At 50.7% G+C, this 42,745-nt stretch carries 33 protein-coding genes and 1 pseudogene (1 of these 34 running past the window's edge); 13 read left to right on the top strand and 21 right to left on the bottom strand.

What is annotated here, in order from left to right:
* Window positions 1-350: pseudogene (locus QOL41_RS08825) on the bottom strand (hypothetical protein); the annotation flags it as partial.
* A 289-nt stretch (window positions 351-639) separates the two neighbouring features.
* On the opposite strand from QOL41_RS08825, the gene QOL41_RS08820 reads away from it, so the two are divergent.
* Together QOL41_RS08820 and tsaA are read left to right on the top strand one after the other, a co-directional pair.
* Window positions 640-1,128 (top strand): hypothetical protein, encoded by a 489-nt coding sequence (locus tag QOL41_RS08820; RefSeq protein WP_283429467.1) that lies wholly within the window; start codon window positions 640-642, stop codon window positions 1,126-1,128.
* Between the two features lie 32 nt (window positions 1,129-1,160).
* Window positions 1,161-1,877 carry a tRNA (N6-threonylcarbamoyladenosine(37)-N6)-methyltransferase TrmO gene (gene tsaA / locus QOL41_RS08815; RefSeq protein ID WP_283429466.1) on the top strand — a complete coding sequence of 239 codons (717 nt, stop codon included), beginning with the start codon at window positions 1,161-1,163 and terminating at the stop codon, window positions 1,875-1,877.
* Here the strand turns inward: tsaA and QOL41_RS08810 are convergent.
* Entirely contained in the window at window positions 1,855-3,066 is a 1,212-nt protein-coding gene (locus QOL41_RS08810; protein WP_283429465.1) for a sialate O-acetylesterase, read from the bottom strand. The genes tsaA and QOL41_RS08810 overlap by 23 nt on opposite strands.
* Window positions 3,067-3,209: 143 nt before the next feature.
* Between QOL41_RS08810 and QOL41_RS08805 the strand changes: the two genes are divergently transcribed.
* On the top strand, window positions 3,210-3,737 hold the full coding sequence (locus QOL41_RS08805) for a lipocalin-like domain-containing protein (RefSeq protein ID WP_283429464.1): 528 nt from the start codon (window positions 3,210-3,212) through the stop codon (window positions 3,735-3,737).
* A 112-nt stretch (window positions 3,738-3,849) separates the two neighbouring features.
* On the opposite strand, the gene QOL41_RS08800 is transcribed toward QOL41_RS08805, so the two are convergent.
* The 5 genes from QOL41_RS08800 to sstT all read right to left on the bottom strand — a co-directional run bounded on the left by QOL41_RS08800 (window position 3,850) and on the right by sstT (window position 11,261).
* On the bottom strand, window positions 3,850-6,402 hold the full coding sequence (locus QOL41_RS08800) for a VPS10 domain-containing protein (RefSeq protein ID WP_283429463.1): 2,553 nt from the start codon (window positions 6,400-6,402) through the stop codon (window positions 3,850-3,852).
* A gap of 127 nt (window positions 6,403-6,529) precedes the next feature.
* Window positions 6,530-7,621 carry a histidine phosphatase family protein gene (locus tag QOL41_RS08795; protein WP_283429462.1) on the bottom strand — a complete coding sequence of 364 codons (1,092 nt, stop codon included), beginning with the start codon at window positions 7,619-7,621 and terminating at the stop codon, window positions 6,530-6,532.
* Window positions 7,622-7,690: 69 nt separating this feature from the next.
* Window positions 7,691-8,470: a hypothetical protein gene (locus tag QOL41_RS08790; RefSeq protein ID WP_283429461.1), complete on the bottom strand. Its 780-nt coding sequence runs from the start codon at window positions 8,468-8,470 to the stop codon at window positions 7,691-7,693.
* 23 nt (window positions 8,471-8,493) lie between these two features.
* Window positions 8,494-9,891 carry a GGDEF domain-containing protein gene (locus QOL41_RS08785; RefSeq protein ID WP_283429460.1) on the bottom strand — a complete coding sequence of 466 codons (1,398 nt, stop codon included), beginning with the start codon at window positions 9,889-9,891 and terminating at the stop codon, window positions 8,494-8,496.
* Between the two features lie 122 nt (window positions 9,892-10,013).
* The gene (gene sstT / locus QOL41_RS08780; RefSeq protein WP_349362393.1) at window positions 10,014-11,261 is read right to left on the bottom strand and encodes a serine/threonine transporter SstT; all 1,248 of its coding nucleotides are present in this window, start codon (window positions 11,259-11,261) and stop codon (window positions 10,014-10,016) included.
* Between the two features lie 129 nt (window positions 11,262-11,390).
* Between sstT and QOL41_RS08775 the strand changes: the two genes are divergently transcribed.
* A complete protein-coding gene (locus tag QOL41_RS08775) occupies window positions 11,391-13,166 on the top strand; it encodes an AMP-dependent synthetase/ligase (protein ID WP_283429458.1) in 1,776 nt (591 codons plus the stop codon).
* A gap of 12 nt (window positions 13,167-13,178) precedes the next feature.
* Here the strand turns inward: QOL41_RS08775 and QOL41_RS08770 are convergent, their stop codons facing one another.
* The 5 genes from QOL41_RS08770 to rpsO form a co-directional block, all read right to left on the bottom strand.
* Window positions 13,179-14,345: a phosphoglycerate dehydrogenase gene (locus QOL41_RS08770; RefSeq protein ID WP_283429457.1), complete on the bottom strand. Its 1,167-nt coding sequence runs from the start codon at window positions 14,343-14,345 to the stop codon at window positions 13,179-13,181.
* A 41-nt stretch (window positions 14,346-14,386) separates the two neighbouring features.
* The gene (gene ispG / locus QOL41_RS08765) at window positions 14,387-16,126 is read right to left on the bottom strand and encodes a (E)-4-hydroxy-3-methylbut-2-enyl-diphosphate synthase (protein WP_283429456.1); all 1,740 of its coding nucleotides are present in this window, start codon (window positions 16,124-16,126) and stop codon (window positions 14,387-14,389) included.
* A 29-nt stretch (window positions 16,127-16,155) separates the two neighbouring features.
* On the bottom strand, window positions 16,156-17,856 hold the full coding sequence (locus tag QOL41_RS08760) for an HD domain-containing phosphohydrolase (protein WP_283429455.1): 1,701 nt from the start codon (window positions 17,854-17,856) through the stop codon (window positions 16,156-16,158).
* A gap of 166 nt (window positions 17,857-18,022) precedes the next feature.
* Window positions 18,023-20,269, bottom strand: a complete 2,247-nt coding sequence (gene pnp / locus QOL41_RS08755; RefSeq protein ID WP_283429454.1) for a polyribonucleotide nucleotidyltransferase — start codon at window positions 20,267-20,269, stop codon at window positions 18,023-18,025.
* Window positions 20,270-20,290: 21 nt separating this feature from the next.
* The gene (gene rpsO / locus QOL41_RS08750) at window positions 20,291-20,563 is read right to left on the bottom strand and encodes a 30S ribosomal protein S15 (protein WP_072978575.1); all 273 of its coding nucleotides are present in this window, start codon (window positions 20,561-20,563) and stop codon (window positions 20,291-20,293) included.
* 438 nt (window positions 20,564-21,001) lie between these two features.
* On the opposite strand from rpsO, the gene thiH reads away from it, so the two are divergent.
* Entirely contained in the window at window positions 21,002-22,267 is a 1,266-nt protein-coding gene (thiH, locus tag QOL41_RS08745) for a 2-iminoacetate synthase ThiH (RefSeq protein WP_283429453.1), read from the top strand.
* Here the strand turns inward: thiH and QOL41_RS08740 are convergent, their stop codons facing one another.
* Window positions 22,268-23,104: a type II secretion system protein gene (locus tag QOL41_RS08740; RefSeq protein ID WP_283429452.1), complete on the bottom strand. Its 837-nt coding sequence runs from the start codon at window positions 23,102-23,104 to the stop codon at window positions 22,268-22,270.
* A 67-nt stretch (window positions 23,105-23,171) separates the two neighbouring features.
* Between QOL41_RS08740 and QOL41_RS08735 the strand changes: the two genes are divergently transcribed.
* On the top strand, window positions 23,172-24,365 hold the full coding sequence (locus tag QOL41_RS08735) for a cation:proton antiporter (protein ID WP_349362392.1): 1,194 nt from the start codon (window positions 23,172-23,174) through the stop codon (window positions 24,363-24,365).
* A 10-nt stretch (window positions 24,366-24,375) separates the two neighbouring features.
* Here the strand turns inward: QOL41_RS08735 and QOL41_RS08730 are convergent, their stop codons facing one another.
* Together QOL41_RS08730 and QOL41_RS08725 are read right to left on the bottom strand one after the other, a co-directional pair.
* Window positions 24,376-25,299: a tRNA-dihydrouridine synthase family protein gene (locus tag QOL41_RS08730; RefSeq protein ID WP_283429450.1), complete on the bottom strand. Its 924-nt coding sequence runs from the start codon at window positions 25,297-25,299 to the stop codon at window positions 24,376-24,378.
* A 2-nt stretch (window positions 25,300-25,301) separates the two neighbouring features.
* On the bottom strand, window positions 25,302-26,231 hold the full coding sequence (locus QOL41_RS08725) for a peptidoglycan DD-metalloendopeptidase family protein (RefSeq protein ID WP_283429449.1): 930 nt from the start codon (window positions 26,229-26,231) through the stop codon (window positions 25,302-25,304).
* 211 nt (window positions 26,232-26,442) lie between these two features.
* Between QOL41_RS08725 and QOL41_RS08720 the strand changes: the two genes are divergently transcribed.
* Window positions 26,443-27,855, top strand: coding sequence for a glycine--tRNA ligase (locus tag QOL41_RS08720; RefSeq protein ID WP_072798927.1), 1,413 nt, complete (start codon window positions 26,443-26,445; stop codon window positions 27,853-27,855).
* 119 nt (window positions 27,856-27,974) lie between these two features.
* Here QOL41_RS08720 and argH read toward each other — a convergent pair whose 3' ends face one another.
* The 4 genes from argH to mnmL form a co-directional block, all read right to left on the bottom strand.
* Window positions 27,975-29,423: an argininosuccinate lyase gene (argH, locus tag QOL41_RS08715; RefSeq protein WP_283429448.1), complete on the bottom strand. Its 1,449-nt coding sequence runs from the start codon at window positions 29,421-29,423 to the stop codon at window positions 27,975-27,977.
* A 76-nt stretch (window positions 29,424-29,499) separates the two neighbouring features.
* Window positions 29,500-30,987, bottom strand: a complete 1,488-nt coding sequence (locus tag QOL41_RS08710; protein ID WP_283429447.1) for an NCS2 family permease — start codon at window positions 30,985-30,987, stop codon at window positions 29,500-29,502.
* A gap of 116 nt (window positions 30,988-31,103) precedes the next feature.
* A complete protein-coding gene (locus tag QOL41_RS08705; protein ID WP_283429446.1) occupies window positions 31,104-31,628 on the bottom strand; it encodes an adenine phosphoribosyltransferase in 525 nt (174 codons plus the stop codon).
* 71 nt (window positions 31,629-31,699) lie between these two features.
* A complete protein-coding gene (mnmL, locus tag QOL41_RS08700) occupies window positions 31,700-32,587 on the bottom strand; it encodes a tRNA modification radical SAM protein MnmL/YtqA (RefSeq protein ID WP_283429445.1) in 888 nt (295 codons plus the stop codon).
* A 63-nt stretch (window positions 32,588-32,650) separates the two neighbouring features.
* Here mnmL and QOL41_RS08695 point away from each other — a divergent pair, with 63 nt between their 5' ends.
* Together QOL41_RS08695 and QOL41_RS08690 are read left to right on the top strand one after the other, a co-directional pair.
* A complete protein-coding gene (locus QOL41_RS08695) occupies window positions 32,651-33,442 on the top strand; it encodes a hypothetical protein (RefSeq protein WP_283429444.1) in 792 nt (263 codons plus the stop codon).
* Window positions 33,443-33,460: 18 nt separating this feature from the next.
* Entirely contained in the window at window positions 33,461-35,125 is a 1,665-nt protein-coding gene (locus tag QOL41_RS08690) for a PCMD domain-containing protein (protein ID WP_283429443.1), read from the top strand.
* 9 nt (window positions 35,126-35,134) lie between these two features.
* On the opposite strand, the gene QOL41_RS08685 is transcribed toward QOL41_RS08690, so the two are convergent.
* Window positions 35,135-39,493, bottom strand: coding sequence for an InlB B-repeat-containing protein (locus tag QOL41_RS08685; protein ID WP_283429442.1), 4,359 nt, complete (start codon window positions 39,491-39,493; stop codon window positions 35,135-35,137).
* Between the two features lie 107 nt (window positions 39,494-39,600).
* On the opposite strand from QOL41_RS08685, the gene QOL41_RS08680 reads away from it, so the two are divergent.
* The 4 genes from QOL41_RS08680 (at window position 39,601) to QOL41_RS08670 (ending at window position 42,687) form a co-directional block, all read left to right on the top strand.
* A complete protein-coding gene (locus QOL41_RS08680) occupies window positions 39,601-41,094 on the top strand; it encodes an ABC transporter substrate-binding protein/permease (RefSeq protein WP_283429441.1) in 1,494 nt (497 codons plus the stop codon).
* A complete protein-coding gene (locus QOL41_RS08675; protein WP_283429440.1) occupies window positions 41,084-41,830 on the top strand; it encodes an amino acid ABC transporter ATP-binding protein in 747 nt (248 codons plus the stop codon). The genes QOL41_RS08680 and QOL41_RS08675 overlap by 11 nt, the downstream gene beginning before the upstream one ends.
* Window positions 41,831-42,036: 206 nt before the next feature.
* Window positions 42,037-42,372, top strand: a complete 336-nt coding sequence (locus QOL41_RS14195) for a type II toxin-antitoxin system RelE/ParE family toxin (protein ID WP_349362391.1) — start codon at window positions 42,037-42,039, stop codon at window positions 42,370-42,372.
* Between the two features lie 3 nt (window positions 42,373-42,375).
* Entirely contained in the window at window positions 42,376-42,687 is a 312-nt protein-coding gene (locus QOL41_RS08670; protein WP_283429439.1) for a helix-turn-helix domain-containing protein, read from the top strand.
* Window positions 42,688-42,699: 12 nt separating this feature from the next.
* Here QOL41_RS08670 and yfcE read toward each other — a convergent pair whose 3' ends face one another.
* On the bottom strand, window positions 42,700-42,745 hold the final stretch of the coding sequence (yfcE, locus tag QOL41_RS08665) for a phosphodiesterase (RefSeq protein ID WP_283429438.1). The gene runs 533 nt beyond the window's last position; 46 of the gene's 579 nt are visible here — the last part of the coding sequence; its start codon lies beyond the right edge, outside the window; the stop codon is at window positions 42,700-42,702.

The following is a 42,745-nucleotide window of genomic DNA, read 5'->3' as shown; positions in this document are numbered from 1 at the left end:
TACGAATGATCTGCGCTAGTATAATCTTTTCTCACAAAACTGCTAGACGACTTCACCACGCTGCTGCTCGAAGCCACAACGCTTGAAGAAGACTGTTTCACATCTTCACTGCTGCTGGACTTGGCATCCGAAGAAGAAGGCTTTACCGAGGAACTAGATTCCTTCGCCTTTTCTACTGAAGAACTAGAATTTTCGTCTTTTTTAGAAGACGAAGAGGCGACCTCACCTTCGCTAGAAGAATATTCGTCGGCCGGTTCTGGGATAACAGAAGAGGAAGTGGATTCATCTCCGCATGCAACAAGCATGGTCAGGAGAACAGACAGGGCGACGGCGCTTTTTAAAATCTTCACAGAAGACCTCCAGATATGAAATCCCACCAAACTTTTTCGCGAAATATAGATTAATCTCTATTTCAAGTGTGTTTTTTATAGCTGAAACTAGCTCCCATATTGATTTTGGATAAGTTTTTTTGTATATTATAATCAGCAACAGGGTGGTAGGTCGCCACCTGAGAAAAAAAGAAAGGCCAAATTGATGAAACAGGGTGGTAGGTCGCCACCTGAGATAAAAAAGAAAGGCCAATTTTTGCCGTTTTTTATATGAAAATATAAAGAACGGCTTTTTTTATTTGAGGAAAAAGTGAGCCGAATAACTATTGTCCATTTGAACGAAAAATTTTTTGAAGAGCATGAGGATGATGCTGAAATATTGAAGAAACCTGGACGACCACATCTTGTGTTAGTTCTACAGGTTGGACAAAAAAAATTCGCTATTCCGTTTAGGACGAGTGCGCATCGTCCTAAAACGGGTAGAGTGCCGCATTGTTTCTTCTTTATTGAGTCTGGGAGAAAATCTTTAAGTACGGTTGGGCGAATTCCTGCACTTGATTTTGCGAAGGCTGTCATAGTGACTGAAAAAGATATTGGTGAAGTTTCAAGAATTGATGCCAATGAATTTAGAGAACTGCAGGACCACTTCCGCGAGATTGAAGCAAAATTTCTTGTTTATTTAAAGTACTATGTCAATTCAATTAAGGCACAGACGAATCTTGATTCGCCAGAAATCAAGTATTCGGCGTTGCAATATTTTACGGATATTCTTTTAACGCTTGATTTGGATTCGTTCTAAAATAGGGGCATTTTTTTTCTATATATTCCCGTGTGGAAAAGAGGAAAGAGATTACTTTCAAGGTCATTGCCCGCATCAGGAGCGATTTTCCGGACAAGTTCGGGATTCCGCGGCAGAGCGGGCTTTTGAAGAATTTGCGCTCGACGATTGTCTTTGAGCCGGAGTTCCGCAATGCCGACGCGTTGCGCGGTCTGGATGGCTTTAGTCACTTGTGGCTCTTATGGATTTTTTCGGAAAATGTGCGCGACACCTGGAAGCCGACGGTACGCCCGCCCCGTCTTGGTGGCAATACGCGGCTGGGCGTGTTTGCGACCCGCAGCAGCTTTAGGCCGAATCCCTTGGCCATGAGCTGCGTCAAAATCGAGAAAATCAACTTGACGGGGGAGGGCGCGCCCTCCATTACGGTCAGCGGCGCCGACCTCATGGACGGCACGCCTATCGTAGATATCAAGCCCTACTTGCCGTACGCCGATTCCGTGCCCGAGGCCACTGGCGGCTTTGCCGAGGCGGTTCGCTTCAACAAGCTGGAAGTCTCTTTTGCCGACGGAGTTTTCGCGCCAGGCTCCGCCGCCGCTTTCCCCGAACAAAAAAAGGCAGCTCTTGTGGAGCTGCTTTCCGAAGACCCGCGGCCCGCGTACCAGAGGTCCGCCGACCGCATTTACGGCATCAGGTTCGCCGGCTTCGAAATCAAGTTTCAAGTGCAGGGCGACCACCTGACGGTCGTCGCTATTTTACCATTACAGGCTTAGTGGCCTTGAACCCTTCGCCCTGGGCACTGACTACGTAGCGCCCGGCCGGGATTCTGCCTGCAAGCACCAGAGTGTTTGTTCCGGCGTAGTTGCCGCTCAAGTCCAGCACTTCCTTGCCGAGGCTAGAGTAAACCTTGACGGTCAGCTGCGTTGCCTTGGCAAGGCTCAACTGCACATTGCCGGCTTTGTTCACCGTAAGCGAACCGCCCACAAAGTGTTCCACCTGTGCAATGCCCATGCCTTCGCTAGACGAAGATTCCGGTGCATCGCTGGAGCTAGATGCTACGCTAGAAGAGCTTGCGACTTCGCTGCTGCTCGATTCGGCTACGCTGCTACTCGATTCAGCAACGGGATTGAGCTTGTCGCCCAGCACCTCGATCATCTTTTCGGCGTAGCGCTTACCGAAGTCGCGGTATTCCTGCGCGGTAAAGTGCACGTTCTGGCCATCGCCTAAGGCCTGGTTGAATCCTTCGGAAGACACCACGTAGAAGTTCTTGGACTGCTGCGGAAGCTTGGCAATGTTGTTGTTTGCACCTTTGCTTACGCCCGTGCGTAGGACCTCGCCCGCAAGGAACGGAATGTCGTTTTCGAGGCCTAAATCCTTGATAATGTTGTCGTAGACCTTCTTGACCGCAGAAGGCCAATTGCCGTCACCGGCATCGGTTTCGCCCTGATGGAAGATAATACCCTTGATAACGCCTTCTTCCTGGGCCTTCTTGGCCATTTCAATCAGGCGTCCATAGGGGTTTCCTCCATAATCGTTAATGCGCTGGGTCATCCAGCTCTGCTGTGTTCTAGCATAATTTGCGTAGGAGTTCTTGTCGAACAACTGGATGCTGCATCCTGCAACAGCCACCACGATGACGCCCACCTTGATCTGGGGGTCCGTCTTTTCGACCATCGTGCGGCCGAAATAGTCCGTGGGACCAAGCTTTGCACCCTGGCAGTGCGCCAGCGGAGGCACGGCAGTAGACCATTTGCCCTTAGTCTTGCCGGAGCAAGAGCCGTTGTCGGCCGCCCAGAGAACCTGGAAGCGCTCGTCGACAGACTTGTCCTGTTGCTCGATATCGCCCTGGCCTTCCATGTTGGACTGCCCGAAGGCGAGATAGATATGGAAATTCGGGTCCGGGGCTGCGTTTACTTGAGAAAGAGCCATTGCGAAGGCTGCTCCTAACAGAAATTTTTTCATAATTTACTCCAAACAACAGGGAATAATTTCCCTTAATCTAAAAATATACCATTATTATGGATCTATTGAGATTGTAAACTTTATTATGTTGTTGATTTTTACAACAAGAATTACTTATATTCAAGGAAAAACGAGGAAATTCTATGAAAAAGATGTTATTGGTTCCGTTTGCGCTAGCCGTTTCCATGTTTACGGCTTGCGGTGATTCTTCTTCTGACCCCAAGCCATCGAAGGCCGAGGAATGTGCAAATGGTCTTTCTTCTGACTGCCTGGTGGGTTCTTGGAACATGATTGGTTTGGCAAATTCTGGAACGGGCGAAATTTTGCCGAGTTACGATTATAAGAGTGCTCCTGGCATGCTGACCTTTAGTGAAGATGGCAGTTTCCAGTTTGATGTTCCTGCTGCCGCTCCGGCTGACCTTAGGACCATTGACTGCAATCCGGTTTATGGTACATGGACCGTAAGCGGTAATATGCTTACCATGAAGTCTACCGTCAATGGCATGTGTCTTGACACTAAGCAAAAAAGCATTACTTTTGTGCCGATTATTACCACCAATGGTGCCCAAATCAAGATGACTACGGGTGTTCTCTGGTTCTTCTTTAATGCGACCGATGAAAAGAGTATCAGGGAAAATAGCACCGAAGTCTATACGATTAGCGCTAACTAATCTGCATTTGATTTTCGTTTAAATCGAATCTGATATTAAAAATCCCCGGCAACATTCGTTGTCGGGAATTTTTTGTGTATTTGGAATTATGGAGGAAGAGTAATCTTGTTAATTAGCGGATTACAAGTGTCTTCTGGTTGAGCACCTTGCCGTTAGCACCCTTCAGGCGAGCCATGTACTTGCCCACGGGGAGCTTGTTCAGGCTGACCACGTTTTCGCTTTCGAGGCTGGATCTCAAGGCGAGCTTGCCGTTGGCGGCGTAGATTTCGACCTTGCTCCCTGCCGGGGCGCTCACATGCAGGTTGCGCTTTTCAAGCTGCATAAAGGTGCTTGCTGTAACGTTCACGCGTTTGAGCTTGGTAATGAATTCGGTGCCTTCGGGGGCGCCCACGATGGTGCCGCGGCCGACCGTACTCATGTACACGACGCCGAAGTTGTTCATGTCGCCCTGTACGAAGTTGCCGTTGCCCGGACCGCCGAACTGGTGCATGTCATCGTTTACGCGTTCAAAGGTCTTGCACTTGTCGGTGCTGCGGTAAATGCCAATCGGATCGCCGGACTTTGCTGCACCCCAGATAAAGATGGTTTCGTAGCTGCTACCTTCCTTGGCTTTGCCGATACCGACGGCGATAGCGGTCGAGGCGCCTTCGCAATGGTTCCAGCTCTTGCCGCCGTCTTCGGTGTAGGCGAGACCGTTTTCGGTGAATCCCTTGGGCTGCCAGACTTGGGCCTGGTCTACAGGTACCCACAAATGGCCTTCTCTGCCCGGAACGGTACGGATGAGTCCGCCGCCGTTGTAGTAAACTCCTGCTTGCTCGTTCTGCAGGCGAGCTTCGGCTTCGGCAAAGGACTTGCCGCCGTCAGTGGACTTGTAGAGCGTGCCCATGCCGCCCATTACGTAGAACACGTCGGGGTTCACGGGGTCTGCGACAATGCGGGAATAGTTCGTCTGCGTGCCGGTTTCAACGGCAGTCCAGGTGGCGCCATTGTCGGCAGAGCGGTAAACGGTTGCGCCCTGGTCGGGACGGTGCAGCATTATCTTGCCGTCGGCAGAGAGCACGACCAAGCCCTTGGGGCCCTTCAGAGTTGTCTTCACGCTGTCCCAGGTAGCGCCCATGTCGTCGGAGCGATACATCACGTTAAAGTTCTGCGAATCGTACTGGCCGTATACGGTAATCACACCGGTACGCAGCAGGCTTCCGGTCAGCGGGGCGTAGCCCATGCTTTCGGTGGTGCCGATAATCGGGGTGTGGCGCTTGGTGCTGGTATTGATGTTGGCGTAAGCGGCACCATCGTAGTCACCGATGGCGGTGACAAGCGGGCCATTCGGAATGCTCACGATATCAAGCGGAACCGTTTCTTCGATACCCTTCGACATAAACTTCCATACGGGAACCTTGGCCGAAATATCTTCGGTCATAAAGATGCCGTTACCGCTGGTGACCCAAGCTTCTTTGCTGTTGAAGGGGTTGATTTCCAAAGAGCCTGCCCAGTGGATTGCGTTGCCCGGAATCCAGGCGGTACCATTGGCATCGATGTTCGGAATGTCGTTGTAATGCTGGCCGTGAATCCAGGTCTTGCCGCCGTCGGTCGTGGTGTAAATGCGGTCGCCGTAGTTGTCCTTTTCGTCGATCGTCACGTGGCGTCCGGTGTACTTGCCGAGTGTCGAAATCACGATGTGGTTCTTGTCGGTCGGGTCAATCGCCACGCCGCCGTAAGAGCTCTTGTCTTTTTCGTAGCTCTTGGTGGTGCTGCCTTCGTGTTCTACGGAATCGCTCGGGGTCAGGTCGGTCCAGGTACCGCCGGCAATATTGTACTTGTAGAAACCGCCGCTGGCAATGTTGTAGGGGCCGGGGCCGTCGGCAAAGGTCACGTACATGTCGCCGTCCACGATTTTGGCGCGGTGGGGCATGAGTCCAGTGGGAACACCCTTGATCGTTTCCCAAGTGGCGCCGCCATCGTGGCTCACCTGCAGGTTGTCCTTGGTTTCAGAAGTGCCAATGTAGATTGTGGCGGTGCTGCCGTCGGCGAGCTTGCCCTGAGCCGGGTCGAACATCACGAAACTGACGCCATTCACGCCGTTCAAGCTAGATTCGGTGGCGGTAGAAAGGGCCACCTTGTAAAGGCTGGTCCAGGTCTTACCGTAGTCGGTACTCTTGTACACGCCCTTGGTGCGGCTACCGCAAAGAACGATGTTACCCTTGTTCGGGTCTACGGCCAGTTTTTCACCGGTCTGACGGCCCATGCCGTTACCGTGGGCGAGCATTTCTACGTAGCTCGTGTCCCAGGTTTCACCGTAGTCTTCACTACGCAAAATGGCAGTGCGGCCCTTGCTAAAATAGCCTGTACCTGCAAGCACGTAAATGCGCTTGGGGTCGTTTGGGTCGAGTGCAAAGGCTTCGGTACCATAAAGGCCCACGTCGTTTTGGTCAATCCAGTCCATCAACGGGAGCCAAGTTTTCTTTGCAAAGTCAAAACGATAAATGCCACCCACGTCAGTGCGGGCATACAGCAAATTTTCGGCCTTGGGGTGGAAAATCACGGCAGAAACGAATCCGCCGCCGTCAAAACGGACGTTGCCCCAACTGTATTTTTCGGCATTTGCCGCGGTCGCGAGCATTCCCACGCCCAATGCGACTGTCAAAACCTTCATTTTACCAAACATGCCATCTCCATTGCATAACTCCGGATACAATCCGGGCTTGTTTTTTCAGAAAATACCTAAAAAACAGAAAAAGCGGCTTAAAAAGCCGCTTTGTATCCATATTTATGTTTATGGTTTCTCAACAGCGTTATTCAACGCCTGTTGCACCGCCCTTAATTGGGGCATAACGGAGTTCACCCTTGTCGTTGACAATGATGGCGACACCAGCCAAGAAGGTCAGCCAGTTACGCGGCGGGGTGGGGTTGTGGAGCTTCAAATCGATCTGCTTGTTGGTGAGGTAGACCAACAGGGGCATCAGCAACTGGTCGTGAGAGGCAATTAGCGTGTACTTGGGGAGGCTTGCCACGTCCTTGAGCACGTAGGTGTTCAAAAGTTCCTGGCTGCGTTCTTCCAAGTTGTAGAACACGTCGCTGTATAGGCCTTCGTAAGCCCAGGCGGCATACATCACGTTCACGTTCTTGAGGGTGGAATCGGCGGCCTGGTATTCGTCGCGCTTTTCCTTGTCCTTCATGAACCAGCCGTCTGTCAGCTGAGAGACCGTGTCTGCCACAAAGTTCACGGCGGTGCCGTCTTCCAAAACTTGAGCCTGGCCGCGACCGACTGCAGCGTAAAGGGCAGTCTGATAGGTGCGGACAAAGCCTGTGTGAATGAACTTGAATTCACCGGGGCCAATGAGCTTTGCGCCCATGGCGGTTGCTTCTTCGATACCGTCTTCGGTCAGGGGAGCTTCTTTGCCGGAATAGTTGCGGGAACGTTCACCGTGACGAATCATGAACACCACTTTTTCGTTGCACTGGATGTTCTTGTAAACGTCACCGATATCGGTAAATTCATTCTGCGGGAATTCCACGGGGGTGGGGACTTCACCTTCGGCGCAGGCGACAACGACCGGTTCGGGCTGCGTCACCGTAGAGGTGTCCGGATTCACGGGCTGCGGCTGGGTGGTCGTATCGACGGGCGTAACTATCGTTACGGTGGAATCGCCTGAACCAGGGTCAACTACGGGGTCGGTGATTACATCCGGATCAGTGGCCGTGGTAGAATCCGTCGGGGTAATTACCGGCTGATCAGGCTGCTGAGGATTTACCTTGGTAGAATCGTTTTCGCTTGAAATCGGGGACACGGGAGTGCTGCTAGAAGAGCTGGACTCAGAACAGGCCGAGAAAAGGGCCATAACCGTGAACGCGGTAAGAGCTGCGGTAATGAATTTCTTTTTCATGTTCATAATATACAATAATTACGTTCGCATAAATGTAAAAAACAGGGAACCTTCGCCCCTGTCTACTGTCTATTGCCTACTGCTATATGCTTTTTCGGCCTGCTCGTTACGGCGCTTGAGTTCTTTGTTCAAAGGCCAGTAAATGGTCGCGAACAAAATGTATCCGCACAAAAGAACAATCCAGTGGTTCAGACCGAGGCCAATCTCCAAGTATCGCATTTCGATGAACATGAGCGGTCCTGCAATCAAGAACAGCGGGAGTTGGCGGCATTGGTCGCCCAGCGAATAGCGGCTTTCATAGCTCACGATGGAATTCATCATCGGAAAACTGGTGCAGAATCCGCCCATCAGGCGCTTGATGAGCATGAGTCCCGAAACGACACCCGCAATGGCAGGAGCTTTGATGTAAATGGGGAGCGGTGTCTTATAGCGCACGCCAGATTTATAGCTCTGCTTCTGGAACATGATAACGCCCACGATAAAGTCGAAGGCGCAAACGCCCAAGAAGCTTGCTTCGGTATCGGGAATGCGCGGCATGAGGAAGGTGCCGAGAGCGACAAAGAAGGCGAGCCCTGCGATAATGCTCGGGACAATTGGAACCTTGACTTTGTAATGCAGAATGCGTACGATATGCACGTACAGAAAGCACATGAATCCAGAAATCGCGTTTGCTGTTCCCATCGGGAGACCGACGGCAATGTAGGCGAAACCGCACGGAATCGGAATGGTTGCCGTGACGGCTTTAAGTTGCGGGTCTTTCAAGTAGGCGCTCAAAGTGCCGAGCGCCGTGACCATGAAAATCAGCAGCCAGTCATAAAAGGAAAAATTGAGATTCAATACATCAAGCACAGATGTAAATATAGAAATTAGAACTACGTTCTAGCTTTCTTCATCATGAGCTTGTTTTGGTACATCGCTTCGTCGGCACGTTTGCCCACTGCATCTACGGTATCACCAGGCTTGTATTCTGCGATGCCAATTGCAACCGAGAATCGTTCCCAAGGTTCCCTGGAGTAATCGTTTTCGGTTTCTTGGAACTTGTTGCGAGTGGTTTCGACAAGTTCTTTACGGTTCTCGTAGTCGCTGTTCTTTAGAATGACAATGAATTCGTCGCCACCGACGCGGAATACCGGAGAATGCCTGAAGATGGTACATACGATATGGCAAGCTCCAGCGATGTAGGTGTTGCCGTTGGCGTGTCCATAGCTGTCGTTGATGACCTTCAAGTTGTTCAAGTCGATCATCGCGATGCCGTATTCTGTGACCAGTTTTTCCGTGACGTCTTTTTCCAAGATTCTTGCTGCATTGTCGTAGGCAATCTTTGAGCCCACATGCGTGAGCGAATCCTTGTAGGCGAGCATGGTCATGTTGGCGGCTTCTTCTTGGGCCGTCTTGACGGTTTCTTCGGCTTCCAGAATGTCTTCGACATAAGTCTTCATGTCTTTAGACATCTGGGCGATAGCAATCGATAGCGATTCGACTTCGTTATGCGTGTTAATGTCGGGAGCGTCAAAGACGAGATCCTTGGGGTCTTTCTTTTTATTGCGGCTTTTTTCAGCAAAGCGGCGTGCGCTCTTTTCGAGAGCGAGAATCGGGCCTGTCACATTGTGGCGCAGCCAGACAATCAAGATAAGCCCGAATAACAGACCAAGGCCTAAGGACAAAATCACGTTGTATAAAACGTAATCGTGAACGGTCTTGTGGAGTTCATTAATAGAAATGTCTGCGCAGAGAATGCCGAAATGGACGCCAGTAGAATTCTGGAGTGGCTTACAGGCGGTGTAGGCGTAACCCCATTCGGAATTTTCTTCGAAGTACGAAATTTCATCTTTGGCAATGGCGGCAGAAAACTTCTTGAGTTCATCTTCGGGATAAGCGTCGCTTGAGTCAAGCAAGGGCATGTCTTCTTCGCCCTTGGCGCGTTCTTCGGCGCTGGTTGCCGAACAGATGTTGATCATCAATTTGTCACGGACAAAGACGGAGTAAAGGTAGAACAGCTCAAATTCGTCGACCATGCCGTTGAGCAATTCTTGAAATTGATTGTATTTTTCGCTTCTTTCACCTTTGATGACACAATCGTAAAGGTCGTCAAGATCAACTTGTTTGGTAACGTAGTTTAGAATATCGTCAAGCTTGTCGTCGTAGCGTTCGTACATCGACCTCGAATAGGTGAGGTACGCTTGAATCGAGAGCAAAAAACACATGAACGCGATAAATACCGCGCTTCCAAGAACAAGGCTTCTATGGATGGGTCTTTTGTACGCTGCCATTACTTTTCTCCTTGAAGAGAAGATAATTTAATTTTTCAAAAAGCGAACGGCCTAACCCAATTTGTAGAAAAAAATTTATTCCATATTGGAATAGTAGGCTTGAGAATGCCTACTATTTCTGTTTAGCGGAATCGTCGGGGCAGGTTCTTGCCTTCGGCGACCCAACCGCTGTATTCGGCGGCGGCGGTGTACATCACGTCGGTCGAAGAGTTGAGGGCGGTTTCAAGGCTATCCTGTACGGCGCCAATGATAAAGCCAACGCCAACGACCTGCATGGCGACGTCGTTTGAAATACCGAGGAACGAACATGCCATGGGAATCAAGAACAGCGAGCCACCTGCAATACCGCTTGCGCCGCAAGCACCGATACTGGCGATAATGCAAAGCATCAGGGCGGTCGGGAAACTGACGGAAACGCCGAGCGTGTGGGCGGCAGCCAAGGTCATAATCGCAATCGTGATGGCGGCACCGTTCATGTTGATGGTGGCGCCCAGCGGAATCGAGACGGAATAGAATTCGCGGTCAAGCTTGAGCTTTTCGCAGGTATCCATGTTCACGGGGATGTTTGCAGCCGAGCTTCTGGTAAAGAGGGCCGTAATGGCGCTCTGTTTGAGGCAGAAAATAACGAGTGGGTAGGGGTCGCGCTTGATGGCAAAACTTACAATCATCGGAGCGACAACGAAGGTCATAAAGAACATGGCTCCGGCAAGAACTGCAACTAGCATGCCGTAGGTCTTGAAGATGCCGATGCCGTTGGTGGCGATGGCAGAATGAAGCAGGCCGAGAATACCGAACGGGGCGAGATTAATGAACCAGTGGACAATGGCTGTCACAGACGTGGTGACGTCTTGCAAAAGCCTTTTGGTCGAATCGCTTGCGTGAATCTTGATTGCAAAACCGAAAATGATTGCCCAAACAAGAATACCGATGTAGTTGGCTTCGGTAATGGCTTCGAACGGGTTCGAAACAGCGCGCACGAGCAAGTTGTTCAGGATTTCGCCAATGCCTTTGGGCAAAGTAGCGGAGGTGGTTGCTTCTTGGACGAGTTGCAGATTCTGCGGGAACAAGAAACTTGCCGTGACGGCGACAAGTGCTGCCAAAACGGTGCTGACCATGTAATAGCCGAAGGCCTTTCCGAAGCGTTTGTCAAGCGAAGTCTTTCCTGTAGAAAGCGAGTTCACGATCAAGACAAATACAAGAATTGGGGCGATACCCTTCATGGCGCCTACGAACAGAACGCCGAGTTCGCCAATCCATTTTTGCCCGGGAAGGAAAATTCCAAGAAGTGTACCGATAACGATAGCTATCGCAATACGGTAGTTTAGCTTTATGCCGTTGTATTTATCCAGAATCTTTTTGAACATACTCATTCCTTTGATTCAATCCGATAAACAACCCCTTTTGTATAAAATATAAAGAAAAAAAGTGATTCTGTTACAAATAAAACAGATATTTTTGGCCTAATAAATGTATTTTAAAGGTAAAAGAGAGTGTGTTTTATGGAACCGTTGCAATATACATCGCTTGCGCATGTGTTTTTTGCAAACTGCGATCGTGAAAACTTCGCGGGTTGGTCTCATCGTAAACACGGAAAATGGATTCACTTTACGGGGCGCAGGCTCCGGCGTGAAACTCAATATTTGGCGCTTGCTTTTAGGGCGCGTGGGCTTGTTGCAGGAAAAAGCATCGGTATTGTGGCCGAGAGTTGCCCGGAATGGATTATGGCCGATGTGGCAACGCAGTTGAACCAAGCCAAGGTCGTGCCCCTTTTCCCGAATATCTCTGCTGAAAATTTCAATTACCAGTGTGATGACGCTTCGGTACAGGTGTTGGTGCTGAACAAGCTTTCGGACCTTTCGCCTGCGATTGGCGCCTTGATGCCGCGTTTCAATGCGGTCATTTGTATCGACAAGCATTCGGAACTGCCTTCGAATGGCGTATACTGGGAAGACCTGGTTAAAGAAGGCGAGGTGCTGTCACGTGAACCGGAATCTTCGCTCTGGCTGAACCAGCAAATGCATTCGCTGAACCCCGACGATGTTTTCTCGATTCTTTATACGAGCGGTTCGACTGGGGTTCCGAAGGGCGTTGAACTCACGCACCGGAACATGATTTCGCAAATTCAGGTTATCAAGCGCGATTTTTTGCGGTTGAATCGCGAGTCGGATTGTGCCTTGGTCATACTGCCTGTGGCGCATGCCTTTGAACGCATGTCAGTCTACTTTTATACGTTGTGTGGAATCAAGATTTACTTTGCCGATTCTCCGCAGCATACCGCCGAAATTATTCAGGAAATTCACCCGACTGTTATGACGGTGGTGCCGCGTATTTTGGAACGCCTGTTCGAAAGTATGACGATTGCCGGCGAAAAAATGCACGGATTCCAGAAGAGCTTTTTTGTGCATGCGATTTCGTATGCGAAAAGGCATAACCCGCTTGAAAAGAGAGGCCTTTTCGCTAAAATCTACGACCGGCTTGTGTACAGCAAGTTGCGCGAAGCCTTGGGCGGTAGATTCCGCCTGGTGATTTCGGGCGGCGGGGCTTTGAACAAGTCGATATGCAGGTTCCTTTTGAATGTGGGCGTGAACGTGACCGAAGGTTACGGGCTTACGGAATGTTCGCCTGTTGTGAGCGTGAATAAACCCGGCCAGTCGCGGCCCGGCAGCGTGGGGCTCCCGCTTTCGCACTTGCAGGTGAAAATTGGCGAACATAGTGAGGTTCTTGTTAAAGGCGAAAGCGTGTTCAAGGGCTATCGCAATCGGCCCGATTTGAACAAGGATATCTTTACCGAAGACGGATTCTTTAAAACGGGTGACCAAGGCTACTTTGACCGCGACGGCTATTTGTACTTGACGGGCCGCCTCAAGGAACTTTTGAAAACGAGTACGGGCAAGTACGTGAGCCCGAATCCAATTGAATTGGAACTTGGCCGCCATGTTCTGGTGGAACAAGCGCTTGTGATTGCAAACGACCGCAAGTTTGCTTCGGCGTTAATCTTCTTGAACCCGGTGAACGCAAAGCGATTCCTGCAGCGTACGGGCAAAGAATTTAGTGTCGAAAAAGCGCTCAAGTCCAAGCGTATTTTTGAATCGATTAACCGCCATGTCGAGCGTGTTAATAGCAAATTGAACCACTGGGAACAAATCCGCAAGTGGACTTTGATCGGTGACGAACTCACCGTCGAATCTGGGCTTTTGACGCCTACATTAAAAATTCGGCGCACCGTCGCTGAAGCACGGTACGCCGAAGAAATTGAAAAGATGTATAAGGACTAAGCCTTAATAATCTTAGAAGTGGATGACTCTAACCTTGATGACCTTGTCGAGCTTGGAGAGCTTTTCGACGATAGAGTCATCGACCTTGCTTTCCACGTCAACGAGGTTGTAGCCGATCTTGCCATTGCTCTTGTTGCTGAAAGATGCAATGTTGATGCCTTCGGCACCGAACACCTTCGTGATTTCAGAAATCATGTTCGGAACGTCCTGGTTGATGACCACGACGCGGCTCTTGACGCCGGAATGCGGGTGATCGACGAGGGCCGGGAAGTTCACGGAATTGCGGACGCAACCATATTCGATGTAGTCCTTCAATTCTTCGACAGCCATCACAGCGCAGTTTTCTTCAGCTTCTTCAGTGGAAGCACCGAGGTGCGGGAAGCAAGTCACCTTGTCGTTCTTGATGAGGTCTGCATCCGGGAAGTCGCAGAGGTAGCCCTGGAGAGAACCGGAAGCGAGCATTTCGTTGACCGGAGCCATTTCCACGATACCGCCGCGGGCGAAGTTCAGGATGTAGCTGCCCTTGAAGCCGGCGAGGTTCTTGCGGTTGAGCAAGTTTTCGGTCACGCCCTTGATGAACGGAACGTGCACGGTGAGGAAGTCGGAGTTGGCGATCACGGTGTCGAGGTCGGCAATTTCAACCTTGTTGGAAAGTTCGTGCATGTTGGCGGCGTTCGGATACGGTTCGTAAGCGAGCACGCGCATGTTCTTCCAACGGGCATAGTTGGCAACGAGCACGCCAATCTTGCCGAGGCCGATGACGCCGAGTGTCTTACCGGCGAGTTCCATGCCGGCAAACTTCTTCTTACCGCTTTCAACGGTCTTAGCGAGGTCCGGATCGTTTGTGTCGAGACCCTTGACCCAAGCGGCTGCCTTGTCTACGTTACGGACGGCCATGCCGAGCACGGTCATCACGAGTTCGGCAACGGCGTTGGCATTTGCACCCGGAGTATTGAACACGCAGATGCCCTTTGCGGAAGCCTTGTCGATGGTGATGTTGTTCACGCCAGCGCCGGCGCGGGCGACAGCCAGCAGGCCGTCAAAGTTGTCAGTATCAACCTGGGCGGAACGCACCAAGATGGCATCGGGTTTTTCGACGGAGTCGGAAACCTGATAGAACGAGCCAAACAGGCTCAGGCCTTTCTTGGAAATGTTGTTCATCGTCTTAATAGTTGCCATTGTATTATCCTTTGTTTAATGTTAAAACTTTTGAGGGAGCGTTACGGTTCGACCCAGCGACCGCGTTCCTTAATCAAATTCACCAATTCTTCGATGGCGTCTTCTTCGGGGATGTTCTTCTTGACTGCGGTCTTGCCTTCAAAAAGCGTGATGCGGCCGGGGCCGCCACCTACGTAGCCGAAGTCGGCGTCTGCCATTTCGCCCGGGCCGTTCACGATACAGCCCATGATACCGATGGAAATGTCAGAGAGATGTCCGAAACGAGCCTTGATCTTGCCCATGACTTGCTGAATGTCATAGAGGGTGCGGCCGCAGCTCGGGCAGCTGATAAAGTTCGTCTTGCTGCGGCGGCAGTATGCGGCCTGCAGAATATCGAAGGCGAGAAGAACGCTTTCTTTGGCGCCCTTGTAACCGTTGATCACGACGGCGTCGCCAAGACCATCGGTCACGAGGCTTCCGATGTCGGCGGAAACGCGGAGCGTTTCTCGTTCGTTGTCGCTAATCTTGGCGTAAAGCAAAATCGGGTCTTTGCGACCTGCTGCATCGAGTGCAGCAGCAAGGGCGCGCACGCCGGAAACCATTTCGGCTCCCGTGTAGCAGAACACGGAACCTGCCGGTACCGCTGCCGGATTCTGGGCAAAGCCCGCGATATCCATGGCGTCCTTGAATTCCACAATCGGCTTTTCGTTCAAGTTGGGGAGTGCAAATTCTGCATTGCGGCGTTCGCCCGTGAGTGCAATTGCATCGGCCTTCACGCCGACCTTCACCGGGTTAGAACCACCGATTTCTACGCCCGACACCTTCACAACTTCGGTCTCGCGGCGTTCGTAATGGTACGGGTCTTTTTCAAGAACCGGCACTGCGTAGCTCACCGGCTTTGTCGGGAGTGCGCATGCCTTAATGAGTTCCTGTGCCACCGGGACTTCGGCCACCGGATCTTCGGTGAGCGATACGCGGATAGTGTCGGCAAGACCGTCAAGCAACAGTGCGCCGATGCCCGCGGCCGACTTCAGTCGTCCGTCGGCACCCGCGCCCGCTTCGGTCACCCCCACGTGGAACGGGTAGGGCTTGAAACCTTCTTGCTTAATGCGGGCGGCGAGCATGCGGTAGGCGGCAATGGCCACGCGCGGGTTACTGCTCTTGAGGCTCAAAACAACCTGATCAAAATGTTCGGCTTCGCACACGGCCAAGTATTCCATGGCGCTTTCCACCATGCCTTCGACGGTGTCGCCGTAGCGGTAAATCATACGGGCGGCAAGGGAACCGTGGTTTACGCCAATACGAATGGCGCGGCCGAGGCGCTTGGCTTCTTGCACGAATGGCGTAAAGGCTTCGGCAACCTTTTCCTTGCCTTCTTCAAAAGTCTTGTCCGTCTGCTGGTCAAGCGTCAAAATGCCTGTGTCGACAAAGTTACCCGGATTGATGCGGACCTTTTCGACCCATTTGAGTGCTTCGAAAGCGGCCTTGGGCTGGAAGTGGATGTCGGCAGAAACCGGAACCTTGCAACCGGCTGCACGCACCTGCTTCATGACTTCTTCAAGACCTTGTGCGTCTGCAAATGTCGGAGCGGTAATACGGACGAGTCCGCAACCCACCTTGGCAAGTGCCAACGTTTCAGCCACGGTACGTTCGACGTCCTTAGGCTTGGTGGTGGTCATGGACTGAACTAAAATGGGGGCATTGCCCCCGATAAGTGCGTCGCCAACGCGAACTTGTACAGTTTCCCTGCGGACTGCGTTAAAGCGGTCGGCTACATACGGGAATTCGCTAAACTTTGTCATGTGCCCAAAGATAGCAAATTTTCATCGTTTTACACCTCGTCTTCACCCAAGCTGCTGTAGTATTCTTCAAGTTTTTTACGGCAAGCGATAAAGCAATCCTTGAGTGACGGGTCGAACTGCGTACCCATTCCTTCGAGAATGATTTCGTAAGCTTCACCAAAAGACATTTCTGCCTTGTAGCAACGCTTACTCACCAAGGCGTCGTATACGTCGGCGATAGCCATAATGCGGGCTTCTAACGGAATATCGGTGCCCTTGAGTTTCTTGGGGTAACCGAAACCGTCGTAACGCTCGTGATGGTAGCGGGCGACGTTCTTTGCAATTCTTACAAAGTCCGGAGATTCCACCGAGGTCAGCAGGTTTTCGACAATCATGGCTCCCTTTTCGGGGTGTTCCTTCATTTCGGCGTATTCCTGCGGCGTAAAGCGACCAGGCTTTCTTAGAATGCGGTCGTCAATAGCAATTTTACCGATGTCATGCATCGGGGCTGCCGATACCAAACTGTCGTAGAAAAATTCCGACTGTCCAAGGGTTGGGTCTTTGCGCAAATATTCAACTAAAATCTGAACGGCCTTACTCGTGCGCTTAATATGGCTACCCGTGTTGCTGTCGCGGTTTTCAACCATATGCGCCATGCCCACAACCATCTGTTCCTGAATCGAACGAATCTGGGAGTCGTTTTCCTTGAGCATCATTTCGAGACGCACGTTGTTGGAACCCAACATGTTAATGTAGTTGTGCATGCTGGTTTCGTCTTCGATTTTGAACAGGTGAATTTTGGCGGAACGAGAAAGAGGCAATTGACGTAACAGCACTTTATAGAATTTGCCGTCGCTTTCAAGTTTCTTTTCGGCTGTAACCTTGCCTTGAGAAATTTCCTTGTTCCAGGCAAGAAGCAGATGGTTTAATTCGGAATTATCTTGTGTTGTATGGTCGATGCGGCAATTTCTAAGAGCTGGGAAATTGTCATAGGCAACAGTGTTGCAACCAAGGAATTTGTTGTCCGAAGAAATAAGAACATAGCTGTTGACATTCTGGGTTTCAAGCATTTGCGAAACAATTTGTTCGATATCGTAGCGCTGAACTCTAAAGCAAATGTACATGAGCGCGAATTGGTCAAACACGTAGACCGCCGGCATGACCATGGTATCGCTTTCGACAAATCGAGAAACGAAGAACGAAAGAATGGAAACGGCTTCAATTGCAGAAAGGGCTGTCAGGCTCTTGAAAGAAACGTTTTTCTTTTTAATGAAGGCGTAAACAATAAGGCTCACGTTGATAACGACAAAACCGACCATGCAGGCGTTGAAAATGTCGTGTCCGAGACCATACTCGGCAACAAAATTACCTGCGCCATTTGTTTGAATGTATTTAATCGATTTGTAATAGAAGTCGTTGCTTCCGACAGTCAAGGAAAATCCTAGAACGACAAAAACAATCAGCATGAGCAGGTCGTAGCTCCATGCCGGGAACTTGATCTTACAAACAAAAAGGCTTGCTTTAAAAGTAAGAACCGGAAGGAACATGGAACCAAGATAAATCATCTTGTTCGAAAGAATCGCTTGGTCCAAATTTGTTGAGCGGGCGAGTAGTAAGTGCCCTAAACAAGCAATAAAAACACAGAAAAAAAGTAGCGGATAAGGGCCGCCTTGCTTCGAATTAATTCGATATTGCAAAAGGAAATTTAACGCGGCTACGACCGTTAAAATTGTCAAATATAAAACAACCATAGATTCCCATCTATTCAAACACCATGCAAACCACTTTAAATATAAATTATAATGGCGGCATGAAGTGGAACGTTGTTACAAATCCGTCTAAAAAGCGTGTAAAAAACACAGTCGCCAATTTTTGATTGACGACTGCGTCTTTTTGTCTTACAGAATTTGTTCTGAATTAGGCTTCAGCCGGGGCTTCCGGGGCAGCTTCAGCAGCAGGTGCTTCGGCGGCCGGAGCTTCAGCGGGCTTCGGAGGGAGCAAAGCCTTCATGGAAAGCTTCACCTTGCCCTTCGGGTCAACACCGAGGCAGAGCACTTCGACTTCGTCACCAACGTGAACAACGTCTTCGACCTTTTCGACACGGTGGTCGGCAAGTTCGGAGATGTGTACCAAGCCATCGCGACCCGGGAGGATTTCGACGAATGCGCCAAACGGCTGGATCGTCTTCACCTTGCCCTTGTACTTGCGGCCCGGTTCGGGTTCAGCAGTGAGTTCTTCGATCATGCGGCGGCAAACTGCAGCGGCCTTGCCACTCGGAGCAGCAATGTCGATGTTGCCATCGTCATCGATGTTGATGGTGCAACCAGTCTGAGACTGCATGCCCTTAATCACGGAGCCACCGGAACCGATAACGTCACGGATCTTGTTGGTCGGGATGCGCATCTTGATCATGGTCGGAGCCTTGTCGGAAACCTTCGGACGCGGAGCGGCGAGGCCGAGTTCAGCCATCTTGCCGAGGATATGCAGGCGGCCTTGGCGTGCCTGTTCCAGAGCTTCGCGCATGAGTTCCGGCGTAATGCCGCGGATCTTGATATCCATCTGGAAGGCTGTGATACCTTCGGCAGTACCTGTCACCTTGAAGTCCATATCGCCGAGGTGGTCTTCCGTACCGGTGATGTCGGTCAAGATCTTGATCTTGCCGCCTTCCTTGACGGAACCCTTTTCGGAGATGAGGCCCATGGCGACACCTGCAACCGGAGCCTTGATAGGAACGCCAGCGTCCATCAAGCTGAGGCAGCCACCGCAAACAGAGGCCATGGAAGAAGAACCGTTGGATTCCTGAATTTCGGAAACCACGCGGATGGTGTACGGGAAGTCTTCCGGCAGCGGGAGCACTGCTGCGAGAGAACGTTCGGCCAAGTGGCCGTGACCGATTTCGCGGCGGCTCATGCCGAGGCGCTTGCATTCACCCACGCAGTACGGCGGGAAGTTGTAATGCAGCATGTAGCTCTTGGAGCCTTCGCCCTGCAGGCTTTCGTAGCGCTGTTCGTCGGCCTTGGAGCCGAGCGTGCAGACCACGAGACCCTGGGTTTCGCCACGCTGGAAAATCGCAGAACCGTGAGCGCTCGGGAGAACGCCGAGTTCGATTTCGATGGGGCGGACTTCGGTCGTCGTACGGCCGTCGAGGCGCACGTCTTCGTTCAAGATCATTTCGCGCATGGCAGTGCGTTCGTAGTCGCTGAAGATTGCCTTAGCGTCTGCAACAAGAGCAGGATCCTGTTCTTCGTCCTTGCCAATGATAGCGAGAATGCGTTCGTCTTCGAGCATCTTCGCGCAGAGGTCTGCCATAGCTGGATAGAAGTCGGTCTTCACCATGTTGGAGTGGACGTCCTTGTTCAGTTCGTCCCAGACCACTTCCTTCACCGTGGCGAGAAGCTTTTCGTGGGCTTCGCCAACGTGCTGCGGCTTGAGTTCCATCTTGGGCTTAGCGCAGCGGTCCACCAGTTCCTGTTGGGCCTTGCACATAGCCTTGATAGCTTCGTGACCGGCGAGAATTGCGTTGATCATCGTGTCTTCGGACACTTCGTAGGCACCGCCTTCCACCATGCAGACGGAATCTTCGGTACCGGCGACCACCAGGTCCAGATCGGCGCAGGCCATCTGTTCGTAGGTGGGCATCACGATGTTCTGACCATCGACCACGGCCACGCGTACGGCGGCAACCTGCTGTTCGAAGGGCAGTTCAGAAAGACCGATAGAGAGGGATGCTGCAGACACGCCGAGCACATCGGGTGCGAACTTGCGGTCAGCAGAAAGAACCTGCACAATCACCTGGACTTCGCGCGTGAAGTTCTCGGGGAACATCGGGCGAATCGGGCGGTCAATGATACGGGCAGAAAGAGTTTCTTCGTCAGAGGGACGTCCGGCTTCGCGCTTGCTGTAGCCGCCCGGGAGGCGACCAGCGGCGTAGGCCTTTTCGCGATATTCCACAGTGAGAGGGAAGAAATCACCTTCTTTTTCTTCGCCGTAGCAGACAGTGGAAAGCACGAATGCATCGCCCATCTTGGCGACTGCAGCACCGCGTGCCTGCTTGGCAATACGGCCCGTTTCAAACGTGATCACACGGCCGTCGGGGAGCGTAACAGACACTTCCTTCGGGTCGAGCATCTTGCCGTATTTTTGATGGTATGCGTCAATAGACATAAATTTCTCCAGTCTGAAGAATTAGCCGCGCAGACCGAGTTCCTTGATCAAGGCACGCTGGGCGATAATGTCCTTTTCGCCGTAGTACTTGAGGAGGTTCTTGCGCTTAGAAACCATCATGGACAGACCGCGCAGGGAGTGGAAGTCCTTCTTGTGGGTCTTTGCATGTTCGGTGAGGTTCTTGATCTTCTCGGTGAGGAGAGCGATCTGAACGCGGACGTTACCGGTGTCCTTTTCGTTTGCTCCGAACTTAGCGGTGATTTCTGCAGCCTTTTCTTTAGTGATAGTAGCCATTATAGCCATTCCTTTTTTTGTGTTTGTTGTTTCATTACATGTTTTTGTCCGAGTTTCTCTGCTCTTGCACCAGTGGAATTGGCGAATCTGGTCACAGGACCCAGGCAAAAATGCAATTTGCGGGTATATATAGAAAAGTTTTTCTAAAGATTTTTTGTTTTTTTCAGTGAAATCACCCTTTTAGAGGGTAAAAAACGCTTTTTTATATGCGGGAGGGGCCCCAGCTCGGAGTTGACGCCTGCGGCGTCCGTGGCTGCATTCGGTCATATCGGCAAGTAAACTTGCCGCTGCGACTCTCATTTGCACACTTTTGCGAAGGAATCTTTGCTTTTTTGTCGCCGTTTGCCAGTTTTTATAATATGAGCTGATATCTCGCTTTATAGACAAAGAGTTTCTATATTTTCCGGCGAAAAAAGACTATTGACTAGTGACTGTATAATGGAAACCGCTAGAAAAGACAATAATTACTTGTTTGATTCAGGCAACCTCTCGGAAGGGGCGCTCGCCAAAAAGCACCGCATCGAGAATGACCCTAGTGCTCGCACTAATATAATGGACTATTTGCCCGGCATGGAAGTTATCCAGTCGGACATTGCTGACAAGGTGCTCGCCGAATCGGAAAATTACGACTATTCCAAGTACACCGGCAAAGATGTAAAGCGTGCTCTGGAACATGAACGTTGCACGCTCGAAGATTTTAAGGCGCTTCTGTCGCCGGCTGCCGCTCCGTATTTGGAACAGATGGCGGCCAAGGCGAAAATCGAAACCAGCAAGCATTTCGGTAACAACGTCTATTTCTTTACTCCGCTCTATATTGCTAACTACTGCGAAAACTACTGCGTCTATTGCGGGTTCAACTGCTACAACCACATCAAGCGCATGCAGCTCACCATGGAGCAGATCGAGCACGAGATGAAGGTGATTGCCGACAGCGGCATGGAAGAAATCCTGATTCTCACGGGCGAGAGCCGCGCGAAAAGCAGCGTGGAATACATCGGCGAGGCCTGCAAGCTTGCCCGCAAGTATTTCCGCATGGTAGGCATCGAAGTTTATCCGGTGAATACGGACGAATACCGCTACCTGCACGAATGCGGCGTGGACTACGTGACGGTTTTCCAGGAAACCTACGACAAGGTTCGTTTCGAACAACTTCACCTGATGGGTCACAAGCGCGTGTTCCCGTACCGATTCGATTCGCAGGAACGCGCCCTGATGGCAGGCATGCGCGGGGTGGCATTCTCCGCGCTCCTCGGCCTTTCGGATTTCCGCCGCGACGCGCTCGCATCGGCGCTCCATGTGTATTACTTACAAAAGAAGTATCCGCATGCCGAAATGAGCCTCAGCTGCCCGCGACTCCGCCCCATCATCAACAACGACAAGATCGACCCGCTGGATGTTCATGAAAAGGAACTCTGCCAGGTGCTTTGCGCCTACCGTATATTCTTGCCGTATGTGGGCATCACGGTTTCGAGCCGCGAAAGCAAGGAATTCCGCAACGGTATCGTGAAAATTGCGGCGACCAAGGTGTCGGCAGGTGTTTCGACTGGCATTGGCGACCACGAAAGCAAATACAGCGGTCACGATGACGGCGAAGGCGGTGACGAACAGTTTGAAATCAACGACGGCCGCAGCTTCAACGCCATGTACAGCGACATTTCGGGCGAAGGCCTGCAGCCTGTGTTGAACGATTACTTGTACGTGTAATTAGTACTTGTAGTCTGCGCAACCTATGTCGCCATAGGTCGAAAAGCAAACTCCGTTATCGGTGAGGAATGCGCCACCGCGTCCATTTGATTTGTTGCGCATTTTTGCGCCATTGGGGAGCAGCGCGACTTCTACAGAATGGCTACCTTCTTTGCCACCTGTCCACTGGACGCTCATTGTCAAGCGGTAATTGGTTTTGTTATTGCCCTGTGAGGTAATTTTATCCAAGCCAGCGGCTTTCCCGTAATTCAATTCTCTGCTCATGAACATGGGTGTGTTGGGGTAAGTGCGCCAGTTGGAACCGTCTTCTTTTACAGTGAATGTGGAGTGGGACTTTCCATTTTTTTCAACATCTTTTTTAATCCCGCCGTTGTTTCCGGTTTGCTGTCTAAATGCAACAATGTCGGCAACACCTTCAAAGTGAGCTTCGTTCAGGGCGTCGTACCAAGTTCCGGCGTCTCCAATCAAATCGCACATGTTTGCGCTATTGTTTGCGCTTCCGTGAGAGGCTTGGACATTCATGGAGGCGCCTCCCTTCATTTCAATGACAAATAAGGTGACGCCAGATTCTTTTTCCAAGTATTGTTTTAACTTGTCTCGATTTTTAATATTGGTTGAATCATCGCCCTTAGATAAATAGGGGCTATTATATAAAGCTTCGCCGCTTGATATTAAAGCCTTGTTCAGAGCGTCACGTAGATAATACAGCTTCATTAAGTCAGCTTTTTCTTTGGTCTTTTCGGTGAATCCCATAAGCTTTGGGGCGCCGATCCCGGCGAGTACGCCGAGAATGACGATAACGACCAAAATTTCGATTAATGAAAATCCGTGTTTCATATTGTATTTTCTCGCTCTTATGCCAAAATATAGTTGAATTTCTATCTTTGGCTCCGAAAATTGCATTATGTTGACGTCTCTAGCGCTTATTTTCTTGTTGGGGTTACTTTTAGGCTCGATTTTTGTCAAGCTTAAGCTTCCGAGTATTCTCGGGATGATTCTGACGGGGATTATTCTCGGCCCCCATGCTCTGAACCTGCTTCGGCCGGCTTTTTTGGATATTTCGGCGGACTTGAGACAGCTTGCGTTGGTCATAATCCTGACGCGTGCGGGGTTGACCCTTGATATGCGGGAATTCAAGCGGATTGGGCGTTCGGCCTTGATGATGTGCTTTGTTCCGGCGTCGGTGGAAATTTTGGGCGTAGTGCTTCTTGCGCCGTCGCTGATGGGGGTGACTTATTGGGAGGCTGCTCTCATGGGTTCGGCCATTGCGGCGGTGTCGCCGGCGGTAGTGGTGCCGCGCATGCTCAAGATGCGCGAGGAAAATCGCGGCGTCAAACGGGGGATTCCCCAGATGCTTCTGGCTGGCGCTTCGCTTGATGACGTGTATGTGCTGGTGACTTTTGCTGCTTTCCTAGCTTTGCTTAAGGGCGAGAGCGTGTCGGCGACGAGCTTTCTTTCGGTGCCGGTGTCCATAACCCTCGGTGCTGTGGTGGGAGTGGCCTGCGGTTATGCGCTGGTTTGGTTCTTTAAGCACAAGCACATGCGCGATACGGTCAAGGTGCTGATCATTTTGAGTTTCGCCTTCTTGCTGAACGAATTGGAACATGATATTAGCCATGTGGTGCCGTTCAGCGGCATGATTGCGGTGGTGGCGATTGCTGCCTGCATTTACGGTAAACACCCGGAGCTTGCAAAACGCATCAGCGGCAAGTTCACCAAGTTTTGGGTCGCGGCAGAAATCATCTTGTTTGTGCTGGTGGGTAGCACCTTGGATGTGGCTTATGCGTTTACGGCTGGAATAGGTGCGATTTTCGTGGTGCTTGGAGCCATGTTCTTTAGAATGGCTGGCGTGGCTATTTGCATGTGGCGTACTCCGCTGAACAAAAAGGAACGCTTGTTCTGCATGCTGGCTTACGTGCCCAAGGCGACTGTCCAGGCGGCTATCGGTGGCGTACCTTTAAGCTTTGGGCTTGCCTGCGGCAACAATGTGTTGACGCTTGCTGCGGTGGCGATTATGGTTACGGCCCCGCTTGGTGCCATCTTTATCGACAAGACTTATAAGCGCTTGGTGCCGGTGGATTCGGCCGAGAACGGCTAAGCGAAATCAGTTAGCCGAGTTCATTGACGGCTTCGAGGTATTCTTCGAAGGTCCTGGATTTCTCAATTTTCTTGCGAATCTTTTTAGGAAGGTCCGCATACGTCCAGAAGGGGCGGATTTTGTCTAGAATTTGGGCGTTGCCTTGCAAGCGGCGGGCGTAGTCGGCCGCGATGTCGGCGTGAATTTTGAGAAGCGTTTCTGTCGCGGTTCCGCAGGGGAGTCCGCCGTACTGGGCGGCGAGAACCGGGTTCGCGAGGAGGCCCCTGCCAATCATGATTCCCGCGAGTTTCGGGTAGCGAGTCTCGATATACTGAATCTGCTTGAGGTCGGTGATGTCACCGTTAAAAATCAGCGGGTGCTTGCATTCGCTGTAGAATTTGTCAAAAGTCTCGAAGTCAAGCGCGCCCTTGTACTGCTGGATTCCGATTCGCGGGTGAAGGGTAATGTGGGCGAGGGAAGCGCTGTTCAGGAGCGGTAGCAGTTGCAGGCTTTCCTCTGGGGAGGTAAGCCCGAGTCGCATCTTGATGCTGAACTTGGGGGCGCTTGCTGCTGCGGGTTCTGCGGCGGCTTGGTTTATGGCGTCGAGAATTTCGCGGACCTTTTCGGGATGGGGGAGTATTCCAGAACCTCGGCCCGACTTGGTCTGCATGGGGTAAGGGCAACCCATGTTGATGTCGATTTCCTTGAAACCAAGCTCTGTAACAGCCTTAGTCAAAAGGTTGAATTCTTCGACATCGCGTACAATGATTTGTGGTACCAGGTGGTAGGGATGCTCCGTTTGCAAATCGCGGAGGTCTTTGGCTCGAACTTCGCCCTTTTCCAACCTAAGAAACGGTGTGTAATAGGTATGGATTCCAGGGGCGAACTTGCTGTGGGCTAGCCGATAGGCTGATTCGGTAAATCCCTGGAGAGGGGCAAAGTGAATGGGGAGCATGTTTACGAGCAGCGGAGCACTTGGCCCGGGCGAATGGTGTTGCCCTTGATGCCGTTCAGCTGCTTGAGGCGTGTGACAGAAATGCCGTACTTGCGGGCGATTTTGCCGAGGCAGTCGCCGCTTCTTACCTTGTAGTAGCGGTGCTTGGAAAGTTCCTTCTGGAAACCTTCTTCGACAGCGAGAATTTCTTGCGGTTCAATTGTAATGAGGGCGCTCTGGAATGTGCCTTCTTCGAAGTTGAAAATCGTAGCCGGATCGATGTAGTTTCCGTGGTACTTCATTTCAAAGTGCAGGTGTGCACCGAAGGAACGGCCTGTGTTACCGCCTACGCCAATCGTATCGCCGGCTTGCAGAGTGTCGCCGACGTTCACTTTCCAGCTGGCGAGGTGAGCGTACAAAGTGGTGAGACCATTACCGTGGTCCAAAATCACGTACTTGCCGTAGCCTTTGCGACGGCCTTGGTTACGGACCTTGGTGACAACCCCTGTAAAGGCGGCCACAATGGTGCGGTCTTCACCGTGGCAAAGTCCCATGTCGACACCGCGGTGCATACGGTAGGTACGAATGCCATAAGGAGCCGAAATACGGCGGCTTGCTGTAGGCACAAAGGCGGTGGTCATGTCAAGCGTCAATTTGGGGAGCGTTTTGAGTTCTGCGGAATCGCCAGAGCCCATGTCTGCGGCAAGTTCTGCATCGGCTTCTTCTTGACTCATTTCAGAAGCGTTGTCGGAACTGTCTGCTTCAATATCAGAATAGGCGGCAGCAACTTCGTTGGCTGCTTTTTCGTTATTACCGGCGTCGGCTTCGTCGACTATCGGGTTGCCTGTAAATTCGCTTTCGGTTTCAGCAATATCATCTGCGAATACAATTTCTTCGTAGGCCCAAACAGAAAAAGGTATAACTAAAAACAATAGGGGTACAAGCAATTTCATAGATTTTAGCAATATAATATTTTTCGCTTGATTTTGAAACTTTTATTTTCCTTGCGTAAATAAAAGTGTACGTTGCTGTGTGCATATATTGCGTTTTTTGGCGAAATTAGTCTTATCGGAGTTGTATAATTTTCTAAATTTGCGCGCGTCAGGGCCTATCATCCAGGTAGGTTCCTAGTCCGGCTAAAATTAGTCGATAAAGGATTATATAATGGCAAAGAAAGTTCAGGATGCCCTTAAGGACATCATCTCCCTCTGCAAGCGCCGCGGTTTCATTTTCCCCGGCTCCGAAATTTACGACGGCCTCGCCAACACTTGGGACTACGGTCCGTATGGCGTGGAACTGAAGCGCAACATCAAGAACCTCTGGTGGAAGAAGTTCGTCACCAGCCGCCAGGATGTGCTCGGTCTCGACAGCTCTATTCTCTTGAACCCCCGCGTTTGGAAGGCTTCTGGCCACGTGGGTAACTTCTCTGACCCGCTGGTCGACTGCCTCGCTTGCCACGAACGTTTCCGTGCCGACCAACTTTTGGAAGACAAACTCGGCGAAGGCTGCTGCGCCGGCAAGAATTTTGACGAAGTCCACCAGATGATGATGGACAACAAGATTGAATGCCCGACCTGTGGCAAGACCGATTGGACCAAGCCCCGCGCATTCAACCTGATGTTCCAGACCGAAATCGGCGTGATTGAAGGCGAAGGCAACAAGGTGTACCTCCGTCCGGAAACCGCTCAGGGTATCTTCGTTGACTTCAAGAACATTGTCGATAACGTCCGCCCGCGCATTCCGTTCGGCGTCGGTCAGATCGGTAAGTCTTTCCGTAACGAAATCACTCCGGGTAACTTCATCTTCCGTACTCGCGAATTCGAACAGATGGAACTTGAATTCTTCTGCGAACCGGGCACCGAACTTGACTGGTACAACTTCTGGCGCAAGTACTGCTTCGACTGGCTCGTGAACGATCTCGGCGTGAACAAGGAAAAGCTCCGCCTCCGCGAACATGCCAAGGAAGAACTTTCTCACTACTCCAACGGCACGACTGACGTAGAATACGAATTCCCGTTCGGTTGGGGCGAACTCTGGGGTATTGCATCTCGTACGAACTACGATTTGACGCAGCACCAGAACGAATCCAAGGTCAAGCAGGAATACATTGACCCGGTCCAGAACAAGCGCTACATCCCGTACGTTGTGGAACCGTCCCTCGGTGTGGAACGTCTGCTTCTCGTGCTCCTCTGCGACGCTTACGAAGTCGAAAAGCTCGAAAACGATGAACGTACCGTGCTCCACTTTGACCCGAAGATTGCTCCGGTGAAGGTTGCCGTTCTCCCGCTCGTGAAGAAGGGCCAGGTGAAGGCCAAGGCTGAAGAACTCTACCAGAAGCTCCTCAACCGCTGGAACGTGGAATACGATGAAACTCAGTCCATCGGTAAGCGCTACCGCCGTCAGGACGAACTCGGCACGCCGTTCTGCGTGACCGTTGACTTCGACACCGTGGGCGAAGGTGAATCCGATCCGGCAAAGCTCGGCTACGTGACCGTTCGCGAACGTGACTCCATGAAGCAGGAACTGGTCAAGATCGACGAACTCGAAGCTTACCTCTCCGCCAAGCTCGGCTGCTAGTTTCTTTGTAAAGAAATTCAAAAAGGGACCCGGAAACGGGTTCTTTTTTTTGAAAAAAACTCCAAATGAAAACCGGATTCCTAGTGGAACCCGGTTTTTGAATTTCATTTGTTCAGAAATTACTTCTTGAACTTCTTCAAGATGGCTTCGGCCTTGCCGAACTGCTGCTTGACGGACTTGGGGCCTGTGCCGCCTTCGATGTTACGGCGAGAAACGCTGTATTCGAAAGTGAGCGTCTTCTTCATTTGCTTGACGTTCGGGACACCGGCGCTGGCCCAGGCCTCGTCGGAGAGGTCCGTGAATTCGAGGCCTTGGCGGGCGGCTTCGCCGACCAGGCTACCGACCACGTGGTGGGCATCGCGGAACGGCACGCCGGATTCGACCAGAAGATCAGCGAGGTCGGTGGCCAGCAGCGCCGGCAGCATCTTCGCGTGCATCTTGTCGAAGTTGAAGCGAGCGCTTTCCAAGGCTTCCTTCATCACGCGGAGAATCACCTTCACGTTATGCACGGAGTCGAATACCGGTTCCTTGTCTTCTTGCAGGTCGCGGCTGTAGCTGAGCGGGGCTCCCTTCACCAGAGTGTAGAGGGCGCTGAAGTTACCGAGCATGCGGCCGGACTTTCCGCGGATGAGTTCCATGGAATCCGGGTTCTTCTTCTGCGGCATCATCGAGGAACCGCTGGAGAAGGCGTCGTGCAGGGTGAGGTAGCCGAATTCGCTGGTGCTCCAGTTCACAAAGTCTTCGGCGTAGCGGCTCATCGTATTTGCGATGATGGCGAGATCGGCTTCGAATTCGAGCATCATGTCGCGGTGGCTCACGGCGTCGATGCTGTTCGGGCTAACGCCGTTAAATCCGAGTTCCTTTGCAACGAGGGCGCGGTGGTACGGGAATGCAGAACCGGCCATGGCACCGCTACCGAGCGGAAGTTCGCTGTGCAGTTCCAAGAAGTTGTCGAGGCGCTTTACGTCGCGGCTCACGGCAAAGAACATGCTCATCAGGTAATGGCTGAAGTAAATCGGCTGTGCCTGCTGCAGGTGCGTGTAACCCGGCATCATCTTGCCGAAGTATTTCTTGGCGAGGTCGAGGACCGTTTCCATCAAAGAAACTTCGAGGGCGCGGATTTCGGCGGCTCGGTGACGCATGTAAAGCTTGAAGTCCGTGCAGACCTGGTCGTTACGGCTGCGGCCCGTGTGGATCTTCTTGCCGAGGGCGCCGATGCGTTCGGTGAGCACGCGTTCTACGGCCATGTGAATGTCTTCGTCAGATTCCTGCCACAGGTTCTTGCCGGTCTTGTAGTCCTTGAGGATGCTGGCCAAGCCATCGCAAATCTTCTTGTAGTCGGCCTTGCTGAGCACGCCGGATTCCACCAAGCCCTTGCCGTGGCCGATGCTGCCTTCGATGTCTTCTTCGATGAGTTCGGCGTCGAATTGCAGGCTGAAGCTCAGGTCCACCATGCTCTGCGCCATGCCACTTGCGAAGCGGCCGGTCCACATGTTGGTCTGGGTGCCTTTCTTGGCAGAAGATGTTTTGCCGGAATTCGTTTTCACGTTGCTCTTGTTTTGTGCCATTTGCAAATCCTTTTGTTTTTTCGCGTGCAAATATAAAATTTTCTAAGCTCAACCAACTAAGCTCTAAGTTCTGTTTCTACATCAAAGCGTACTTGAGCAAGAATATCACGGTGAGCACAATCATGACCCAGTGGACATTCTTGATCTTGCCGGTGAGGGCGTTTATTAAGGTGTAAGAAATAACGCCGAACATGATGCCGTCCGAAATGGAATAGGTGAGCGGCATGGCAATCATGCAGATAAAGGCGGGAATCGATTCTCTCGGGTTTGTCCAGTCAATTTTGGCGATGGAGGTCATCATGAAGTAGGCGACCATGATGAGCGCGGGGGCTGTTGCAAAGCCCGGAATCGCCATGAAGACGGGGGCAAAAAGGAGCGAAAGCAAGAAGAATAGAGCGACCGAGACGGCGGTGAGGCCAGTCTTTCCGCCGTAGGCGACACCGGCGGCGCTTTCTACGTAGGTAGTCGTGGTCGAGGTTCCGCAGATGGCTCCGATCGAGGTGGCGATAGCATCGCAACTGAGCGCTTTAGAAATGCGGGGGAGCTTGCCGTCTTCTTTCAGGAACCCGCCACGGAACGAAACTCCAATCAGGGTGCCCAGCGTATCGAACAGGTCTACAAAGAAGAACGCGAAAATCACGACAAAGAAGTCCAGCGACTTGAAAAGCGAAAATCCTTGGCCGACAATCGCATCGCCTTGGGTGAGCGTCCAGGATTCAGGATGGAAAAGCGCACCGCAGGTGATTCCGAATTCGCGGAAGGAACGGTCCAAAGTCTGCAGGTAATCGCCGAACTGCGGAATCGCGGAATGGAATCCGGCTTCCGGGTTCGGAACGTAGATTCCAACAAATTCGGTGACAATGCCGAGCAGCCAGGTCGCAAAAATTCCAAGCAGGATGGCGCCGCGGATTCCTTTAATCAAGAAGGCCGAGGTAATGATAATGCCCAACAGGGTAAGAATTGCCCAGATGCCGCTGGTGTGCATGTCGACCATGTGGAAGTTGATGAGGCCTACGATGGTGGCGTTGTTCGCGACGACGATTTTACCGCCCTGCAAGGCGATAAAGGCAATGAATATGCCGATGCCGACCGCGACGCCTGATTTAAGCGAAAGGGGAATGCTGTTAAAGAGTTTTTCGCGTACAGGCACGACTGAGAGGATCAAGAACAAGAGGCCTTCGACAAAGACGGCGAGCAAGGCGAATTGCCAGCTGTAGCCCATGCTCAGCACCACGGTGTAGGCAAAGAAGGCGTTAATGCCAAGGCCCGGGGCAAGTGCAAAGGGGTATTTCGCGACAAAGCCCATGAGGGCAGAACCGACGGCGGCCGCGATGACGGTGGCGATGAAAACGCCACCCTTGGGCATTCCTGCGGCCGAAAGGATTTCGGGGTTCACCGCCAGAATGTAGGCCATGGTCATGAAAGTCATGAGACCAGCCAGAATTTCGGTGTGGATGTTGGTCTGGTTGTCACTCAACTTGAAGAACTTGTCAAGAAAGAAAAATTCTTTTTTGAGTTCACGACCGGCCTTGTACATGAATGATTTTTTATTGTTCTCTTGCATTTTCCCTTCTTCTTTTGTCATCCCCGCGAAGGCGGGCGGACAGCACTTAGCACTTTTAGTGCTTTGTGCGCATGGCCACCAAGGTGGGGATCTCCTTTTCAACTAAAACCGATTATTTAATGCCCTGGGAACCTGGTAAGCGATTCCACCCGGTAACCCTTGAGCGCTTCACGCCCGTGCAAGTCAAAAAGTTCAATCACAAAGGCGCAGAGCTCCACCTTGCCGCCTAATTTTTCAATGAGCGTGGCGGCTGCTTTCGCTGTCCCTCCAGTTGCAAGCAGGTCGTCTACGATAATCGCACGTTGTCCGGGCTTGAGGGCGTCCTTGTGGATTTCCATAGTGGCTTGGCCGTATTCCAGATCGTAAGAGACCTCGACGGTTTCGCGGGGGAGTTTGCCTTTTTTGCGTATGGGAATGAATGGCTTGTGGAAATGCTCCGCAACCGAAACCCCGAATAGGAATCCGCGGGCTTCGAGCCCGGCGACGACATCGAATTCGACATTTTCGAGCATCTTGTAGAAAGCTTCGAGTGTGAGCTTTAGACCGTCGGCGTCACTGAGAATCCCCGTGATATCGCGAAAAAGAATCCCCGGCTTCGGAAAATCCGGAACAGAGATAATGTAGTCTTCAATCTGTTTCATTCTTTTGTAATATAAGAATTTCTTATGACTTGTCATTCCCGGCTTGACCGGGAATCGCCTTTTCAAATGACTTAATTGGCGCTGTCGAGTAATTTTTCTACAGTAGCGATAATTTTGTCCCTTTCGCCGCACCAGTCGGGGGCGATGAGCATGTCGCTCGGGCTTTCGCCGCTAAATCTCTCGATGGCGGTTTCAAAGCCGATAATCTTGATCATCTCGGCGACCGCTTCGCAGTATTCTTCAAAATTCAGGAGTTTGATTTCTCCGTTCGCGTAGTCCTGCGCCATTACGGTGCCCGCCACGATGTGCAGCGGGTGAATCTTCACCGCGGCGAGTTTCAAGTCGCGCACCACTTGGGCGGTGTGCTTGAAATCTTCCATGGTTTCGCCGGGGAGCCCTACGATCACGTGCGTGGTAACAGTGAGTCCCGCCGCCTGACAGCGTTTGACGGCATCTTCGAATTCGGCGAGGGTATGCCTGCGGTTGATGACGGCAAGCGTCAAGTCGTTTGCGGTTTGCAGGCCGATTTCCACGATAATCGGTTTCTTGCGATTAAGTTCGGCAAGATAGGCGACCTTGTCGTCTTCGAGAGAGTCCGGGCGCGTGCCTATGGCAAGCCCAGCAATTTCCTTGTGCTTGATAATCGGGTCGATGATTCCGCGTAGGTGCTCCAGCGGCGCGTGCGTATTCGTGTACGGCTGCAAGTAAGCCAAAATGCCTGCATTCGGGTACTTTTCACGGAGGCGCGGCACGAACTTGTCGAGCTGTTCCTGAATCGAAACCTTCGCCTGGTCGAATACCGGACTGAAACTCCTGTTATTGCAATAGCTACAACCCGAAAAACTCTTGGTGCCGTCCAGGTTCGGGCAACTCATGCCGCCATTCAGCGGGAGTTTGCGCACCTTCAGGTAATTCGGGAAAATTTTCAGCAGTAAGTCTCGGTATGGAGTGTAATGCATAAACCATAATATAGTATTTAATAAAACCGAACCGATTGTAAATATTAGTTATATTTGTCCACTATGATGTACAGGATTCTATTTGTCTTTTTTTTGTCGATTTTTGTGCCACAGGTTTTTGCGGCAAATTCTGCTGATTCAACAGCTACCGCTCCGGCAAAATCAGCTTCTGCCGAAAAGGGCGGGCTCCTTGCAAATCTATATGCCGTTCATGAAGACGAATCGATTCACCGTGGAAACATTTTGACGGGAGCGACTTTGTTCTTGCTGCAGGGAGAATCCGATGAAGATGCCTTGAATGTGATATTTGGCGATATTTACAAGGCTGAAGGGTATACCTTTACAGTCGAAGCTTTTGGAGGCTATTTTTTCCGGGATGCCGCAGCCATTGGAGCTCGAGTGGGGTATAGCCGTACTTATATGGATATCGATTTTTCCATTCTCGAAGACATTGCCGATGTCAAGGAACATCGTAAGTATGTGAGCAACGGATTCTTTGTACAGCCGTTCCTGAAAAACTATTTGAAAGTTTTTGATTCCAAGACCATTTATTTCTTTAATGAGACTTCTTTGAAGGTGGAATATTCCTACGGGATTTCACAAACCGACGATGATGAAGAAATGTCCAAGACTAAAAATCATGGATGGACTTTTGATTTTGGCATCAATCCGGGCTTGAGCATTATGGTGCTTGGTCGCCTGGCCTTTGAAACTTCGGTGGGGCTCTTGGGCTTGACATCTTCGTATATGGATATTGAAGAAAACGGAGAATCTCGTAGCGAATTTCTTTACAACATCGTGAATTTCAAGATCAATTTGCTGGCTTTGGATTTTTCGCTGGTTTATTTCTTTTAATAAGTGAGGTGTGCTAATATGAAACAATGGATTTTCCTTGCTTTGATGATTGTTCTTGGCGCATGCTCCGCTGACTACGACACTTTTGATACTTCGGATTATCGCGAACTTAAAGAAATTGCCGTTGCCGAGCAAGACGGCTCTCCGGCGATTTACTCGGAGCAACACCGCATCGAATTTGACTTGGTGGATGTTCCCGATTCGCTTGAAACTTGGGAATCGGTGACTATAGAAGAACTCAATTTAAGTCATTTTGCCACTCTCCACTTGGCAGAGGGCAAGATAAAGAATTTCCCGACGGATTCTGCGGGGCTCGATTCGCTTGCCAATAAGGTGAAGTATTCCAAGAATACTATTGAAGAAGGCGAAATAATCCAGATTCCTTCTAGCCATGTGCTTTATGTGGTGGTGGTTTCTGAAAGCGGTAAAAAGTCCGTTTGGCAGTTGACTTTCAATATCCCGAATGTGGAGCCGGAAAGTGGTTCTGAATCTAGCAGTTCTTCGGCCAAGTCCAGCAGCTCTGCAGAAGGTAAATCGAGCAACTCTAAAAAGAGCGACAAGTCCAGCAGCTCGGAGTCCAAGGAATCTTCTAGCAGCTCTCAAAAATCCGACGAGCCAGATAGTTCTGCGGCCACATCGAGTTCTTCGGAATCTGGTGAACCCGGCTCTGCCGAGACCCCCAAGATTCTAGCACTTTCTATTGCCGGAAAAGATGCCGTCATCGATGAAGAAAGCAAGTCTATTCATGTAGACGATCTTGCCTTCCGTACGGATTTAACCGCCCTTGAACTTTCGGCGATGGAACTTTCGGAAGGTGCTGAGGCTAGTGTGACCGTGGGCGAGTCCTACGATTTTGGCGCGGGCGTGCAGGTCAAGGTGACGAATGAAGACGACGAAAGCGTCACTTATTCGGTGAAGGCGGGCTACCAGTTGCCGGGCGAAAATTTCAACTCCTGGAACAAGAATGATGTCTCGCCGGATTCTATTTGGGGCAACGCCAATACGATTTTGACAACCACCGAAAAGAAAACTTCGGGCTCTATGATTGGTGCAATGATTAAAACCGGTTCTGCTCTTACTAAGATTGCAAGCGGAAGCCTCTATACGGCCGACTTTAACCCTAATGGCGTGGGCACGCTTTCGATGGCCAGTTCTTCGACTTGGCCCGATGGCAATGAACTTCTGGATTTTGGCAAGCCTTTTGCGGCAAGGCCCGAATACATGGAAGTCAAGTTTAGCTACGAAGGCAAGGGCGACAGCTGCGACATTTATATTCTGCTCGAAAACCGCACCGGCAACAAGAATGTGAACCGCAAGTCCACCGATGTCAACACGCTGGTGGCCTCGGCTTGGTTCCGTTCCACCAAGGCTGACAACTCCGGCCGCGAAAATCCGGACGTAGTAAGCGTTTCGGAACCCGATGAAAATGGCATGCGCACGCTTCGCCTGAAACTCAAGTACGGCGTGCCTCTTGAAGGATCTCCCATCGAAAATTCTTCCACTTTTGATACTAGGTTGAAGTCTTCGAACAAGTCCGCTATCAATAACGGTCTTGTGCAGGGAACAGGAGAAGAACCCGTGACTCACATTCGCGTGGTGTTCGCCTCCAGCGCCGACGGAAATCACTACAAGGGCGTATCAGGTGCTACGCTCATTGTAGATGAAATGAAGTTGATTTATTAAGCCGTCGCTTTATTTTACGATGACGCTTTGGTTTTGCGCCTTGATTCGGACAATATAGCGTCCGGAGCGAGGTGCGGCAAGCGTTGCACCGTTAGATTTTGTCAGCTTCCAGTCTACAAGCGTTCCATTCATGTCGAACAAGGCGACATGAGTGTTGGCGGGAACGCCTGTAATCGAGATGATTCTGTGGTCGATGGACAGATTGTAGTGGAAGTCCAATACAAGACTCTCGACAATGGAGTTCTTGCCGGACGAGCTAGATTTCGGTTCTTTAGAGGAACTGGATTTCGCTCCTTCGGACGAACTGGACGTTTCCTTGACAGAAGAACTTGAAGACTTTGCCTCGCTGCTGCTCGAAGATGTTTCGCTCGAAGAACTGATGGCGATGATGGTCATCCCCTTAAGAACAGGGTGAGCGTCTTTTCCGATATTCTGAATCCAGCATTTTCCGTCAATGACGCTGTCCGTATAATCTTGCAAAGCTTTCAGCACGGTGCCGTCAGCAAAATCCTTTGCGGTTACTTGAATCTGCTGGAAATTGTTGTCGGGGTCGGCGTTGATAAAGAAGGAGTTTGTAACGTTCTGTACAAGGTAACCTTCGTAATCGCCGATAACTCCGCCATTGTTATAATTGCCGGAGGGGATTTCTTGCGTGTTAAACGAATTGGTAATGTTGACGGAGTTCGCATGTCCGACGAGTCCGCCAATTTCGGTTTCAGCCTTGATTTTACCAGCGTTATACGAGTTGTAGATGTCTCCCGTCAATTCTGCGGACAGGCCTCCTAATCCGTATTCGGCAATAACGGTGCCTTCGTTTGCGGTCTGGATAAGTTTACATGGCTTGCATGTGCTGAAAAGGCCTCCGACATTGGTCTCGCCGCTAATTAGGCCTGAATTGTATGAAAATTCAATCAGGGAATAGCCGTTGTCGTCATCCATCAAGTCGCCTGCAATGTAGCCGCCTAGGCCGCCTGAGCCTCCGCCATAAATATTTCCGGCGTTGTAGGAGTTCTTGATGCGGGTTCCCGTTAAGCTATAGCCGACAAGGCCGGCGACTGTGCCCGAAACGGCATGAATGTTTCCCTTGTTGCTCGAATTCAAAACGACGGGATACCCATTGTATTCCGTACGGCCAACTAGACCGCCTGCATATTGGCCCGCCTTGACGAGTGCCTCGTTGTGGACATTTTCAAATACGGTGACCAATCTTGTGATTTGTCCGGCAATACCCGCCACGTTTTCCATCGCTTCAAAGTAAGAATCCTTGAGTGTCAAGTCCTTGATTGTGGTGGTGTCTGTGCCTTTCCACACATCGAAATCGTAAGAATTGATTGATCCGAACAGACCTACATTCTTGTAGTATTGCATATCGTAAAAGTAAAGTCCCGATATGGAATGTCCTTGACCGTCAAATGTTCCGCCGAAGTATTGAATCGGTTCCCATCTGATAAAGTTGGAGGCGTCTTCGTTCAGCGTTTCGGTAGAGGCGAGGACATTCTTGTTGACGACAATGTCGGCAGTGAGCTTAGCGCAAAGGGGTTCCTTGAGGTTTGTACGGGTGGTGTCGTTTACATAGTAGGCGAACTGGTAAAGTTCTTCGGCGGTTCCGATTTCAAAGCAGCCGTCAACCAGTTTAGGAGTCTTTAATTCGAACCATTTTGCGTACAAGTTGATATCGCCGCTGTCCTTGGTGTTAATCGCAAGAATAGCGTCGCCTTCCCGTTTTTCATTGTCATACCAGCCTGCAAACAGGTATCCGTCGCGTTCAGGCTTGGGCGGATAAATCTTGTGCCCTTCTACATAGTAGTCGACGTATTCGACCGTATCGCCTTCGAAAGTGTGCAGGACCAGTTTGAAAATCGTGGGGGAGTATCCCTTGATTGTCCCGCTTAAAGTGGGAATGGGGTCTGTGCCCACATTTTGTCCCCAAACAGAGCCGTCGACGCCGTTCTTTTTATAGTTGTGCAGCTCGGCGGCAATAGTTCCGTTTTCGAATTCCTCTAGGGTTGCGGGGGAACCTGCATTATTGCTAATGCTATCGGTACGGTAGAAACAATGATCAATCGTGAGGAAGTCTTCGTTAACTTCGTTGTAGAGGAGTCCCTTGAATAAAAATTTCTTGGACAGGTCGCCCACATCGTACGAGTTTCTGATGGCAATCGTTTCGCCGTTGTAGTGGCCCACAAAAAATCCGACGAATCCGTTGTAGTAGGTGGGGTCGATTACAGAACTTGCGTTGTACGAGTTGACAATAGAAACATTGCTCCTGCTGAAATACGCGATAAGTCCATACGTAGTGGGGATTCTTTTGGATAGGAGCTTACTTGTGTTGGAACAGTTCTCGATACGAACTTCCTTGTAGTTGTCGACGTTTTGTGCAAGACCTGCGGCAGAGAATTGAGTGTTAAAGATTGCTCTGTTGTGGCAATTCTTGATAGATAAAAGGGCCTTTTGCTTGCTGGACGAGTTGAATTCGCTCGCATGTCCAATAAATCCAGAAGTATAATCGCCTTCGATAATCCCTTCGAAGAAGGAATTGGAAATTTCGATCGAAGAGTGAGCTCTACCTACAAAGCCTCCGACGGTGATGCCTTTAACGTAGGAGTCCTTGAATCCGAGGTTCTTGATTTCGACCTTGTTCGTGATAGACTGTTTGCCGGTGTGGTTAAAGAATCCGACAGAATCTCCTTTGGGCTGGTAGTTGTAGAGACCCGAGATAATGTGGTTCTGACCGTCGAAAATACCTTCAAAATCGTTGATAGGAGTCCATTCGGCTAGGCGGCGACCGCGTTCGTTAATGTAGTTGCCGTCAATAATCAGACGTTCGTTTACAACGATGTCTGCCGTAAGCTTGCCACAGGCGCTCGGCTTGGCCGAGGTCGAGTCTGTACCGTTCACGACTGCGGCAAATCCGTAGAGTTCGTCGGCGTTACCGATTTCGTAGCAACCGTCGACCAGGGCGGGAATCGTGGGGGTGATGTGCGCTTCGACCGTGTTGAATTCGACTACGCCCGTATACAGCGGATGGACGTCTTTGCCGACATTTTGCCCCCAGATGGAACCGTCTATGCCGATGCTGTCGTTCTTGTAATTGTGGAGCTTTAAGGCGATAGAGCCGTCTTCAAGTTCCTTACTGGTGACAGAATAATCGTACTTGTAGCCCGATTCAGAAAGCGCGTAGGAGTTGATAATGTTGCAGGTTGAATTGGTGTCGCACTGATAATACGGTTTAAGATTTTTTGTTGAGTCAATCGTCTGTTGCGTATAGAAGCTGTTGATGAGATTTAATTCGCTGGACTTGATCTTTACGACAAGTCCGTCGTAGCCGTATTGGAAGTCTATGTATTTATCCGAAAAATCGCCTTCGCTGTATGAGTTGATGATGTTCAGTTCGGTGCCGTTGACGGTAGTGACTAATCCGCCGATATCTCCGGTTGCGGAATAAAGTTTGCCGGTATTATAAGATTGGATGATGTTTGAGTATTCGGGGATTCTAGGGTAACGGTCTATTCCTTGAATTGAGCCGATTAAACCGGCAACACTGGATTCATCGCTAGATAGGTTGCCGGAGTTGTAGCTGTTTTTCACTTGTAAAACTCTCGTCGTTGAGGCAAGGCCTGCAGCAGAACCTCCGCCCTTGATGTTGGCTGAGTTGTAGCTGTTTACGATAAACAACGTGTCGTTACCGGAATTGCCGACTAGTCCTCCTGCGGAGGCTGAAATTTTGGTGCGGATTTTTCCGGAATTATGGGAGTTTTCGATAATCATTTTACTGCCGTTCCAGCCCACAAGTCCACCGATTACACCCCAGCCTTCGATTGTCGCATTGGTGTAGCAATTGGAAATCTTTATATAGGCAGCAGTGGTGGTGGTGGTAGCGAAGATACTTCCTATATTGGGATCCCGATTTCCTTGATATTTACCGTAAAAATAGGAGTCCTCGATGCCGAGGTCTTTAACAACGGCGCTATCGCCATTGGCGGCGAAACCAACCCCCGAGAATAGCCCCACCATCATTAAAGTCGTGTCGTTCACATAAAGACCCGAAATGGTCTTGCCGTTTCCGTCAAAGAGTCCTGCAAAGCTAACGGGAGTCCAGGCGACAAGATCTTGCGCTTTAGGATTCAAATCACCGTAAGAATCCAAGACGTTCTTGTTGATGACGATGTTGTCGGTGAGCTTTGCACAAACGAGGGCCGGATTGTCGTAAGAGCGCTGATTCAAAATTTCGGCAAAACCGAACAGTTCCTTGGCGGTGCCAATCTGGTAACATCCGTCTTTCAGGGATGGTTTTTTAGGTGTAATTGTTGCGGCTGCTACAAAACCAACACAGATCAGTAAATACCCAAAACACTTTTTTATACCCATGTTTTTCTCCTCAAAACAAGTTTTTTTAATAAACCCGTATGCGTTAAATATAACAAGAATTATTGACATGCGCTTTGGCGATGGCTAAATTTTGGGCTAAGGTGAAAATGATGCGAAAAATCCTCCTCCCAATCCTTATCGCGTTTTACGCACTCGTCCTGGTTTCTTGCGAAAGCAAGCAGGCGATAATCCCCAACAAAGTCCACAGCATTAACGATCTCGGCCACAAAAAAGTGGGCGTGCAGATTGGCAACACCGCCGATATTTACGCGTCCGATTTCGGCGGCGACACGGCAAAAATTGACGTGGACCGCTACACGAAACTGGCCGATGCCGTGCAGGCGCTGTTGCAGGGGAAAATCGATGCGGTCATGAGTGACGACCAGCCGGCCAAGGCCTTTGTGCGGCAGAATCCGTCGCTCCGCATTCTCGAAGAAGTCTTTGTCGAAGAAATGTACGCGGGCGTGGTCGCGAAGGGCAACGAAGCGCTGCTCGATACGGTGAACCAGGCACTCGCCCAGATGAAACTGGACGGAACCTACGATTCCCTCTTTAACACCTACATCAATCGCAGCGGCAATTACCATTACCAGAAGAAAGTGACCGAAGGCCCGAAGCTGGTGCTTTCAACGAACGCCCAGTTCCCGCCATACGAATACTACGAAAACGCCAAAATTACCGGTTTCGATATCGAAGTGGTCAACTATATTGCCGACTTCATGAACCGCACGGTTGAAATCCAGGATATCGAATTCGATGCGATTATCAATGCGGTTTCTTCGGGCAAGGCCGATGTGGGTTTTGCAGGCTTTACCGTGACCGAAGAACGCAAGAAGTCCATCAACTTCACGACTCCGTATACGCTTTCGAAGATTGTGGTGATTGTCCGCGGTGACGAGGCTGCTGTGAGCGAAGAATCCTTCGTTGATCACCTGCACAAGAATTTTGTGAAAGAGGACCGCTGGAAGTTCATTGTCACAGGCCTTTGCAACACGCTGATTATTTCGTTCTTTGCAGCCCTCCTCGGCATTTTGATTGGCTTTGTGATTGCGCAAATCCGCACCAGCAACGAATTCAATGGCCGCCATAAGGTTCTGAATGGAATTGCCAGGGTGTACCTCGCGGTGATTCGCGGAACGCCGATGATGATCCAGCTGCTCATCATTTACTACATCGTGTTTTCGTCGGTGAATGTGAACAAGATTCTCGTGGCAATCGTGGCCTTCGGCGTAAACTCCGGTGCCTACGTCTCCGAAATTATCCGCAGCGGTATCAAGGGGGTAGATCCGGGGCAGATTGAGGCGGGGCGCAGCCTCGGACTCAAGTTCCGCACGATTCTTTACAGCATCGTTTACCCGCAGGCTTTCAAGAATTCGCTCCCGGCTCTTACGAACGAATTTATCTCGCTCATCAAGGAAACTTCCATTTGCGGCTACATCGGCTTGACCGATTTGACCCGTGGTGGTGACATTATCCGCAGCATGACCTACGAGGCCATGCTTCCGCTCCTTGCTGTAGCGGCCATCTACTTTATCCTTGTGGCAGGACTTTCGTCTTGCGTTGCAAAGCTTGAAAAGAGGTTGAAGAAAAATGAACGCTAATGCAGAAACTTTAATCCGGGTCAAGGACCTTTGCAAAGCCTACGGCGATAAGCAGATTCTCAAGGGGATTTCTTTAGACATCCACCGCGGTGACGTGATTGCGATTATCGGGCCTTCGGGCTGCGGCAAGTCCACATTCCTCCGCCAGCTGAACCTGCTCGAAATTCCGACGAGTGGCGACATCCTGTTGGATGGCAAGAGCATTTTGGCAAAGGGCGTGTGGAAACCGGACATTCGCAAGCGCGTGGGCATGGTGTTTCAGCAGTTCAACTTGTTCAAGAACATGACTGCGCTCAAGAATATCATGTTTGCTCCTGTGAAATTGGGGCTCATGACTAAGGCTGAAGCCGAAAAGCGCGCGAAGGAACTTTTGGACCGTGTAGGACTTTTGGATAGAGCGGACCATTATCCGGCACAGCTTTCCGGTGGCCAGCAGCAGCGCATTGCGATTGCACGCGCCATGGCCATGCAGCCCGAGGCAATCCTTTTTGACGAACCCACCAGCGCCCTGGATCCTGAAATGGTCGGTGAAGTCCTCAAGATTATGAAGGACTTAGCTAAATCAGGCATGACGATGGTCGTGGTGACGCACGAAATGAGCTTTGCCCGCGAAGTCGCCAACCGCGTGCTGTTCTTTGCCGACGGCTACGTCAAGGAAGACGGCTCCCCCGAAGAAATCTTCGACAACCCCAAAGACGCCCGCCTCAAGGAATTCCTCTCGGCATTAAAAAAGTAATTATGGTGGGGGCTCCGCCCCCTAACACCCCGGGGTACCACACGGATTGGGAATCACTAACGTGATTCCTTTTTTGTTCATTTTGTAAAAAGAAATAAATTTTCGTGAAATTGGTAATAAATCGCCTGAAAAAAGCGTGTATAGTAATAGGGGGTATAAAAATTCACCTTAACCCTTGACTTTATGTCAAATCTGATATATATTTTATGAGTCCGAGTCATAAACCATTGGTATGGTTGCATGAGCAACCGCAAACACCGCCGTTATCTCAAAAAGCGAGGATAGAAACCGGATACCTATTACGAATGCTGCAATCGGGAATGAATCTGTCGCTTCCTCAGAGTCGCCCGATGCCATCAATTGGTGTTCATTGTCATGAACTTCGCATTAGAGATGAAAATAAAATATGGAGATTGTTCTATCGGATAGATACGGATGCAATAGTCGTGATTCTGTGGACGGAAAAGAAAACGAACAAGACTCCTGATGAGGTCCTAGACTTGTGTCGTCAACGTTTGAAATCTTATGATGCGGAGGATTAGTTTATGGATAAGTTGAAGAAAGAAAGACTGCAGAAGAAGGGGTGGAAAGTCGGAGATGTCGACGATTTTTTAGGGTTGAGTCCTGCTGAAATGGCGATTGTTGAAATGAAGGTTGCCTTGGCTAAGGCGTTGGTCGCCAAACGGAAAGCTCTCGGCGAAACGCAGGTCTCTGCCGCGGTCATAGCGAAGACGAGTCAGTCTCGATATGCCAAAGTGGAACATGCTGATTCAAGCGTTTCTTTGGAACTGATGATCAAGATGTTCTTTGCGTTAGGTGCAACCAAAAGGGAATTGCTAAAGACCCTTTCGGCTTAACATAAAAAAGGTCTACTCTCGCACAATTTCTACGGTAGCCAGTTCCTTGCCGGTTTCC

The organism is Fibrobacter sp. UWB10 (assembly GCF_900182935.1).
Taxonomy (GTDB): Bacteria; Fibrobacterota; Fibrobacteria; order Fibrobacterales; family Fibrobacteraceae; genus Fibrobacter; species Fibrobacter succinogenes_O.
The sequence above is the reverse complement of the archived record's forward strand: the minus strand, read 5'-3'. Positions and strand labels throughout refer to the sequence as shown.

What these genes read in the sequence shown, in the direction of transcription:
- QOL41_RS08690 (WP_283429443.1), top strand. Translation starts at nt 33,461, where the DNA reads ATGAAACAATGGATTTTCCTTGCTTTGATGATTGTTCTTGGCGCATGC.
- mnmL (WP_283429445.1), bottom strand. Translation starts at nt 32,587, where the DNA reads ATGCATTACACTCCATACCGAGACTTACTGCTGAAAATTTTCCCGAAT.
- QOL41_RS08670 (WP_283429439.1), top strand. Translation starts at nt 42,376, where the DNA reads ATGGATAAGTTGAAGAAAGAAAGACTGCAGAAGAAGGGGTGGAAAGTC.
- rpsO (WP_072978575.1), bottom strand. Translation starts at nt 20,563, where the DNA reads ATGGCTACTATCACTAAAGAAAAGGCTGCAGAAATCACCGCTAAGTTC.
- QOL41_RS08680 (WP_283429441.1), top strand. Translation starts at nt 39,601, where the DNA reads ATGATGCGAAAAATCCTCCTCCCAATCCTTATCGCGTTTTACGCACTC.
- pnp (WP_283429454.1), bottom strand. Translation starts at nt 20,269, where the DNA reads ATGTCTATTGACGCATACCATCAAAAATACGGCAAGATGCTCGACCCG.
- QOL41_RS08770 (WP_283429457.1), bottom strand. Translation starts at nt 14,345, where the DNA reads ATGGCAACTATTAAGACGATGAACAACATTTCCAAGAAAGGCCTGAGC.
- QOL41_RS08740 (WP_283429452.1), bottom strand. Translation starts at nt 23,104, where the DNA reads ATGAAACACGGATTTTCATTAATCGAAATTTTGGTCGTTATCGTCATT.
- QOL41_RS08735 (WP_349362392.1), top strand. Translation starts at nt 23,172, where the DNA reads ATGTTGACGTCTCTAGCGCTTATTTTCTTGTTGGGGTTACTTTTAGGC.
- QOL41_RS08805 (WP_283429464.1), top strand. Translation starts at nt 3,210, where the DNA reads ATGAAAAAGATGTTATTGGTTCCGTTTGCGCTAGCCGTTTCCATGTTT.
- sstT (WP_349362393.1), bottom strand. Translation starts at nt 11,261, where the DNA reads ATGAGTATGTTCAAAAAGATTCTGGATAAATACAACGGCATAAAGCTA.
- QOL41_RS08720 (WP_072798927.1), top strand. Translation starts at nt 26,443, where the DNA reads ATGGCAAAGAAAGTTCAGGATGCCCTTAAGGACATCATCTCCCTCTGC.
- QOL41_RS08810 (WP_283429465.1), bottom strand. Translation starts at nt 3,066, where the DNA reads ATGAAAAAATTTCTGTTAGGAGCAGCCTTCGCAATGGCTCTTTCTCAA.
- QOL41_RS08695 (WP_283429444.1), top strand. Translation starts at nt 32,651, where the DNA reads ATGATGTACAGGATTCTATTTGTCTTTTTTTTGTCGATTTTTGTGCCA.
- QOL41_RS08675 (WP_283429440.1), top strand. Translation starts at nt 41,084, where the DNA reads ATGAACGCTAATGCAGAAACTTTAATCCGGGTCAAGGACCTTTGCAAA.
- QOL41_RS08685 (WP_283429442.1), bottom strand. Translation starts at nt 39,493, where the DNA reads ATGGGTATAAAAAAGTGTTTTGGGTATTTACTGATCTGTGTTGGTTTT.
- QOL41_RS14195 (WP_349362391.1), top strand. Translation starts at nt 42,037, where the DNA reads ATGAGTCCGAGTCATAAACCATTGGTATGGTTGCATGAGCAACCGCAA.
- thiH (WP_283429453.1), top strand. Translation starts at nt 21,002, where the DNA reads ATGGAAACCGCTAGAAAAGACAATAATTACTTGTTTGATTCAGGCAAC.
- QOL41_RS08795 (WP_283429462.1), bottom strand. Translation starts at nt 7,621, where the DNA reads ATGAAAAAGAAATTCATTACCGCAGCTCTTACCGCGTTCACGGTTATG.
- QOL41_RS08710 (WP_283429447.1), bottom strand. Translation starts at nt 30,987, where the DNA reads ATGCAAGAGAACAATAAAAAATCATTCATGTACAAGGCCGGTCGTGAA.
- QOL41_RS08760 (WP_283429455.1), bottom strand. Translation starts at nt 17,856, where the DNA reads ATGGTTGTTTTATATTTGACAATTTTAACGGTCGTAGCCGCGTTAAAT.
- QOL41_RS08725 (WP_283429449.1), bottom strand. Translation starts at nt 26,231, where the DNA reads ATGAAATTGCTTGTACCCCTATTGTTTTTAGTTATACCTTTTTCTGTT.
- ispG (WP_283429456.1), bottom strand. Translation starts at nt 16,126, where the DNA reads ATGACAAAGTTTAGCGAATTCCCGTATGTAGCCGACCGCTTTAACGCA.
- argH (WP_283429448.1), bottom strand. Translation starts at nt 29,423, where the DNA reads ATGGCACAAAACAAGAGCAACGTGAAAACGAATTCCGGCAAAACATCT.
- QOL41_RS08775 (WP_283429458.1), top strand. Translation starts at nt 11,391, where the DNA reads ATGGAACCGTTGCAATATACATCGCTTGCGCATGTGTTTTTTGCAAAC.
- QOL41_RS08705 (WP_283429446.1), bottom strand. Translation starts at nt 31,628, where the DNA reads ATGAAACAGATTGAAGACTACATTATCTCTGTTCCGGATTTTCCGAAG.
- QOL41_RS08730 (WP_283429450.1), bottom strand. Translation starts at nt 25,299, where the DNA reads ATGCTCCCCATTCACTTTGCCCCTCTCCAGGGATTTACCGAATCAGCC.
- QOL41_RS08800 (WP_283429463.1), bottom strand. Translation starts at nt 6,402, where the DNA reads ATGTTTGGTAAAATGAAGGTTTTGACAGTCGCATTGGGCGTGGGAATG.
- QOL41_RS08785 (WP_283429460.1), bottom strand. Translation starts at nt 9,891, where the DNA reads ATGGCAGCGTACAAAAGACCCATCCATAGAAGCCTTGTTCTTGGAAGC.